Source organism: Sediminibacillus sp. JSM 1682029 (assembly GCF_041366435.1).
GTDB lineage: Bacteria > Bacillota > Bacilli > Bacillales > Amphibacillaceae > Sediminibacillus > Sediminibacillus terrae.
This window is the reverse complement of the sequence record NZ_JBEWYY010000015.1, coordinates 1-57,671: the sequence shown is the minus strand read 5'-3', so window position 1 is coordinate 57,671 and position 57,671 is coordinate 1. Positions and strand designations below refer to the sequence as shown.

General features: G+C 44.2%; 50 protein-coding genes and 1 rRNA gene. 32 read left to right on the top strand and 19 right to left on the bottom strand.

Features of this window, described 5'->3' with window-relative positions; translation table 11 throughout:
- Positions 1 to 186: 186 nt before the first annotated feature.
- Genes ABVF09_RS18395 through ABVF09_RS18385 form a run of 3 tightly spaced genes read right to left on the bottom strand, consistent with a single transcriptional unit; the run spans position 187 to position 3,952 of the window.
- A complete protein-coding gene (locus tag ABVF09_RS18395) occupies positions 187 to 1,347 on the bottom strand; it encodes a Ger(x)C family spore germination protein (RefSeq protein ID WP_371069815.1) in 1,161 nt (386 codons plus the stop codon).
- Positions 1,311 to 2,432 carry a GerAB/ArcD/ProY family transporter gene (locus ABVF09_RS18390; RefSeq protein WP_371069814.1) on the bottom strand — a complete coding sequence of 374 codons (1,122 nt, stop codon included), beginning with the start codon at positions 2,430 to 2,432 and terminating at the stop codon, positions 1,311 to 1,313. The genes ABVF09_RS18395 and ABVF09_RS18390 overlap by 37 nt, the downstream gene beginning before the upstream one ends.
- A gap of 11 nt (positions 2,433 to 2,443) precedes the next feature.
- Positions 2,444 to 3,952 carry a spore germination protein gene (locus ABVF09_RS18385; RefSeq protein WP_371069813.1) on the bottom strand — a complete coding sequence of 503 codons (1,509 nt, stop codon included), beginning with the start codon at positions 3,950 to 3,952 and terminating at the stop codon, positions 2,444 to 2,446.
- A gap of 54 nt (positions 3,953 to 4,006) precedes the next feature.
- On the opposite strand from ABVF09_RS18385, the gene ABVF09_RS18380 reads away from it, so the two are divergent.
- Positions 4,007 to 4,183 carry a hypothetical protein gene (locus ABVF09_RS18380; RefSeq protein WP_153461594.1) on the top strand — a complete coding sequence of 59 codons (177 nt, stop codon included), beginning with the start codon at positions 4,007 to 4,009 and terminating at the stop codon, positions 4,181 to 4,183.
- A 4-nt stretch (positions 4,184 to 4,187) separates the two neighbouring features.
- On the opposite strand, the gene ABVF09_RS18375 is transcribed toward ABVF09_RS18380, so the two are convergent.
- A complete protein-coding gene (locus ABVF09_RS18375; RefSeq protein WP_371069812.1) occupies positions 4,188 to 4,736 on the bottom strand; it encodes a beta-class carbonic anhydrase in 549 nt (182 codons plus the stop codon).
- Positions 4,737 to 5,028: 292 nt separating this feature from the next.
- Here ABVF09_RS18375 and ABVF09_RS18370 point away from each other — a divergent pair, with 292 nt between their 5' ends.
- The 10 genes from ABVF09_RS18370 (at position 5,029) to ABVF09_RS18325 (ending at position 17,558) form a co-directional block, all read left to right on the top strand.
- Positions 5,029 to 5,244, top strand: a complete 216-nt coding sequence (locus tag ABVF09_RS18370; protein ID WP_237648573.1) for a hypothetical protein — start codon at positions 5,029 to 5,031, stop codon at positions 5,242 to 5,244.
- 976 nt (positions 5,245 to 6,220) lie between these two features.
- Positions 6,221 to 7,969, top strand: coding sequence for an ABC transporter ATP-binding protein (locus ABVF09_RS18365; RefSeq protein ID WP_371069811.1), 1,749 nt, complete (start codon positions 6,221 to 6,223; stop codon positions 7,967 to 7,969).
- Positions 7,969 to 10,002, top strand: coding sequence for an ABC transporter ATP-binding protein (locus tag ABVF09_RS18360; protein WP_371069810.1), 2,034 nt, complete (start codon positions 7,969 to 7,971; stop codon positions 10,000 to 10,002). The genes ABVF09_RS18365 and ABVF09_RS18360 overlap by 1 nt, the downstream gene beginning before the upstream one ends.
- Positions 10,003 to 10,030: 28 nt before the next feature.
- On the top strand, positions 10,031 to 10,840 hold the full coding sequence (locus tag ABVF09_RS18355; protein WP_371069809.1) for a S1C family serine protease: 810 nt from the start codon (positions 10,031 to 10,033) through the stop codon (positions 10,838 to 10,840).
- Positions 10,841 to 11,029: 189 nt separating this feature from the next.
- On the top strand, positions 11,030 to 11,803 hold the full coding sequence (locus ABVF09_RS18350) for a PRC-barrel domain-containing protein (protein ID WP_026571867.1): 774 nt from the start codon (positions 11,030 to 11,032) through the stop codon (positions 11,801 to 11,803).
- 341 nt (positions 11,804 to 12,144) lie between these two features.
- Positions 12,145 to 12,879: an RNA polymerase sigma-I factor gene (gene sigI / locus ABVF09_RS18345; protein ID WP_026571868.1), complete on the top strand. Its 735-nt coding sequence runs from the start codon at positions 12,145 to 12,147 to the stop codon at positions 12,877 to 12,879.
- The gene (locus ABVF09_RS18340; RefSeq protein WP_371069808.1) at positions 12,879 to 14,114 is read left to right on the top strand and encodes an anti-sigma-I factor RsgI family protein; all 1,236 of its coding nucleotides are present in this window, start codon (positions 12,879 to 12,881) and stop codon (positions 14,112 to 14,114) included. The genes sigI and ABVF09_RS18340 overlap by 1 nt, the downstream gene beginning before the upstream one ends.
- 165 nt (positions 14,115 to 14,279) lie before the next feature.
- Positions 14,280 to 15,212: a Gfo/Idh/MocA family protein gene (locus ABVF09_RS18335; protein WP_371069807.1), complete on the top strand. Its 933-nt coding sequence runs from the start codon at positions 14,280 to 14,282 to the stop codon at positions 15,210 to 15,212.
- Between the two features lie 45 nt (positions 15,213 to 15,257).
- Positions 15,258 to 16,826 (top strand): bifunctional GNAT family N-acetyltransferase/carbon-nitrogen hydrolase family protein, encoded by a 1,569-nt coding sequence (locus ABVF09_RS18330; RefSeq protein WP_026571871.1) that lies wholly within the window; start codon positions 15,258 to 15,260, stop codon positions 16,824 to 16,826.
- Between the two features lie 6 nt (positions 16,827 to 16,832).
- A complete protein-coding gene (locus ABVF09_RS18325; RefSeq protein ID WP_026571872.1) occupies positions 16,833 to 17,558 on the top strand; it encodes an SDR family oxidoreductase in 726 nt (241 codons plus the stop codon).
- Between the two features lie 215 nt (positions 17,559 to 17,773).
- On the opposite strand, the gene ABVF09_RS18320 is transcribed toward ABVF09_RS18325, so the two are convergent.
- The gene (locus tag ABVF09_RS18320; RefSeq protein WP_026772424.1) at positions 17,774 to 18,010 is read right to left on the bottom strand and encodes a YhdB family protein; all 237 of its coding nucleotides are present in this window, start codon (positions 18,008 to 18,010) and stop codon (positions 17,774 to 17,776) included.
- Between the two features lie 217 nt (positions 18,011 to 18,227).
- Between ABVF09_RS18320 and ABVF09_RS18315 the strand changes: the two genes are divergently transcribed.
- The 7 genes from ABVF09_RS18315 (at position 18,228) to ABVF09_RS18285 (ending at position 25,080) form a co-directional block, all read left to right on the top strand.
- On the top strand, positions 18,228 to 18,938 hold the full coding sequence (locus ABVF09_RS18315) for a YhcN/YlaJ family sporulation lipoprotein (RefSeq protein WP_371069806.1): 711 nt from the start codon (positions 18,228 to 18,230) through the stop codon (positions 18,936 to 18,938).
- A gap of 295 nt (positions 18,939 to 19,233) precedes the next feature.
- Positions 19,234 to 19,872 carry a class I SAM-dependent DNA methyltransferase gene (locus ABVF09_RS18310; RefSeq protein WP_371069805.1) on the top strand — a complete coding sequence of 213 codons (639 nt, stop codon included), beginning with the start codon at positions 19,234 to 19,236 and terminating at the stop codon, positions 19,870 to 19,872.
- A gap of 24 nt (positions 19,873 to 19,896) precedes the next feature.
- Entirely contained in the window at positions 19,897 to 20,364 is a 468-nt protein-coding gene (locus ABVF09_RS18305) for an S-ribosylhomocysteine lyase (RefSeq protein WP_026571876.1), read from the top strand.
- A 12-nt stretch (positions 20,365 to 20,376) separates the two neighbouring features.
- Complete coding sequence (locus tag ABVF09_RS18300; protein WP_026772421.1) at positions 20,377 to 21,300, top strand: PLP-dependent cysteine synthase family protein; 924 nt, start codon at positions 20,377 to 20,379, stop codon at positions 21,298 to 21,300.
- Positions 21,300 to 22,433, top strand: a complete 1,134-nt coding sequence (locus ABVF09_RS18295) for a bifunctional cystathionine gamma-lyase/homocysteine desulfhydrase (RefSeq protein WP_371069804.1) — start codon at positions 21,300 to 21,302, stop codon at positions 22,431 to 22,433. The genes ABVF09_RS18300 and ABVF09_RS18295 overlap by 1 nt, the downstream gene beginning before the upstream one ends.
- 404 nt (positions 22,434 to 22,837) lie before the next feature.
- Positions 22,838 to 24,214, top strand: coding sequence for a dipeptidase (locus tag ABVF09_RS18290; protein ID WP_153461614.1), 1,377 nt, complete (start codon positions 22,838 to 22,840; stop codon positions 24,212 to 24,214).
- 398 nt (positions 24,215 to 24,612) lie between these two features.
- On the top strand, positions 24,613 to 25,080 hold the full coding sequence (locus ABVF09_RS18285; protein ID WP_026571880.1) for a PCYCGC motif-containing (lipo)protein: 468 nt from the start codon (positions 24,613 to 24,615) through the stop codon (positions 25,078 to 25,080).
- 341 nt (positions 25,081 to 25,421) lie between these two features.
- Here ABVF09_RS18285 and ABVF09_RS18280 read toward each other — a convergent pair whose 3' ends face one another.
- Positions 25,422 to 26,732 carry a WD40/YVTN/BNR-like repeat-containing protein gene (locus tag ABVF09_RS18280; RefSeq protein WP_371069803.1) on the bottom strand — a complete coding sequence of 437 codons (1,311 nt, stop codon included), beginning with the start codon at positions 26,730 to 26,732 and terminating at the stop codon, positions 25,422 to 25,424.
- A gap of 257 nt (positions 26,733 to 26,989) precedes the next feature.
- Between ABVF09_RS18280 and ABVF09_RS18275 the strand changes: the two genes are divergently transcribed.
- Positions 26,990 to 28,399 carry a SpoVR family protein gene (locus tag ABVF09_RS18275; protein ID WP_026571881.1) on the top strand — a complete coding sequence of 470 codons (1,410 nt, stop codon included), beginning with the start codon at positions 26,990 to 26,992 and terminating at the stop codon, positions 28,397 to 28,399.
- A gap of 585 nt (positions 28,400 to 28,984) precedes the next feature.
- On the opposite strand, the gene ABVF09_RS18270 is transcribed toward ABVF09_RS18275, so the two are convergent.
- Together ABVF09_RS18270 and ABVF09_RS18265 are read right to left on the bottom strand one after the other, a co-directional pair.
- On the bottom strand, positions 28,985 to 29,620 hold the full coding sequence (locus tag ABVF09_RS18270) for an FMN-dependent NADH-azoreductase (RefSeq protein WP_371069802.1): 636 nt from the start codon (positions 29,618 to 29,620) through the stop codon (positions 28,985 to 28,987).
- A gap of 173 nt (positions 29,621 to 29,793) precedes the next feature.
- On the bottom strand, positions 29,794 to 29,931 hold the full coding sequence (locus ABVF09_RS18265) for a hypothetical protein (RefSeq protein WP_162832898.1): 138 nt from the start codon (positions 29,929 to 29,931) through the stop codon (positions 29,794 to 29,796).
- A 382-nt stretch (positions 29,932 to 30,313) separates the two neighbouring features.
- Between ABVF09_RS18265 and ABVF09_RS18260 the strand changes: the two genes are divergently transcribed.
- From ABVF09_RS18260 to ABVF09_RS18245, 4 genes are all read left to right on the top strand, one after another.
- Positions 30,314 to 31,171 (top strand): STAS domain-containing protein, encoded by an 858-nt coding sequence (locus ABVF09_RS18260; protein WP_026571883.1) that lies wholly within the window; start codon positions 30,314 to 30,316, stop codon positions 31,169 to 31,171.
- Between the two features lie 586 nt (positions 31,172 to 31,757).
- Positions 31,758 to 32,126, top strand: a complete 369-nt coding sequence (locus ABVF09_RS18255) for an ArsR/SmtB family transcription factor (protein WP_371069801.1) — start codon at positions 31,758 to 31,760, stop codon at positions 32,124 to 32,126.
- The gene (locus ABVF09_RS18250) at positions 32,116 to 34,239 is read left to right on the top strand and encodes a heavy metal translocating P-type ATPase (protein ID WP_371069800.1); all 2,124 of its coding nucleotides are present in this window, start codon (positions 32,116 to 32,118) and stop codon (positions 34,237 to 34,239) included. Before ABVF09_RS18255 ends, ABVF09_RS18250 begins: the two co-directional genes overlap by 11 nt.
- A gap of 790 nt (positions 34,240 to 35,029) precedes the next feature.
- On the top strand, positions 35,030 to 35,590 hold the full coding sequence (locus tag ABVF09_RS18245) for a GNAT family N-acetyltransferase (protein ID WP_026772418.1): 561 nt from the start codon (positions 35,030 to 35,032) through the stop codon (positions 35,588 to 35,590).
- 146 nt (positions 35,591 to 35,736) lie between these two features.
- Here the strand turns inward: ABVF09_RS18245 and ABVF09_RS18240 are convergent, their stop codons facing one another.
- The 3 genes from ABVF09_RS18240 to ABVF09_RS18230 all read right to left on the bottom strand — a co-directional run bounded on the left by ABVF09_RS18240 (position 35,737) and on the right by ABVF09_RS18230 (position 39,356).
- The gene (locus tag ABVF09_RS18240; protein WP_153461624.1) at positions 35,737 to 36,675 is read right to left on the bottom strand and encodes an NAD-dependent epimerase/dehydratase family protein; all 939 of its coding nucleotides are present in this window, start codon (positions 36,673 to 36,675) and stop codon (positions 35,737 to 35,739) included.
- A 19-nt stretch (positions 36,676 to 36,694) separates the two neighbouring features.
- On the bottom strand, positions 36,695 to 37,798 hold the full coding sequence (locus tag ABVF09_RS18235; protein WP_153461626.1) for a glycosyltransferase: 1,104 nt from the start codon (positions 37,796 to 37,798) through the stop codon (positions 36,695 to 36,697).
- Between the two features lie 178 nt (positions 37,799 to 37,976).
- A complete protein-coding gene (locus ABVF09_RS18230) occupies positions 37,977 to 39,356 on the bottom strand; it encodes an NTTRR-F1 domain (RefSeq protein ID WP_483314320.1) in 1,380 nt (459 codons plus the stop codon).
- Between the two features lie 209 nt (positions 39,357 to 39,565).
- On the opposite strand from ABVF09_RS18230, the gene ABVF09_RS18225 reads away from it, so the two are divergent.
- A complete protein-coding gene (locus ABVF09_RS18225) occupies positions 39,566 to 40,939 on the top strand; it encodes a glycosyltransferase family protein (protein ID WP_237648574.1) in 1,374 nt (457 codons plus the stop codon).
- Positions 40,940 to 41,401: 462 nt separating this feature from the next.
- Here ABVF09_RS18225 and ABVF09_RS18220 read toward each other — a convergent pair whose 3' ends face one another.
- The 3 genes from ABVF09_RS18220 to ABVF09_RS18210 are packed head-to-tail and all read right to left on the bottom strand — an operon-like array spanning position 41,402 to position 44,285.
- Positions 41,402 to 42,094, bottom strand: a complete 693-nt coding sequence (locus tag ABVF09_RS18220) for an N-acetyltransferase (RefSeq protein WP_026571888.1) — start codon at positions 42,092 to 42,094, stop codon at positions 41,402 to 41,404.
- Positions 42,095 to 42,117: 23 nt separating this feature from the next.
- A complete protein-coding gene (locus tag ABVF09_RS18215) occupies positions 42,118 to 43,182 on the bottom strand; it encodes a Gfo/Idh/MocA family protein (protein ID WP_371069799.1) in 1,065 nt (354 codons plus the stop codon).
- Entirely contained in the window at positions 43,179 to 44,285 is a 1,107-nt protein-coding gene (locus ABVF09_RS18210) for a DegT/DnrJ/EryC1/StrS family aminotransferase (protein ID WP_026571890.1), read from the bottom strand. The genes ABVF09_RS18215 and ABVF09_RS18210 overlap by 4 nt, the downstream gene beginning before the upstream one ends.
- Positions 44,286 to 44,511: 226 nt before the next feature.
- Here ABVF09_RS18210 and ABVF09_RS18205 point away from each other — a divergent pair, with 226 nt between their 5' ends.
- Positions 44,512 to 45,840 (top strand): nucleotide sugar dehydrogenase, encoded by a 1,329-nt coding sequence (locus tag ABVF09_RS18205; RefSeq protein WP_371069798.1) that lies wholly within the window; start codon positions 44,512 to 44,514, stop codon positions 45,838 to 45,840.
- Between the two features lie 190 nt (positions 45,841 to 46,030).
- On the opposite strand, the gene ABVF09_RS18200 is transcribed toward ABVF09_RS18205, so the two are convergent.
- On the bottom strand, positions 46,031 to 47,530 hold the full coding sequence (locus ABVF09_RS18200; protein ID WP_371069797.1) for a hypothetical protein: 1,500 nt from the start codon (positions 47,528 to 47,530) through the stop codon (positions 46,031 to 46,033).
- 218 nt (positions 47,531 to 47,748) lie between these two features.
- On the opposite strand from ABVF09_RS18200, the gene ABVF09_RS18195 reads away from it, so the two are divergent.
- Complete coding sequence (locus ABVF09_RS18195) at positions 47,749 to 48,483, top strand: BMQ_0737 family morphogenetic spore coat protein (protein ID WP_051382237.1); 735 nt, start codon at positions 47,749 to 47,751, stop codon at positions 48,481 to 48,483.
- Between the two features lie 763 nt (positions 48,484 to 49,246).
- Here ABVF09_RS18195 and ABVF09_RS18190 read toward each other — a convergent pair.
- From ABVF09_RS18190 to ABVF09_RS18175, 4 genes are all read right to left on the bottom strand, one after another.
- Entirely contained in the window at positions 49,247 to 50,254 is a 1,008-nt protein-coding gene (locus ABVF09_RS18190) for a TIGR00341 family protein (protein WP_026571892.1), read from the bottom strand.
- A 575-nt stretch (positions 50,255 to 50,829) separates the two neighbouring features.
- On the bottom strand, positions 50,830 to 51,330 hold the full coding sequence (locus ABVF09_RS18185; protein WP_026571893.1) for a metallophosphoesterase family protein: 501 nt from the start codon (positions 51,328 to 51,330) through the stop codon (positions 50,830 to 50,832).
- A 305-nt stretch (positions 51,331 to 51,635) separates the two neighbouring features.
- Entirely contained in the window at positions 51,636 to 52,385 is a 750-nt protein-coding gene (locus tag ABVF09_RS18180; protein WP_026571894.1) for a glucose 1-dehydrogenase, read from the bottom strand.
- 87 nt (positions 52,386 to 52,472) lie between these two features.
- The gene (locus ABVF09_RS18175) at positions 52,473 to 53,864 is read right to left on the bottom strand and encodes an alanine/glycine:cation symporter family protein (protein WP_026571895.1); all 1,392 of its coding nucleotides are present in this window, start codon (positions 53,862 to 53,864) and stop codon (positions 52,473 to 52,475) included.
- 157 nt (positions 53,865 to 54,021) lie between these two features.
- On the opposite strand from ABVF09_RS18175, the gene ABVF09_RS18170 reads away from it, so the two are divergent.
- The 6 genes from ABVF09_RS18170 to ABVF09_RS18145 all read left to right on the top strand — a co-directional run.
- Entirely contained in the window at positions 54,022 to 54,348 is a 327-nt protein-coding gene (locus tag ABVF09_RS18170; protein ID WP_371069796.1) for a thioredoxin family protein, read from the top strand.
- A gap of 77 nt (positions 54,349 to 54,425) precedes the next feature.
- The gene (locus ABVF09_RS18165; protein WP_371069795.1) at positions 54,426 to 54,947 is read left to right on the top strand and encodes a DUF421 domain-containing protein; all 522 of its coding nucleotides are present in this window, start codon (positions 54,426 to 54,428) and stop codon (positions 54,945 to 54,947) included.
- A 59-nt stretch (positions 54,948 to 55,006) separates the two neighbouring features.
- On the top strand, positions 55,007 to 55,351 hold the full coding sequence (locus ABVF09_RS18160) for an MGMT family protein (protein WP_268744601.1): 345 nt from the start codon (positions 55,007 to 55,009) through the stop codon (positions 55,349 to 55,351).
- On the top strand, positions 55,323 to 56,318 hold the full coding sequence (locus ABVF09_RS18155; RefSeq protein ID WP_371069794.1) for a phosphotransferase enzyme family protein: 996 nt from the start codon (positions 55,323 to 55,325) through the stop codon (positions 56,316 to 56,318). Before ABVF09_RS18160 ends, ABVF09_RS18155 begins: the two co-directional genes overlap by 29 nt.
- A 205-nt stretch (positions 56,319 to 56,523) precedes the next feature.
- Positions 56,524 to 56,979, top strand: coding sequence for a CBO0543 family protein (locus ABVF09_RS18150; protein ID WP_026571899.1), 456 nt, complete (start codon positions 56,524 to 56,526; stop codon positions 56,977 to 56,979).
- Between the two features lie 352 nt (positions 56,980 to 57,331).
- Positions 57,332 to 57,671, top strand: a 16S ribosomal RNA gene (locus tag ABVF09_RS18145); the annotation flags it as partial.

The window sequence follows — 57,671 nt, the reverse complement described above, 5'->3', positions numbered from 1 at the left end:
GGCAAAGCGATATTCTTTGCCAATTTAGCTGAAGCCGTGTCCGCGGAAAGCGAAGTACCTCGCCGGAGTGGAAAGTTGCACTTTTATAGGGTAGAACGTTTAGCTTTTTGCTCATCAAAAAAACCGAACGAATGATGGATCGTTCGGTTTTCATTTTGGTCACGATGCTTTTGGCACAGACTCTTTTTAATCGATAATCCCTTGTCGGATAATGTTGACGTTGAGGTTCAAGTCCAATTTCATTTCCGGTAAAAGCTTGCGCCATTCCTCCTGGGTGACCGGATGCTTTGCGTTATAGATGCTGCCGAATCCAATAGGATCAACCTTCAGTTCCCGGAATTTATCGAGTAACTGGTTGATTTGCCGATTCATATCTTTTTCAATCGCTTTTTCCAGTTTTTTGACGACTTCTTCTTTATCCAACTCCAGCTGTTCGGAAATTTCGAGCAGTCGTGCTTGTACCTTAATATCGGATTGGAAGCGCAACTCTTCTTTTGAGACCAATTTGATGGAGTTATGGCTCCGCAGTTCACTTAGGGAAAGAAACAAGGACTCCTCTTCCCGTTGGTCGGTATCCTTTTGACGGATGTTTTCAAATTCTTCAATTGGCAACGAAAGCTCAATGCGGCCGGATTGGTACCGACCTGAAAGGAGCTTGATAAAAAAGCCTTCTTCGATGGAAATATCTCCGGCATAGGTTTCATCACGAAACAGCGCCATTCGTTCGATACTGGGCATATGCTCGACCACACTTATCAGCGGAAGAACCGGATCGCTTCCGATGTCGTAGTATTTATGCATGAAATCCCTTAACGTGGTCCGGATCAAAATTTCCTGATCGACATTTGTATCGATCAATTGGTATAAGTGGTTTCCGACGTTGGTCGTGCTCCGTTGGAACACTTCATGCAATACGTCTCCTGCTGCCTGGTCAGCAACGGCCAAAAACATCGTATCGGTAATTTTCGCATCACGTACGAGTGTATCGAGGATACTCGCCACTCCTTTTTCTGCCAGTGGTCTGCCCATCATCAGGACACGGAGTTTTCCTGGAACGAGCTGGAAGTTTGATTTGACGTTGGCTTTTTCATGTGCCCCTTTTAAGGTTTTCGCTTTGGAAGAGATAATTTCATTGATGTTTTTCGCATTGGGATCGAACTGAAAATACACGTACGTGGTGTTCAATGCCTGGCTGTCCTCATTGTCGGAGTCCACCCCGATGGTGTTGATGATGCCGAGACGTTCAATCGGGTAGGCGGGAGCACACCCGGCGGAAAGTAACAGGAAGATAGATACAAGAATAAGCCGCTTCACGTTTTTGCACCTGCCTTTTTGCTTTTCTTCCATTTCCCCTTTAGCCAGACCATTGGCAACAATATAATCGGATAGACAAAGGCTATCCAGAAACCGGAAGCAGCCACACCATTGATGAACTGAAGGATAAAATATTCATGCTTGGTAATGCCGGCGCCAATTAACAACAGAATAGCAACCACCATAAGAACTTTTCGCTGTTGAACATGATAAAGCCTCTTGGTGATATGGGAAATCATCCAGGCCAGCAAAATCATGTTCGGAAGGATGACCATCATCCATTCTGTGACGACTAATACATCGAAACGGCCCACGACGGAGTACTCCACAATTTTGAACAAGACGAGCACCGGCCATATCTGTTCCGGCAATTCCCCTGGACTGAAGTAACCGATGCTGATGACAGTCACTAGCAGAATTAAGAAGGTGGTCATTCCCAATCCTAAATGTGTTGCCAGTTTTGCTTTTTCTTTATTGGAAATGAACGGGTAAATGAAAAACAGGATTTCCATCCCAAGGTAGGAATAAGACGTATGCCGTGCACCTTGCAGCAATTCCAAGGGGGATGCCGAGAGGAACGGTTGAAAATGGGTTATTTCCATATAGGTGACCGATTTATACAAAAAAACGAGCAGCCATAAGGATAGAAAAAAGAAAATGAAGGTGATGCCAACCGCAACCCGCAAACCGCTCATGACTGCATAGACAATCAGCAATACCAAAACACTAGCTAACACCCAGGCGCTCAACCTTGAAAAAATAAAAGTTTGAACTACTTGAATATAATCCATTGTCACGCTCAGCAATACAAAAAAGAAGTAGATAATGTAAATGGTACCGAGCAGTTTGCCAATCCATTTGCCGAATAAATCGGTTTGCACTCCCAATATATCGGTGTTTTCGTAATGATTCAAAATGGCAAACATCGCAGCCAGTACAATGTGGACCAGGACTCCGGCAATGAGTACCGAAATCCAGGCATCTTGTTTGGATTGCATGTAAATATAACGGGGCACCCCCATGATTCCGGAACCAGTTTGAATACTGGTCATGATGAAGAAAAGGTAAAAGGCTTTGATTCGCATTGTCGGTTTGATCGTCAAATTTGTCGGATTCACCTTTCTCCCTCCTATTCATCAATGTCCTTCATTTTTCTCGATTTTTTCTTAGGAAAGCGAATCATGTCCTGGGGTTTGTAAGAGTAGCTGCGTTTAAAGTTAAAATAGTAAGGTAGCCGGTAAAATGTTTTACTAAAGTCTTTGCCGACAAACGGGTACATCGGCAGCAAATAGGGTCTGCCCAGGGAAGTGATTTTTAGCAGGTGGATAATTAAAAAACAAATACTTGCCATGATGCCGATCAATCCCAAAATACCGCTCATCAAAATCAAAGGAAAGCGAATCACTCTTATGGTGGAACCAATTAAGTAACTTGGCGCTGTAAAAGAAGCGAGTGCGCTTATGGCAACTACGATAATCAGTATGTTGCTGGTCAATCCAGCCGCAACAGCTGCCTGTCCGATAACAATACCGCCGACAATCCCGATGGTTTGCCCCACTTTTGTCGGAAGCCTTGCCCCCGCCTCGCGCAGCAGTTCAATCAACAGTTCCAACAATAATGCTTCAAATACGGGTGGAAAAGGGACAGCAGCCCTGGAAGATCCGAGTGTTGTCAATAGCGGAGTCGGAATCACTTCATAATGAAAAGTGATCGCCGCTACGTAAGCTGGCGTCAATAAGGCCGAGATAATCAAGGCGAAAAACCGAAGAATTCGGATAAAGGAACCGACATTCCAGCGCATATATACATCTTCCGTGGACTCAAAAAAGCTGAATAAAGAAGTCGGAGCCATGATCCCGGTCGGGCTTTTGTCGACTAACACACCGACTCTGCCTTTTGTCAGTGAATAGCTGAACCTGCTTGGCAATTCTGTTTGATAAATTTGCGGAAAAATCGAAGTGGATGAATCCTCGATATAATATGTAAGCGGAGTAGCGTCTTCAATTCTATCCACGACAAGATCCTGCAACCGCTGTCGCATTGTCTGCACATCTTCTTTATTGGCTAATGATTTTAAATACATTAGCCGTATTTCGGTAGGAACTCGTTCGCCGATGATCATTTTTTCGGTTACCAAATCCCCGGTGTTCACCCGCCAGCGAATCAGGTTGATGTTGGTGGTCAATGATTCTGTAAAGGAATCTTGCGGACCGAGAACGGTAGATTCTTTATCAGACTTGTCAACAGAGCGTTTTTGCTGGTCGGGGATAGGATAGGTAAGCAGTTCTGTTTCATTTTCGATGTAAATGCCGACAGATCCCATGATAAGAGCATCTACAATTTCCTCCATTTTTGTTTGTGCGACACTATTACCCAAAGGAAGCGCATTGCTCAGTTTTTCTGAAGTCCATTGCTTATCTCCTTCAAGCAAAGGCGTCAATATATGATTGTTTAATTGCTGTTTTTTGACGATGATGCTGATATAAAAAACGAGCATGCGTTGGCTTCCGGTTTCAAACTCTTGCATTTGAAAGTCCGGGTTGTTATGCATCGCTTCCTGCAAGTTTGTCTTTAAATTTTCAATAGAAGAAGGAAGCAGCTCCTTTGATTTGCCCCTCCGGGATCCACGCTTTTTCATCACGATTCCTCCACCAAAACAATTGCTTTTAGTATGCGGATAAACAACAAAATTATGAAGAAAAGCGAAAAACTTGCTGGAGCTCGTACAGAGACGGTGGAAGTCGAGCTAATCGGGCCGTTCGTAGCCAGGCAAGATAAGCAAAGGCGGAACAATGAAATGAAGGGCAGGGAGGATGTACGAAAAAGAAAAACTGCCGGGGTGGCCGGCAGTTTCGTTACGACGAGATAGAGTCTTAAAAACCATATACAATGACGTCAAGTTTTCCGGTGGAAGGATCGACTATTAAGCCATGTACCGGTGTATCTTCGGGTAAAAGCGGGTGATTTTCGATGGTGCTGACACTAGTTCTCACCATTTCCTCTACTTGTTGACTGCCATTGAGCCATTCAGCGAGGCCTTTGTTATTATTGAAACCCTCCATCGATTCCTCGCTCACTCCCTGCAGCTTCATCCTCTCTATCGCGGCTTCCGCGTCAAAATCCTTCATCCAGCAACCATAATGTCCGATGACAAATACTTCATCGGCCCTTCGCTCGTATACAGCTATAAGCAAGCTGCGCATCACACTGTCATAAGGGTCGGAAACAAAACCGCCAGCATTTTTGATCATTTCGACATCTCCGTCTTGCAGGTCGAGTGCATTCCTTAGAAGAGATTCGATCTGTGGTTCCATACAGGTCAAAACTACAGCATTCTTATTAGGATAAAGGGATGGTTCCCTTATTGGTTGGCCATCTTCTACAAATTTTCGATTATATTCCAGCATGTTTTCTAGCAGCATAAATGTCACCCTTTCTGACATTAAAATAACTGTAGATGGGTGGAATTTCAATAAAAACATCCTACAAAAGTATTGTTTTCAGAAAACTTGCCCGCATATCCTTTTATTGCGCCAGTGTGTATGTTACAGTGATTTAAATAGTAATTGTAATACCACCACGTCATTGCGAAAAAAGTTTTAAAACTTCGTTTTACCTCACATTATGCAAAATTTTGATTCAAGCACCCCCTGTTATTTCAAAAAGAATACGAATAAGAGTATAGTAAATAATGGGTCCTAAGGAAAGGGTGAGATGATGGAAGAGATGACAAGAAAGTGCCGGTTATGCCAAAAACCGATGCCACCATCACCGTTTATGACATGTCCTGCTTGTTTAGCGGATAGCGAGAAGGTGAAAACGTACATCCTGAAACATCCGCATGTGACCCCTGAGAAAATAGCAGAAGCAACCGAAGTCCCTTTGGACAAGGTGTCTCATATGGTTAAGTTAGGTGTCAATTCCAAATAGTAATTTAAAAGAGGCTGTGACAAAAGCATAGAAATCAATATAAAAACCGAACGATACCAAATCGTTCGGTTTTTGCTTTGGTCGCCGTGCTTCTGTCCCGGCCCTTTTTTGTTGATTAGAAAGGATAAAATAAAAAGAATGACCTTATCTTAAGCCAATCCATAAGATGACACAAAACCTTACGCAAAGACGTGTAGGAAGTCGACAACATGTGGCCTGCGCAGGTAGGTGTTGCCACAGGATGCATGGGAAATTTAGCTGTTCTCCTTTAAACCAGGGCTTGCTTATGTGTCGTTAAAAAAGGAGGCAAACTATCAGAAAAATAAAACAACAGGTTGACACACAATATTCACAATTATATAATAAGAAAGCATAAAACGAAGAAAGGAGGTCACAGACCATGAAAAAAGTAATGATTGTACGTCTCAAAAAACTTCATACGCCTGTGACCTTCTGGAAGCCTTATGTTTACTGATTAGTGAATTTTCTATACTACGGAAAGTACATAAGTATGTTTGAACGGTCACGAACAATCATTTCCGTGACTTTTTTTATTTATAGACACACGTCTGCGGATGTGTGTCTATTTTTTTACCGAATTTCAGATTTAAGCATGAGAAGAACTAAAAGCATTCGCCATAATCCGGCGATATGCTAAGTTTTTCTATCACTTGTAAAGGTCAAAAGGAAAAAAAAGGAAACAAGTATAAGAAAAACTAAAAGCATTCGCCATAATTTGGCGATATGCTAAGTTTTTCTATCACTTGTAAAGGTCAAAAGGAAAAAAAAGAAACAAGTATAAGAAAAACTAAAAGCATTCGCCATAATTTGGCGATATGCTAAGTTTTTCTAACATATACATGTCAATTTTAGGAGGGGTTGTTGATGGGTGTTATGCAGCGTAAACAAGAAGTAGTAGGGGATTGGAAAGAGAGCGGTTAGCAAATCTATCGAAGAAAAGAAGCAGGTGACAAGTATGTTTAGTGTATTTTGGAAATTGGATTGGTTTTTTAAAAAGTATTGGAAAAGGTACAGTTTTGCGATTGTTGCATTGATCGCTGCGAGTCTGATTGACTTGATTCCGCCAAAGCTTGTTGGAATGGCGATTGATGAAATGCAGTTTCAAACGTTTGATTGGGACCGTATGGTTGAATTGCTATTGTTATATGGTTTGATCATCATTTCAAGTTATACCATTTCTTTCTTGTGGGATTATAACTTATTCGGCGGTGCTGCCATTATGGAAAAACTGATGCGGACTCGTCTGATGAACCACTTTCTGCGAATGACCCCCACTTTTTTCGGAAAGTACAGGACGGGCGACTTAATGGCGAGGAGCACCAATGACTTAAAGGCGATATCAATGACAACGGGCTTTGGCATCCTGACGCTGGTCGATTCTAGTATATTCATGTTGATGATCATCGCGGTAATGGGGTTTACTATCAGCTGGAAGCTGACCTTGGCAGCGCTTTTGCCACTGCCGATCATGGCTGTCGTCATGCAAAAATATGGAAATGTCATTCACGATCGATTTACCAAAGCCCAGCATGCATTCGGCGAAATGAATAATGAAGTACTGGAATCAATCCGCGGAGTAAGGGTGATCCGTGCTTTTGTTCAAGAGCAACAAGACGAACGGCGTTTCCAGACAATGACGTCTGATGTATATCAAAAGAATTTGGAAGTTGCCAAGATAGACGCGCTTTTCGAACCAACCATGAAAATTCTCGTCGGCTTATCCTATACGATCGGCTTAGGGTATGGTGCCATGCTGGTATTCCAAAATAATCTGACCATCGGCGAGCTTGTATCGTTCAATGTCTATTTAGGAATGCTGATTTGGCCTATGTTTGCTGTCGGTGAATTAATCAATGTCATGCAACGGGGAAATGCCTCCCTGGACCGGGTTCATGAGACACTGGGCTATCAGGCGGATGTACGGAATCCTATTCAACCATCGGGCGCACGTTCTCCGGAGTCGATTGTCTTTGACAAGGTAAGTTTCGCTTATCCAGACAGTGTAAAAGACAGTCTGCAGGCAATTGATTTCGAGGTGGAAAAAGGACAGACAATCGGAGTTGTCGGAAAAACCGGGGCAGGCAAGTCGACCTTATTCAAACAATTGCTGCGCGAGTACCCGGGTCTGCGTGGGAATTTGCGGATTTCGGGAATTCCGATCGAGCAACTGAAGTTAGAGGATGTCCGCAGCTGGATTGGATACGTGCCTCAGGAGCAAATCCTGTTTTCCAAAACCATCCGGGAAAACATTCAATTCGGTAAACCGAATGCGACGGATGAGGAAATATTCCGTGTCATGGAAACAGCCCAGTTCTTGAAAGACATCGAAACACTTCCGAATGGTCTCGATACAATGGTAGGCGAGAGCGGCGTCACGTTATCAGGAGGGCAGAAACAGCGTGTGTCCTTAGCCCGGGCTTTCATCAAGGATCCACAAATCCTAATCCTGGATGACGCTTTGTCGGCGGTTGACGGCAAGACAGAGGCTAACATCATTGATCACTTAAAACAGGTACGTAAGCATAAAACGACCTTTATCGCTGCTCACCGGTTGTCGGCGGTTGAACATGCTGATTTGATCATTGTCCTTGATGAGGGGAAAGTAGTTGAGAAAGGGACACATCAACAATTAATGGAGATCAATGGCTGGTATGCAGCACAATTTCAACTGCAGCAGCTTGAAGAACAGGAGGTGATCTCCTAATGAAGAAATCAACGACAGAAAAAAAATTATTTCAATATGCGATGAAGTTCAAGAAAACCATCATACTAGGTCTTGTTTGTTTAGTTGTCGCTGTATCGCTTGAACTGGCCGGCCCGTTTATCGCCAAGCGCGTCATTGACGATCATATAACCGGCATTGAAACAACTTGGCATCAAGTAGAAAAACGGGATGATAAGTACACGGTTTCCTTCAATGGGGAGTATTACAAGCGTGAAGACCGCATCAAACAAGGGGAATCGTCTCTTGGTACAGTCAGTTTGATGCAGGTTGGCAGGTCCTACTATCTTACAGATAAAGAAGTCAGCCAAACCGGCACCCGCAGCATCGAGGACGGCTCCGTCATAGTAACAGGGCCGGAGGGAACCGAAGAAGCGGAAGTGCAAAAGTTGAGTGTTGCTGATTTGTATAACTTCTTCAAACCAGAGCAGTCACCGATTGTATGGCTTTTGAGTTTATACGTTTTGCTGCTGTTGATCGCGGCGATTTTTCAGTTTGGAAAGACCTACTTGCTGCAAAAAGCTTCAAACAGGGTAGTGGAAAAAATGCGCAACGATATCTTCAAGCATACACAAGAAGTGCCGATTCAGTATTACGTCAATCAGCCGGCCGGAAAAATCGTGGCCAGAGTGACCAATGATACGGAAGCAATCAGGGACTTATATGAACGTGTGCTGTCCGTATTTGTCACAAGTATCATTTACATGGCGGGAATATATATCGCGTTGTTCCTGTTGGACTTTCGTCTGGCAGCACTCTGTCTGATCTTGTTACCGGTCATTTATCTGTGGATGAAAGTGTATAAATATTTTGGAACGAAATATAACAGAGTGGTCCGGTCAACGGTTAGTGACATCAACGGCAACATCAATGAATCGATTCATGGCATGCCCATAATCCAAGCATTTCAAAAAGAAGAACAGGTGAAAAATGAATTTGAAGAGATGAATGAACGGCATTTTGTGTACCAGCGAAAGCTTGTGAAGCTGAGTGCATTAACGTCGCACAATCTTGTCAATGTGTTGCGCAATCTTGCCTTCGTGGCATTCATCTGGTATTTCGGCTCTTCCTCGATCGGTCCGGAAAGTATTATCACAGCGGGCGTTTTGTATGCATTTGTCGATTATTTAACAAGGCTTTTCAATCCAGTGAATGACATTGTCAATCAGCTGCCGTTATTGGAGCAGGCGAGGGTGGCAGCGTCCAGGGTTTTTGAGTTGATGGACCAGCAGGGAGAGGATGTCGAAACCGCACCAATCGAAAAATATAAAGGACATGTTCAGTTTCAGTCAGTCTGGTTTGCTTATGACGAAGAAGAATATGTTTTGAAGAATATCGATTTAGACATCCGACCGGGAGAAACGGCTGCCTTTGTCGGGCACACCGGGTCCGGGAAAAGCTCCATCATGAATTTGCTATTCAGGTTTTATGATCCACAGCAAGGAAACATTTTGATCGATGGCAAAAAGATTGCGAAGCTATCGAGACAGCAGGTAAGGAGCCATATGGGGATCGTATTGCAGGATCCGTTTCTTTTTACAGGTACCATTTTGTCGAATGTCACCATGAATGACCCGACTATTTCCCGGGAAATGGCGATAGATGCATTAAAGGCTGTCGGTGCTGATCGGTTCATCGAACGACTGCCAGGTCAATATGAGGAACCCGTCAAAGAGGACGGGAGCACATTCTCGATGGGAGAACGGCAGTTGATTTCCTTTGCCCGGGCCCTGGCATTCGATCCTTCCATCTTGATTCTTGATGAGGCTACAGCCAATATCGATACCGAAACGGAAAATGTTATCCAAAAGGCATTGAATGTACTGAAAGAGGGGCGAACGACCTTGATTATTGCCCATAGGCTTTCGACAATCCAGCAGGCAGATAACATCTTTGTCCTGGAGCATGGTACAATCAAAGAACAAGGCGACCATCAAAGTCTACTGGAACAGGCCGGTCTTTATTATCAAATGTATCAGATGCAGCAGGGCAGGCTGAAGGAAAAGGTCGTTTAAGCAAGACGCGGAAGCGTGGGGTGTGTAAATGGCGAATTCAGAGGACCGCAAACAGGATATCATCGATAAGGATTTGTATGAAGAAATCCCGGAGGAAGAGCTGTTGGAAATCCTCGAAGAAGAAAAACGGAAATCTCGCGAGAAAGAACAGGAGGAGCGTGATCGACCAAAACGCCCGTTTCCGAAATATGCGTTTTGGTTAATTGCAGCTGCCATGATGATAAATGTCATTGCTTTACTTCCGAATACTGTTTCGGTACCTGCTGTCAACTTTTTGATTACCTCATCCAAGCTGTCGGCAAACGATGAAATCAGCAGCTATAAACCAGCGGTCGTGGTCATCGAAGCCGGCGATAGCCGGGGAACGGGGTTTTCCATTACGGAAGATGGACGGATTTTGACCAACCATCATGTGATCGAAGGGGAGAAACGGATCGTGGTTGCTTATCCGGAGGAAGGGCTTTTTAAAGCGGAAGTGGTTGCCGATTACCCTGACGTCGATTTAGCCGTGCTTCAGGTCGAAGGGGAGGATTTGCCGCACTTGGAATTAGCTGAAAGCAGCCGTTTTACCGAAGAAGAACATTTTTATTTTATAGGGAACCCGTTGCGGTTTCAGGGGATTGCCAATGAAGGCGAAATAATTGGTTATACACAGCTGCCTGATTGGGAAGAACGGGTGATGATGTTGAAAGCGCCTGTTTATCGAGGCAATAGCGGCAGTCCGGTTATCAATGAAGCTGGAAAAGTAATCGGTGTGGTGTTTGCTACGCTTGATGAGGAAAAACACGGAAAAGTCGGTCTGGCGGTTCCGATTGAATATTACCATGAACAACAATAAAGTTGCGGTCGGGACCGAAGCAGCTTGACCAAAAAAACCGAACGATTTGTTCGGTTTTTTAAATGGTGTACTTTGGGAAATTAGAGAGTGCTCCTTCTATCAGGCCCGTCAGCTCTTTTCGTCTGCATGCCCGCTCCGTTTTACATGGGTAAGACAAGGGTATTTGTAAAGAAAAAAGGAGGAATGATGATGCTTTACTATGCATCCTCTTTGAATGACTATCAATTAAAGGCAAGCGACGGTGAATTGGGGAAAGTAAAAGAATTGTTTTTTGACGATAAACAATGGGTGCTACGTTACTTTGGAGTGGATACCAGGAAATGGCTGCCGGGCAAGAAAGTACTTTTATCCCCACGGTCTTTCCAGACAATCGATGACGAAAATCGGACAATCGAGCTGTCGAGCGATAAAGAAACAGTACGGAACAGCCCTTCGCTTGATGAGGGCTCTCCATTATCCAGAGAGTATGAAATGACCCTCACTCGATATTATGGGTGGGCACCATACTGGACAGGCGGACTGCTTTGGGGACGGCAGGATGTACCGTTAGTTGGAGCAATCACCAATTCAGATCAGGCAAGGGATTTACCAGAGAATCGAGAAGAAACTCTTGCAGAAGAACTGACGCATAACTTACGAGATCTGGACGACTTGACAGATAAATTCACCGTTCATGCTTCAGATGGGAAAATCGGAACCATCGACGATGTTTTATTGGACGGGGAAAACTGGAAACTGCGCTACCTTGTCGTGAAAAATGGACAAGGCTTTTCTTGGGAATATTCATTGCTCTCCCCTGATTGGACGCAGTCGGTTGACTGGGTTGATTACAATCTGTACCTCGATGTCACCCAGGAAGCAGTGAAAAACGGTCCCGGAATTTCAGAGAAAAAGGAAATAACCAGGGAAACCGAACAAGAGCTGCACACGTCCTATGGCAAAAAGACCTATTGGACTTACTAATCAATTGGAATAAGCAATGCACCACCATCATCACGATTGGTGGTGCATTTTTTTGTCTGAAGAATCTTGAACGGGAGATTGTAACAGTAATTCTTTTAACATCAGTATGTTCTTCACTCTTTCCACGGATTTTGTAACTTCATGACAACTATTTAAACAAAATGTAATCTTCTTGTGATAGCTTCCTGTTTTCTGATTCGGTATCATTAATCATATTAAAGAATAATGGAGATTATCATGCAGAATAAATATAAACGAACAATACAACATAGCAAATTAAACAAAACACCCAGAAAAATACTGCGATATTCGAAATTTTTAAAGGCTGGAGGTGATGAGGGTTGATCACTCATCGCTCTGCTTCTGATAATAAACAACGTTTAGAAGATTTGATTGAAATGGTGCAGGAAGGAAACGAGGAAGTACAAAATAGCTTGTTGAAAGCGTATCAACCTTTCATCGCCAAAAGCGTTTCGGATGTGTGTAAACGATATATAGATCCTCAAATAGATGACGAATTCAGTGTCGGTCTGCTGGCATTCAACGAAGCCATGCTTTCTTATTCAGCTGATAAAGGCAGTTCGTTTTTGTCGTTCGCCCGACTTGTCGTGAAGCGCCGTGTCATCGATTATATCAGGCAGGAACAGACCAAGACTGCCGCCGCATCCATCGATGAGCCGTTAGAAGATGCCCAACTGGAAAATCCGTCTGAAGTGAATGCTGCCAAAGCAATTTACCAGGACCAAGTCGACAGTTGGTATCGGAGGGAAGAAATCAAAGATTTGCAAGATAAGCTCAAAGAATATAAATTGTCCTTTGAGGAGCTTACAGTTATTTCCCCGAAGCACCGTGATGCACGAGAGTCAGCCATCCGTGTAGCCAGAGTGCTTCATGAAAATGAGTTTCTGAGAAGTTATGTCCTTAAGAAAAGAAAAATTCCGATTAAAAATCTGGTCAATTATGTGGATGTCAGTAAAAAAACATTAGAGAGAAACAGAAAATTCATCCTTGCCATTTTTATTATTCTCAGTGGGGACTATATTTATTTAAAAGATTACTTAAAGGGGTTGGGTTAGTGAAAAGAGGAATCATCATGGAGCGGCACCGCCATTACATGATTGTAATGGATAGATATGGTGTATTCCACAAAGCTGAACCTGTTGCTTCTGCAGAGGTCGGCGCAGAGGTGGAGTATAAACCGATACAGAACGGCCGCTTCCATCGCTTTTTGTTAACTGGGAAGACAGTGAACAGGCGCACAAAAGTCGCTGTCATGACGGTCCTGGTCATGCTGATCACCCTTCCGTTATACGCTTGGTACAACGGGGACAAAGTGTATGCTTATGTCAATGTCGATATCAATCCAAGCGTGGAAATGGAAGTGGACGAAGCCATGAAGGTGAAAAGCATCAGACCGTTGAATGAAGATGCAGAGCAGATTCTGATCGAGATAGGATCATCCTGGGAAAATAAAACGGTAGAAGAGGTGACCACCCTTCTGATTGAGCAGGGAAAGAAAGACCGGCTTATCGACGGGGAAAACGTGGTGCTGATCGGGGTCAGTTACTTAGATGGGCAAAAGAAAGAAAAACATATTACCGATACACTGGATCAATTTTTTAATCAGCATCCACAAGAGGAACTTAGTGTCGCAACGTTCGAGGTGCCTGAGAAAATCCGTGAAGCTGCAAGATCCGAGCGTAAATCGATGAATGAATTGTTCGCAGAACAGGTCGATAAACAGGTGGAGTCCGAGTCCGATACGGAGGCATTGCAAATCGATGATCAGGAAAAAGAACTTATACAATCTTATTATAATAAAGATGATCACGAGGAAAAAGCTGACGAGCGGGATTCGACCGATACTTCAACAAATCATAGTGATAACCCAGCTGAAGCATCTGACGGTTCGGATGATTTTCAAAGCGATACAGTCAAACAAACAGCTGTCAAACAAAATGAAAACAATGATTTAGCAGTGAAACCGGATAACGGAAAACATGTAGACTCCCAAGAACAGGCAGAATCTCATCAGTCCAATACTCCTGAGGCATTGAAGAAAAAAACAAACAAACAGGGAATGAAACGACAAAAAGAATCAAGTCAAAAACATCGGATGAACAACAAAAGTAAACCGGAGCATTCCATACAACACACCCCGGCCGGACATCCGAACAAGAAAAATAATAAACGACCAGACAGAAAAAAACAAAGTGATCACCAGCAAATGAAACACGATAAAAACAACCATTCACCGGGACACGGTAATGGAAATAAGAACCGAAACGGTCAACGTCATGGTCATCATTAGACAAAAGCCCTTTTCCTTTATTAGGAAAAGGGCTTTTTTGAAAGGAAAATCGAAGCTGAGCACTACATGACCGGTAACGTGTGATTTAATTGGTTTTTGGTTGGTGATCTTTTCTTAATCAAGTACAATTAAACTATACAAAATTGCGGAGAGGGAGCTGCACATATGGAGACAAGAAAACCGAGGATAGGGATTGTAGGGCTTGGGAATATCGCACAAAAAGCCTACCTGCCCATACTAATGAAGGAAACAGACTGGCAGATAGCGGGAGCCTACTCACCCGACAGGGCGAAACGGGAGAGATTGTGCCGTCATTTCCGGATCAACAGCTTCGATAGTTTGGCATCGCTGTCTTCCCAAAGTGACGCTGTATTTGTACATACATCCACAGATACGCATTTTGATATCGTTTCCTATTTACTTGGACAAGGTAAAGACGTATATGTCGATAAACCATTGGCCGCCAGCCTGGAGGAAGCAATCCGGCTAGCGGAATTAAGTGGAAAGACCGGCAGAAAACTGATGGTCGGTTTTAACCGAAGATTCGCCCCGCTGTACAGGAAAGCGAGACAATTGTCAGATGGATTGAATTGGGTGCAAATGGAAAAGCACCGTGCGGACAACGTTGGGCCGGATTCATTCGCATTCACGATGCTTGATGATTACTTGCATGCAATCGATACAATTCGCTGGTTGGCTGATAAAGCAGAAGTGAAAGTCACAGATTCTTTTACAAGGGAAAACGAATCCGGGCAGATGTTGTTTGCAAAACATTCATTCCAAACAGACGGACAGCATTTCACTGCGGCGATGCATCGCCGTGCCGGCACTAATTTGGAAAAACTGGAATTAGTGAATGAAAAATCGATAATCCGGGTAAATAATCTAAATACACTCCAGGTGGAAGCTGAAGGATGTCTATCGAAGAGTTATCCCCCCTCATGGGAAGAGCTGTTGACGACTAAAGGGTTTACGGGAGCCGTTTCCCATTTCATTTCGGCGGTCGTGAATGATGAAGCCCCTGAAGTCGATGGTTGGGAAGCTGTAGAATCTCAACGGCTGCTTGATAAATTGATCATTAGGCATCAAGAAAGGTAACCGATCGTAATCAACCGCATCAAAGATAGAAAGGGTTCGATCTATATGTCCAAACTGGACTTGAAGCAATTCGAGAAAAAACTAATCGTACGCAACATTGTGGAAGAAGATATTCCGCAAATAGTAAAGCTGCAGGAATCCTGTTTCCCGCAAATGGATCCTTGGAAACCGGAGCATCTACAAAGTCACTTGGAACATTTTCCGGAGGGCCAGTTTTGTGTGGAATTGGATGGGGACATCATCGGAAGCTGTTCCAGTTTAATCATCAACTTTGATGAGTATGATGACAAGCATACGTGGGATGACATTACCGATGAGGGTTATATTACCAATCATGATCCTGAAGGGTACAATTTATATGGTATCGAGGTAATGGTTGATCCCGAATATCAGGGAATGAAAATCGGCAAACGCTTATATGAAGCACGGAAGGAACTGGCGAGAGAGCTAAATTTAAAAAGTATTATTATCGGGGGCCGGATTCCGAATTACCATAAGTATCAGGATCAGCTGACACCAAGGCAGTATGTCGAGGAAGTGATTGAGAAAAAGATATATGATCCGGTTCTGACATTCCAAATCATGAACGGGTTTACCGTTATGCGCATCAATCCAGGCTATCTGCCCGACGACGTACAGTCAGCCAAATATGCCACATTGATGGAATGGAACAATATCGATTACCGCGCGAAATCGAAACGGCATTTTAAGACGGCATATCCGGTGCGGATCACCGTGATTCAGTACATGATGAAAAATATCGAGTCCTTTGAAGAATTTGCCCGGCAAGCAGAGTATTATGTGGACGTGGCTTACGACTTTGGCTCTGATTTTGCCGTTTTCCCTGAAATTTTCACGACCCAGTTGATGTCATTCCTGGAGGAAAAGGTGCCATCCAAGGCTGTACGACGCTTGACCGAATACACAGAAGACTACATCGAGTTATTTACTTACTTGGCGATGAAATACAATATCAATATAGTCGGCGGCTCTCATTTCGTGGAAGAGGATGGTCATATTTATAACATCGCCTACCTATTCCGCAGAGACGGTACGATTGAAAAACAATACAAAATCCATGTTACTCCGAACGAAAGGAAATGGTGGGGCATACAGCCTGGCGACGCAGTAAAAGTGTTCGACACGGACTGTGGCAAAATCGCCATCCAGGTTTGCTATGATATCCAATTCCCTGAACTGACAAGATATGCGGTCGATCAGGGGGCGAACATTATCTTCGTGCCGTTTTGTACCGATGACCGGCAAGGGTATCTGCGAGTCAGATATTGTGCGCAAGCCCGTGCTGTTGAAAATCAAGTATATACAGTGATTGCCGGGACAGTGGGAAATTTGACGCAAGTTGAAAACATGGACATTCAGTATGCGCAATCGGGCATTTTCACTCCATCGGACTTTGAATTTGCCCGTGATGGGATCATTGGTGAATGCCACCCTAATATCGAAACAGTCGTGGTAGGGGACGTGGACTTGGAAATCTTGCGCAGGCAGCGTAAATCGGGTACAGTCCGGCAGCTGCGTGATCGAAGACGGGACTTATTCGAAATCAATTATAAAAAATTGAATACCGGAGAAAACGATCAGAAGAAGGGATGATCATTCATGCTCAAGGGACAAGTGGCAATTGTAACGGGGGCATCCCGCGGCATTGGCAAAGCGATTGCCCGTGAGCTTGCCAAAAATGGAGTGAAGCTGACGATTACAGGAAGTTCAGATGAAATTCATCGCACCAAGCGAGAACTGGAGGAAGAAGGCTGTCAGGACATTTTTTCTTTTCGCGCCGATGTGACCAAAGAGATTGAGGTCGACCAGGTAGTCCAAGCCACCAGGACGTCGTTTGGCTCGGTTGATATCCTTGTGAACAATGCAGGAGTAGGCGTGTCGAAAAAAGTAGAGGATATAACGGTTGAAGAATGGAGAAAAACGTTCGAAGTCAATGTACAGGGTGTATTCCTGTTTACGAAAGCAGTAATCCCGATAATGAAGCGGCAGCAGTCCGGTACAATTATTACGGTTTCTTCGGATGTGGCCCGCTATTCACTTGCAGATAAAGGCTCTTTATATACAGCAACCAAGTATGCTGTCCAAGGATTTATTGGCTCAGTTGCTCAGGAGTTGCAACGGGATGGTGTACGGGTGAGTACGATAAACCCTGGACTTGTGGATACCAATTTTGGCGAAAACAATAAAAGTACTGCCGGTAAAGCCGATTGGCTGAAAGCGGAGGAAGTGGCTGAGGCTGTCCGGTACATGGCAGAAGCACCTAAACACATGGTAATTGACGAAATGTATGTCCATCCTCTTTGTCAAGAATATCCGCGCACGTAAGAACGGCATAAGTTCGAGCTCAAAAATCCTGCAAGAAAGCGTTTGGTGCTTTCTTGAGAAAGGGAAATCAGGGTGACGTATCGATAGGAAGAAGCACCCATCCAGCAACAGGATAAAAGGATTGAAGAACTTACAAGCCAAAAAAAACCGGGCGAATTCGTTTAGCACTTAGAATTCGTCCGGCTTTTGTTTTGGTCGATATACGGTCGCTTTTTTTATATTTCAACTTCAATTGCTGGTGTGTGGGCCATCGCGTGATCGATATAGTGGAGCAGACTTTCATGGGAATCGATGACGTTTTGTTCGCTTCGTGTATAGTGAAAGGCGTGTAAGAACGTTTCAATTTTTTTTGCTAAAAAATCGTCCTGGGTCCGCACCATCAATACAAGCAAGTCATCCCATTGTCCCCAAAGTGTATAATACAACGCTTTGTCATAGTCAGGTATAACCATTCTACATCCCTCTTTCTGAAGGGTTGCGATTAGTTTTTCCTCAGTCTTTCAAAACAATTTACGTGCGTTTATGGAGGGGATGGAAATGTTTTCGGTAAGAAAGGCAAGCAATGCCAAAGCTTGATTGTTTTTACCATCGATTGGTGATTGGTGAAGCGCATAAACCTCTATTCTTGAACCATACTAGCATTAAACCAGAAAGAAGGAGGACCACACCATGAAATGGAAAGCATTAGGTGTCACTTTATTAGGTACGGCAATGCTGATGGGCTGTCAAAACAATGATGACAACCAAACAGGACAAGGTACCGATGATAATGGAGTACAGCAGACTCGTTTTAACAACACGACAGATTATCCGAACCAGGGCAACACGCCTGGGGACGATGATTGGATGGATAACCGTAACATGGCAAACAACGGAGAAAATGCCGACAATCAAGGCAACCAAAACGGGAACAATGATCAGTATGAGGTCGATGAGCAGTTGGGAGACCGGATTGCCGAACAGGTCGACGACATCGACCGCGCTTATGTGTTGACTACAGGTAACAATGTATATGTAGCTGCCGAACTGAACAAAGGTACCAACGGAAACAATGGTAATGGCGGCAATAATAATGATACCGGCGGCAACAACAATGGGGACGATGGCAACAATGCCAATTTCGGTAACAATGACAAGAATGGCGAAAACGGAAACAATGGCAATGGCGATAATCAAGTGAGCGAGAGGATTAAAGAAGAGGTTTCTAAAGTGGTGAAGGAAGCAGATGACAATGTGGACAATGTATATGTCTCAACGAATCCGGATTTCGTCAATCTGACCAACAATTACGCGGAAGACGTGAGAAATGGCGAACCAATCGAAGGGTTTTTTGAACAGTTCGGGGAAATGACCCAGCGACTTTTCCCGCAAAACCGATAGAGCGTTTTTGCTATGTGAACAAAGCGGCTGACCATTTTCCAATGGCCGGCCGTTTTTTAATGTCTGTTTTGCTTTCCGTTTTCGGTCAAATTCTGGATTGTTTCTCCAAACTTCTGTCCTCTGATTAGAAAAAGGATAGGCAGATTCCTTTGATCCGTATAAAAAAGCAGCTGCACTGCATTATCAATAATTATTCTTAATTGATAAAGCCCATTTAATATGTTATATTATTACCGATAATCCCAATAAAACATAGTGTATTAGTATGAATTAAAAAATGGGAGTTGAAAAATGAATGGGCCGTGAATTTATCGATTTATTTAATGAGTGGGCTGGTTCGTATGATGAAACCGTAACAGGTCATGATCCGCAGTATCGTGCTGTATTTTATAAATATGATACAATACTTGAAGAAGTCACCAGGAATTCCCGGGGAAACGTTTTGGAATTTGGCGTAGGCACCGGAAACCTTTCCAAAAAGCTGATGGAAGCTGGTCATAAAGTGATCGGCGTTGAACCTTCCCAGGCTATGCGGGAAGCGACTGCTAAAAAATTTCCGGACTTTCAAGTAGAAGATGGAGACTTTCTCACTTATCCACAACCGGAAATCCCGATAACGACCATAGTGAGCACCTATGCTTTCCATCATTTGACTGATGAAGAAAAAGGTCATGCAATCAAAGGGTTCAGTGAATTGCTTCCTGCGGGAGGCAAAATTGTATTCGCCGACACTGCTTACCAAAACGAAGAAACAAAGCGACAGATTCACCAACAGGCGAAACTTAACGGGTATGACGACTTATTATATGATTTAACAACCGAATATTACCCGATGCTCGATTTGCTGCAAACATTGTTTGAAGAGAACGGCTTTTATGTTACGTTTAAACAAATGAATCAATTTGTTTGGCTCATGATTGCCGAAAAGCAGTAACATTAACAAAGGAGTGGAGAAATGATGCCAGAAAAAATGAATGTGGAAAGCTTCAACCTAGACCATACGAAAGTAAAAGCACCTTATGTCCGCCTGGTCGGAGTGACTACCGGTCAAAGCGGTGATAAAGTTTATAAATATGATATCCGGTTCTGCCAGCCGAACAAAGCTCACATGGAAATGCCGGGGCTGCATTCGATCGAGCATTTGATGGCTGAAAACATCCGCAACCATATCGATAATGTGCTTGACATCGGTCCAATGGGTTGTCAGACAGGCTTTTATCTAGCCATTCTCAATAATGACAGCTATGAAGACGTGTTGGATGCATTGGAAAAGACACTGCAGGATGTATTGGAGGCTACCGAAGTACCTGCCTGCAACGAGGTGCAATGTGGCTGGGCGGCCAATCACAGCTTAGAAGGAGCCAAAAAAATTGCTGCTGACATGCTGGAGAAGAAAGACGAATGGCAGCACGTTTTCGCAGAGTAGGGGGAGGCCGACATGACTCGCTATCGAAATACTCAGGAGCTGATCGGTAACACCCCGCTAGTTGAATTGACCAAGTTCCCCCTTCCCGAGGGGGTTCGTTTTTTTGCAAAATTGGAGTTCTACAATCCCGGAGGCAGTATCAAAGACCGATTAGGCCAAGAGTTGATTAATGATGCACTCCGAAGCGGAAAAATAACGAATGGCGGAACCATCATCGAGCCGACTGCAGGCAATACCGGAATCGGTCTGGCTTTAGCTGCCATTGATAAAGATGTTTCGGTTACTTTTTGCGTACCGGAGCAATTTAGTATGGAGAAGCAGGAACTGATGAAGGCACTAGGCGCCACGATAGTTCATACCCCTACAGAAAAAGGGATGCGGGGTGCAATAGCCAAAGCGGAACAACTTGTCAGGGAGACCCCGAATAGTTATTCTCCGCAGCAGTTTGCCAACGATGCAAATCCAGCTACTTATTATAAGACGCTTGGTCCGGAAATTTGGCGCGATTTAGAGGGCGAAGTCGATGTGTTTGTAGCTGGAGCCGGTACAGGTGGCACATTCATGGGTACTGCGCGTTATTTGAAGGAGCAAAATCAAGCCGTGAAAACCGCCATCGTCGAGCCGGAGGGGTCGGTGATTGCCGGTGGAAAATCCGGTCCGCATAAGACCGAAGGAATCGGCATGGAGTTTCTTCCGGATTATATGGATCGTTCCTATTTTGACGCCATTCATACTGTCCCTGATGAAATCGCCTTCGATTATGTCAAAAAGCTGGCTGCCATGGAAGGGTTGCTGGTAGGAAGTTCTTCCGGAGCAGCTTGTTACGCCGGCTTACAAGAGGCATTGCAAGCAAAGCCTGGTACGAACATTGTCACGGTTTTTCCGGACAGCAGTGAACGATATTTGAGTAAACGCATCTATCAAGGAGGAGTATAATGAAGTCCAAAACAAAAGTTATTCATGCAGGTATTACAGGAGATGAAAAAACCGGCGCTGTTTCCGTACCGATTTATCAGGTGAGCACGTATGCCCAAGAGGCAGCCGGAAAACACACTGGATATGAGTATTCCCGTACCGGTAATCCGACTAGGCATGCGTTGGAAACGACGATAGCCGAGTTGGAAAACGGGAAAGCCGGGTTCGCTTTCGGTTCGGGTATGGCTGCAATCACTTCTGTCATGATGCTATTGAACAGCGGAGACCACATTGTCATGACCGATGATGTATACGGTGGTACGTATCGTCTAATGACTGGTGTATTGAACCGGTTTGAGTTAGACCATTCTTTTGTCGATACCAGTGATGTGGAGAAAGTGAAAGCAGCAATCAAGCCGAATACAAAAGCCCTTTATATCGAGACACCGACCAATCCGTTGTTAAAAATCACGGATTTGAAAAAAATGGCGGAAATAGCCAAGGAAAACGACCTTTTATTGATAGTGGACAATACTTTTGCCACTTCTTATTGGCAGCAGCCGATTGATTTAGGGGCAGATATTGTGCTCCACAGCGCAACCAAGTATGTCGGCGGCCACAGCGATGTCGTCGCAGGTTTGGTTGTCGTCAATTCCGATAAGTTGGCTGAAGACCTCCATTACATCCAGAATTCTGTCGGCGGTGTACTTGGACCACAGGATTCCTGGTTGTTGATGCGTGGAATCAAGACACTAGGACTGCGTATGGAAGCAGCTGAAAAGAACTCCCAAAAGCTGGTGGAGTTTCTGCAAAACCATCCGCAAGTCAGCACGATTTATTATCCAGGTCTTCCTGATCATAAGGGCCATGACATTGCCGAACAACAGGCCGATGGTTTCGGTGCCATGATTTCTTTTGACGTGGGCAGCTCTGAACAAGCAGACCAGGTTTTGTCTAAAGTGAAATACTTTACGATTGCTGAAAGCCTTGGAGCCGTTGAAAGTTTGATTTCTGTACCGGCGAAAATGACGCATGCATCAATCCCGAGAGAACGGCGCCTTGAACTTGGCATCACCGATGGGTTGATCCGGGTTTCTGTCGGCATTGAAGACAGCGAAGACTTGATCGACGATCTGAAACAAGCAATGGATTAATCAAGATACCAGAATCCCAGTCACAGTGCCGTTTACTGTGGTTGGGAGGCATGATGAATAGTTAAGAAAGCTTGACCAAAAGCATAGCGACCAGCACAAAAACCGAACGATTCTTCGTTCGGTTTTTGTTAGAAATAAGCAAACCATTCTAATCCTTCTCTAATGAATCGCGCTCCACTCCGATTCGAACCCCGCATCAAACAACAGCAAAAAAGAAGTTTATTGAATTCACCGAACGACTATGATTGACATTTTGCAATTTGCTCGATTTTTGCTTTGTGGCCACGCTTTTTCCCCAGCCTCTGATGTATAGGTAATGCTTCATAACCGGGACGGACTTTTTCTTTTCTTTTGCAAATTGTGCTAAAATAAAATCAGTTATGAAGCAAAGGATGTGGACCAATATGTCAAATAAAGTGTTAGCTTATTTACAAGATAATCGGGAACGTTTGTTGGACAAGTTAAACGAGTTCCTCTCGATTCCAAGTATTAGCACGGACAGTGTACATAAACCGGATGTGGCAGCGGCAGCTGATTTTGTATCGAATTACTTGTCGGAAATCGGCTTTACGAATGTAGAGGTGCAAGAAACGAAAGGGCATCCGCTTGTTTACGGAGAATGGAGCGGGGCAGGAGACGATGCCCCGACAGCTTTGTTGTACGGCCATTATGATGTCCAGCCTGCAGACCCGTTGGAATTATGGGAAAGTGAACCATTCAAGCCGGAAGTTCGAGATGGCAGACTTTATGCACGCGGAGCAAGCGATGATAAAGGACAAGTTTTCATGCATCTTGCCGTGTTTGAAGCTTACATGAAAACGGAAGGCTCCATGCCGGTCAATATCAAGGTCTGTATTGAAGGGGAGGAAGAGATCGGCAGCGAAAACCTTTATCAAGTGTTGGAAGATAAAAAAGAACAGTTTTCTGCCGACTTTGCGATCATCTCAGATTCGGGAATGGTGGACACCGGTCAGCCTACCGTATTATATGGGTTGAAAGGCTTCACCGGTTTGGAATTCACCGTGCATGGCCCAGCCAGTGACCTGCATTCAGGTATATACGGAGGGGTGGTCCGTAACCCTGCAATGGCTTTGGCTCACATGCTGGCATCATTAAAGGATGAGCAGGAAGTCGTGCAAGTGGACGGATTCTACGATGGAGTGGAAGAGCTGACAGAGGAAGAACGTAAGCTGATTGCCGACGTACCGGGTGAAAACTACCAGCAGACGACTGGAGTGGAAAAAACGGTTTCGGAAAAAGGTTTTACCGCCAAAGAGCATATGATGGCAAGACCGACAATGGAAATCAACGGTATGTTCAGCGGTTATCAAGGCGAGGGGACAAAAACAATCATACCTTCTTCGGCTACCGCAAAACTGACCTGCCGACTGGTACCAGGAATGGATCCTGACCAGATCCAGCAGCTCGTCATCGATCATCTGCATAAAAATCTGCCGGAGGGTGTGACGATGGATGTGAAGCCAGAACCGTTGTCAGCCAAAGCATACAAAGTAAATCCAGACCATCCACTGATTAAAATTGCAGGTGAATCGTTGCAAAAGGCTTTCGGAAAAGAAGCTGTTTACGCACGTCTTGGCGGATCCATTCCAGTTGTAGAATCAATAGATTCGATTTTCCATATGCCGGTGGTCCTCCTTGGGTTCGGGACCCCGGAAGATCGGTTGCACTCCCCGAACGAAAGCTTCCCATTGGAAAGCTTCGACAAAGGAATGGAGACACTCGTTTACTACTGGAATGAAGTGAAAAACACATCACTGTAAACGAAACAGACAGTGACAAAAGCATTGTGACCAACGTAAAAGCCGGGCGATTTCGTTCGGCTTTTTGATTTTAAAAAAAGTAAACGGTTCTATCCTTCACTTTTAAATAAAGCTACGTTCCACTCCGACAAAGTACTTCGCTTTCCGCGGGCACGGCTTCAGCTAAATAGGCAAAGAGAAGAGCCTAGCCAAATGGATTTTCAACTCACGCTCCTCCCGCTGGAGTCGGTGCACCTTGCCGGTTTGGATGCAGATTGTTTCCTTCTGACGTGATTTCCGTTCTGCCTACTGCCGTTACGAAAAGCCTGTATAGTTGTGAAGGTTTATTGAAACTCTTCGTAAAATTAATGCGGGAAGAGAGACAACGGTTATAATGAAGGGAAGGAGGAGGAGAAGGATTGAAGAAACTATCCATATATGTTTTCACAATGCTGATAGCCATGCTTGCATTAGTTGCATGCAGCAGTCAGAAAGCAGAAGAAGAGCTAGCTCCTAACCAGGAACTGACGGCAGGTATCACCCACCTTCCACAGTTTTTAGAAAATGCGTCGGAAGACTTACAGAAGGTATATCAATCAGCGGCAGAGCACCAAGAGCTCCTTGAACAAATCCCTTGTTATTGCGGATGCGGCGATGCTTCTGTCGGTCATCAAGACAACTATGATTGCTTTGTTCATGAGGTGAAAGATGACGGAAGGGTTGTCTGGGATACGCATGGAATCGGCTGTCAGGTATGCATCGATACAGCAGTATATTCAATCAGTGAATACAGGAAAGGAACCGATATCTCAGCCATCCGTAAAGCGATTGACAACACCTATCAAGACTTGGATTACCCAGAACCGACCCCGACTCCGGATGTTTGAAATATTTATAAAAAAGGTAATCAAAAACAGACTGGGACATAAGGATCATGACTAAAATAAAAGCCGAACGTTTCTGCATCTCGTTCGGCTTTTATCGGTTTTCTCATAACTCATTTTAGCAAATAGCCAACCGCTTTTGCTTTCTGAGGAAGTGGAAGCCGTAACCGTGGAATGGATAGTATCTTGCCGTAGCGATGCGAAGCACGCATCAAACAACAGGATAAAAGACAACATACAAATAAAACCGAGCGAATTTAATTAGCTTTAGAATTCGTTCGGTTTTGCTTTGGCGGTCATGCTTTTGCTCGGCCGCTTTTTCTGATGCTGATTTCAAAAGCATTTCAATCGGGGATAAGCACGCCGTCAGGATCGACCAAACCTGCAAAAGACCACGTCTTGCCGTTATCATCAGAAGAAAACTTCGCCAGTACGTTGCCGCCGAGGAAGTCGCCTTGCGGACCTTGATTGACTAACAATGTACCTTTCTCACCTTCGAATACAGGAATCTCCGCTTGTGTGAAATAGCCTTGATATTCTTCTGGTATCGGAATTTCCACCCGTTCCCAATTTTCCCCGCCATCACTCGTCCTGTATAAATTCGGTTCAGGTGGATTGGCTTCTGTCCGATATTCACCGAACGAGATAAATCCCAGCTTGTTATCAACAAATCCGCCGTCCGTCACCAAAGCATGGGTGTATTCTACGGAACCTGTCTGATACCATGACTGACCACCATCATATGTTTTCCATATAAAATGCGCTTCGCTGCTCATCGTCTTATCTCCAGTTACGATGAGGTAGCCATCCTGCCCGGAGGTAAAGCCGAGAAGGGTGAGACGTAAAACGGGCAGCTTGTCGGATACCAGCACTTCTTCCCAAGTCTTTCCTTTATCATTGCTTATAAGTAAGCTCAAATCTCTTTGTCCTCCAAGTACAAATGCTGTTACCTCGGGTGTGATGACATAACTCCCTTCCCTCAAAGACGAGTCTGCGGCACGGTCACTGCTAAATAGTTCTTCCGACGCAACAGGTACTGTCTGCCAGTCTTCTCCATTATTATACGTGATTTCCAAAGAGCTGCCGCTCACTCGGTAAGCGGTTTTATCAGTGGAGTCTTCTATTCCCAGATTTTTTTGATAGTCTTCCAGCGTTTCAACGGGCGGGAGACCGATCTGGGTATCATCTGATTTCTCGATGGACGTTATGCTGTATTTTAAACCGTCCTTTTTCTCAATTCCGAGCTTCCAAACTAGATTGGAAACCACTCCATTTTCATTCGGATCGCCCCAGCTGTTAGCTGTTTTTTTCGCACCTTCAGGTAACTGGACCTGGAATATTACCGCTACAACGAAAGAATTTTCGTCACCTGATATTTTGGTGAATCTAGTGAAGCTGGCATTAGCGACTGTGCCATCACTTTTCAATTGCTGCATGAAATCGAACCAAAGCCGGTAGGCAATGGTTTCTGCTTTGTTATCGCGCTCCTCTACTTGTACCGTGTAAGGAAGTTCGCCGTTTATGTCTGTTTTTGTTTCTTGTTTTTCTGGTACTTGCTCATCCTGTTCTTCATCTTGGTTTCGTATTTGGACCACAACCGCAATAACAAGTAACACGAATATAAAAAGTATGAGCATCCATTTTGCATTTTTCATCCTGGTCATCCTTCATTCTTTGTATTGAAAATCTTTCATTACCCCCTCCTAGGGGATAGGGAAACAGTAAAGTTTGATAAGCAAAGACATATAGAGTTTAACATAAATATCCAATCATCAAGTGATATTTTTCGAAATGAAAAGAGGCAGGAAGAAAAATTGCACAATAGCTCAATCCAGTGTTCTTCTTTTCCCTTCATCATTGATTATCGTCGTACATATATTGAGATAACATCACCATAAAGGGGAGATCATTGTTGAAACAAGCGGACCAAAACTCGCTGGAAAGAGCAATTGATGAGATAACGGAAATTGCCGAAGGATTTGGCCTCGATTTTTATCCAATGCGTTATGAAATTTGTCCGGCGGAAGTGATCTATACATTTGGCGCCTACGGAATGCCGACGAGATTTTCCCATTGGAGCTTTGGCAAGCAGTTTCACAAAATGAAGCTTCAATATGATTTAGGCTTGAGTAAAATCTATGAGCTTGTCATCAACTCGAATCCCTGTTATGCTTTTCTGCTCAATTCCAATAGTCTGATTCAAAATAAATTGATTGTCGCACACGTTCTCGCTCATTGCGACTTCTTTAAAAACAATGTACGTTTCCAAAATACCAACAGAGATATGGTCGAAAGCATGTCAGCTACAGCCGAGCGGATTGCAGCTTATGAAAAAGAACATGGACAGGAGGAAGTGGAGGCGTTCCTCGATGCGGTACTTGCCATTCAAGAACACATTGATCCCAGGCTGATCAAACCAAAACTCGATTGGGATAAGGATGAACCGGAGGAAGAGTTGCCGGATAAAACAACTCCATACGATGACTTGTGGAGCTTGGATGATAAATCGCAGAAGAATGATCGACCGAAGAAAAAAAAGGCATTCCCTCCGAAACCGGAAAAGGACTTGCTTTTGTTCATAGAAGAATACAGCCGTACACTGGAAGACTGGCAACGAGATATCCTGACGATGATGCGGGAAGAAATGCTTTATTTTTGGCCACAACTGGAAACGAAAATCATGAACGAAGGTTGGGCATCCTACTGGCATCAGCGTATTTTGAGGGAAATGGACCTGACCAGCGATGAATCGCTCGAATTTGCAAAATTGAATGCCGGAGTTGTCCAGCCGTCAAAAACACAAATAAATCCATATTATTTAGGGGTGAAAATGTTTGAGGATATTGAGGAGCGCTTTAATCATCCAAGTGAGGAAATGACCAGGTGGGGAGCAGAACCGGGGAAAGGTCGGGAAAAAATATTTGAAGTCAGGGAAATCGAATCGGATATATCATTCCTCCGCAACTATATGACTAAGGAGTTCGTTCATCGGGAAGATATGTATTTGTTTCAAAAACAAGGCCACGAATACAAGATTACCGATAAAGACTGGGAAGCAGTCAGAGATCAGTTGATCACCATGCGGGTGAATGGCGGATTTCCTTACATTACCGTACAGAATGGCGACTACTTGCGAAACGGTGAGCTCTATTTAAAGCATCATTATGAGGGAGTGGAACTCGATCTGACTTATTTAGAGCGGACGCTGCCATACATCTATAAGCTTTGGGGAAGGAACGTACACATGGAAACAGTAGTTGAAGACAAAGCGGCCTTGTTCAGCTACGAAGGCAACAAAGTATATAAAAAGTATCTGACATGAAAAGGGGCAAGGACAAAATCGCGACCAAAATAGAAACCGAACGATCCCACGATTCGTTTGGTTTCTTGTTAGAAAAAAGCAAACCACTTCTATCCTTCTCTTATGTCGAGCTCCACTCCGGCAAGGAACTTCGCTTTCCGCGGGCACGGCTTCAGCTAACTTGGCAAAGCGCTTTGCCAAGTGGATCTTCAGCTCGCGCTCATCCCGCAGGAGTCTGCGCACCTTGACTCCGTTGCATGAAGAGGATTTCTCCTCTAGGGTATTTGTGTCTTGCTTAGTTAGTTGCCATAACGGGTGAAAAGCTAAGTCGCATGGAAACTAGGGGCACCTTTCTTTTTATGCTATTGGTTCGCGCCCTTCAATTTCTGAAGCATTAAGGACCCTTCTCATGCTGGTTTTTCTTGGTCACTGTTTAGGGATTGCACAGTATCTTGCCGTAGCGATATGAATCATGCATCAAATAACGGGATAAAAGGGAGTTTATTGAAGGCACAAGTAAAAACCGAACGAATATGATTGACATTCGAATCCGCTCGGTTTTGGAATTGGTGCTATGCTTTTGTCTCGGCCGCTTTCTATACAGGTTTAAAAAGTACGGGCCAGTTCTTTTGCACGGGCAATACCATCAGCTTTGATTCCGTCTGCTTTCTCTGGCATTGCTGCATGCCCTTCGATAAACAATCCTTCAAAGGAAGGGACACCGAAGAAATCCATGATAATGCTCAAATAACGGTGGCCCATTTCCAACTCGGCCGCCGGTCCTTCAGAATAGATGCCGCCGCGGGCCTGGATATGCAATGCTTTTTTGTCCGTCAAAAGACCGATTGGCCCTTCTTCTGTATATTTGAACGCTTTTCCTGCAACCGCCACGGAATCAATGTAGGCCTTCATCAAAGGCGGGAAAGAGAAATTCCAGAACGGTGTCACGAAAATGTACTTATCAGCTTGGATGAATTGTTCGCTCAATTCCGAAAGACGTCCGACTTTGGCTTGCTCCTCCTTCGAAAGCTCCTCAAATCCTTTCCCTGAACGGAGTTTCCCCCAGCCTTGAAAAACATCGGCATCAATATAAGGGATATGTTCTTTATATAAATCAATAGTGACAATTTCGTCCTCCGGATTTTCCTGCTGATATGTTTCGATGAATGCCCTGGCAGCAGCCATACTGAACGATTGTGTTTCATCGTGGGGATGGGCTGTGATGTATAAAACCTGTGTCATTGAACTCACCTTTCTGTTTTGAATAGGATTAGTGTGATATTTAGCAAGTAAAAACATACATGGTTATTACCTTGAATTAAAGATAAACAATCCAAGGTAACATGGTAATGCATTGTCGTTTTGTCTGTCAATTGAAAAGGACCAGCCGATTCAACGGCTGGTCCTTGGCATTATTATTTCCCTACATACGGATTCCCGCTTATGTTTTTTCTTGCTTCATCCGATATTTTGAAAGGTTCCGGTTTCGTCGCTTTATCCAGCGTGACTGGTGGAGTTCCGCTGCCGTCGTAATGCAAAGGCTTTTGTTCCATGTAAAAACCTCCTTTTAGTAGTTCTATTATATCAGAAAACGGTTACAAGATGGTCCTTTTTATTTTACCCTAAGTCCCTTTTTCCATACTTTGTTGCTTTTTGGATCAAAATGCTTTGTGATAAGCTGGCTTGTTATGGGAGTTGGTGCAGGGCTGCAGAACATTGTACGAACTAAGTAATATTGCTTCGGAAACCTCGTTCATGACTTTTAGGAGAAAAGACCCCTTCTATTGGAGACCAGCCTTCATCAGAAGGTAAGCTGGAAACAAGGCGCATCCTTATAAATATTGCCAATAGTTATGATAAACTTGGAAACAAGTGAATGTGTCGGAAGATGGAAGGAAAAAAATTATCAATGTTTTTTAAAAGGGGTAGAGAAATATGTCTAAACAGGACGAATGGCTTTATCAATATCTAGTCGATAATGCTGCTTCGATTACGGAGAAGTGGCTTCAAACACGAAAAAACAAAAATGGTTCCATATATTCGGTTAATTCGGAGGATAGTGTGGAAAATATGCTGCGGGAACAGAACAGAATGACAATAGAAGCAGTCAGCAGTTCATTGCTTGCAGATGAAGGGACGGTTAATAAGCAAGTCGACGAATGGGCAAAAACAGTCGGAGAAAGCAGGGTCGATTCCGACACGCCTATTTATGAAGTAATAGAAGCAGTGAATAAGGCTGAAAGCGTATTTATGGAATTTGTCCTGCACTTTATTGAAGAAAATGAAGACGTTGTTCGTAAGGAAGATATCCTAAGGTGGAATCGCCAGGTGAATTCAGCTTTCAATCAAATGGTCACAAAGTTCTCCGAAGTGTATTATCAGCTTACCAGACAGCGGCTTTTCTCTCAACAGGAATTGATTCATCAGTTAAGCACTCCAATCATTCCGGTTTTCGAAAACATGGCTATTGTTCCATTGATTGGTGAAATGGATTCCTATAGAGCCAAGTTTGTCATGGAGACTATTCCAGGTAAGTGTGTGGAAAATCAGGTAGAGCACTTGTTTATCGACCTGTCCGGTATGCCGGCGATTGATACGATGATCGCTCAGCAAATTTATCAGCTGACAAGTATGTTGAAGTTGTTGGGTATTTCATCCACCATTTCGGGAATCAGGCCGGAAGTGGCACAAACCGCAATCCAATTGGGAATCGATTTTGAAAGTACAGGTACATACAGTTCATTGAAACAGGCACTGCTGACTGCAGGATTAAATATAACAGCAGAGCAGTGATGAAGACAAAGGACCGACAAAAGCGTTGTGACCAAAATAGAAGCCGGACGATTCCACATAATCGTCCGGCTTCCTTGGTTAGAAAAGAGCCACCGTTTTGCCCTTCTTTTATTTATGACTCCCGCAAGGAACTTCGCTTTACTCAGGCATGACTTCAGCTAACTTGGAAAGGAATACGGTTCTGCCTATTGCTGTTACGGGGTAGAAAGCTATTCCTGTAACAAGGTGTACTTATTTTTATATGCTGTTGGTTCGCATCCTTCAATTCCCGAAGAATAATGCGCCCATATGTTGATTTTTCGTCTTCTTCACTGTTTAGATATCTATTAGCCGATAGAAAAATACGTCTAAACATCCTGCTCTTATCACCTGGAAATCAGACCGCTAAAATGGAGCGGAGGCAAGATACGGAAACTCCTACGGGAACAGTACGAGCTGTCTTTTTGCTCTGGTGGCCGTGCTTTTGTCCTGGTCACTTTTCAGTAGGAATGCCGTTTCTAAAACATTATAATGAACGTTTGAATGTAGAGTGGATATCATATAAAATAAAGATATTCAAATATCAGTTTGAATAAGGAGGGTGGCAATGGCGAACGATCGCTGTGATATATATTGCTATAACGAAGAAACGGTCAATCGAGTGAAAAATAAAATGGACAGTGAAGACATTACCGGGATAGTAAAAGTGTTCAAAGCAATGGCGGATGAAAAACGGGCTAAAATTGTTTTTGCTTTATCCCAAGAGCAAGAGCTTTGTGTTTGCGATGTGGCTAATATCATTGGGACTTCCGTCGCAACCGCTTCCCATCATCTCAGGAACTTGCGGAAAATGGGGCTGGCCAACTACCGTAAGCAGGGAAAGCTTGTGTTTTATTCGTTAGAAAGTGAATCAATGGTTCAATTACTAGTGCAATCATTTACCTCTAATGAAGGGGTGGTGGCAAATGGAAGATAAGCGGATGAATGAAGATGAAAAAAAGGTTTACCGTGTACAGGGTTTTACCTGAGCTGGCTGTGCCGGAAAGTTCGAAACGAACGTTAAACACCTGGATGGTGTTTCAGATGCAACTGTTAATTTTGGCGCTGCAAAACTTACAGTATATGGAGATGCTTCCATTGAACAATTAGAAAAGGCGGGAGCATTTGAAAATTTAAAAGTGATGGAAGAACATGAACAATTTACAAAGGACCGGCGCCCATTCTGGAAACAAGAAGCGAACCTGCCCGTTCTGTTGGCATTGCTGTTTCTTATAGCGGCTTGGATTTCTGGAAAAGTGCAAATGGGCCAAGGCTTCATTCCGGTTTTATTATATGGTATATCAATCTTGACAGGTGGGTATAAGCTGTTAATCCAAGGGTTGAAGAATCTGGCTGCATTTCAATTTGACATGAGGACGTTAATGACTGTAGCGGTAATTGGAGCAGCTGCAATCGGTGAATGGGGAGAGGCGGCGGTTGTCGTCATCCTATTTGCGGTTAGTGAAGCTTTGGAATCCTACTCGATGGATAAAGCGAGAGAATCTATCCGGTCATTGCTGGACATAGCACCGAAGCAGGCGCTGATCCGAAGGAACGGAAAGGAAATTTCTGTTTCCGTTGATGACATTCAAGTGAGCGATCTAATGCTGGTGAAGCCTGGCCAGAAGCTCGCGATGGATGGGGTAGTCGTAAAAGGGACCTCCGCCGTCAATCAGGCGGCAATCACCGGGGAGTCCGTTCCTGCTTTCAAAGAAACAGGCAGTACTGTTTATGCGGGAACCTTGAATGAAGATGGATATTTGGAGGTCGAAGTCACTAAACTGGCGAAAGACACGACGCTGGCCAAGATCATTCATTTAGTGGAAGAAGCTCAAGCGGAACGGGCTCCGTCCCAGGCATTTATTGATAAATTTGCTGCCTGGTACACTCCGGCTATCATTTTGTTTGCCTTGATACTTGCGGTTGTTCCGCCTCTTTTTTTCGGAAGTTGGCACGATTGGCTGTACAGAGGTCTTGCAGTTCTCGTAGTCGGTTGTCCTTGCGCATTGATTGTATCCACTCCTGTTTCCATTGTCACGGCAATCGGACACGCTGCAAAGCATGGGGTGCTTATCAAGGGCGGCGTTTATTTAGAGAAGGCCGGTGCCTTGTCGGCAATTGCTTTTGATAAAACGGGTACGTTGACAAAAGGGGTGCCGGAAGTGACCGATACTTTCCCTTTTTCAGATCAGACGGACAAAGAATTACTCCTTATTGCAGCTGCATTGGAGAAAAAATCTGGACATCCGCTGGCAGCGGCTGTCACTCGTCATGCAGACAAAGAGTTATTAGAATATCGACACTTGCCAGTAGAGGATTTTTCTTCGATGACAGGGCAAGGGGTAAAAGGCCGCATAAAAGGGATAGAATACTATTTAGGAAGTCCGAATCTATTGGCGGGGATGGTGGATATATCCCGGAAGCTTTCCAATCAAATCCTGGCCTTGCAACAGAAAGGGAAAACAGTACTTGTGCTGGGTACCGACAAGGAGCTGCTTGGATTGATCGCTGTTGCCGATAGTATCAGGGAATCAAGCAAGGCGTCTATTGAAAAACTACACACTTCTCAGATTAAAACCGTCATGCTGACAGGGGATAATTCAGAAACGGCACGATCGATTGCCGAGCAGCTTGGAATCGACGAAGTGCAGGCAGAACGGATGCCGGAGGAAAAACTGGAATATATTAAGCAAATGCAGAAGGAACAGGATGTTGCCATGGTCGGGGATGGCATCAATGATGCACCGGCGCTGGCCGCGTCATCGGTAGGAATTGCCATGGGAGGCGCGGGTACAGACACAGCGCTTGAGACAGCTGATATTGCTTTGATGGCTGATGATTTGGAAAAACTCCCGTTCACCATGGAATTAAGCAGGAGAACGTTGCAAATCATTAAACAGAATGTCTCTTTTGCTTTATTGATCAAGCTTGTCGCCCTGCTATTGGTTATACCGGGGTGGCTTACACTCTGGATGGCGATTTTCGCAGACATGGGCGCAACCTTGATTGTGACCTTGAACGGCCTTCGTCTGCTCAAGGTGAAAGAATAGTACTTCTAAGGACCTCCTAGATCGTCAGGGAGGTCTTTTGCTTCTTTACAGGGTCTTCGGACGCGTGCTGTCCCCATAGATATTTCTCGTTGTACCAGGCGAATCAAGAAACAATGTCTCGTACACTGTTTATAAACAGGAAGCTGTTCTTAGTGAAGGAAATACCCGGAGACTCCTGCGGGAGGAAAGGCCTCGGTGAGATTCCGCAGAGCGTCAGCTCGAGGAAGCTCACCAGCCGCCCGCGGAAAGCGCAGGGTATTTTCGGAGCGGTGAACTCCCACTCAATAAAAGGCAGCATACGGAGACTCCTTATCAAAAGACATAGCTAGGTAAACAAAGAAAAACTCCAAAAGAAGGAGAAAGACGGAACCCAAATTGTTTTTTATAAAGAGAATTAAACATTTTATTACAAGCGTTTTGAAGATGTCTTGTTGGGTCTCAAGGAGTTTCTATCCTTGCGATAATCAGCATACTTCTTAGCGCAGGTAGCATACGTAACTCCAGCGGGAACAGCGCGAGCTGAAGATCCACTTGGTAAAGCGGTTTTCTTGACCAAGTTAGCTGAAGCCGTGCCCGCGGAAAGCGAAGTATGCTACCGAAGCGTTGGTTAACACGCTTCTTTTAATAGGCAATGGCACTTCACATAACAGTTTCTGCGTAAGTTATGTTAAATGCGCTGGTAAACAAGCAGCAAAGCATGCGGAATGCGGATGGATCAGGTTAGAAGAGATTGAAGCCGTGGGGAAGTATGGTAAACTGATAGAAATACAAAAAGATAGAGGGGATTTTTGTGTTTACCTATCAAGTAGACGACGAGATACAATTAAAATTGATGGAGTTAAGCGATGCCGAAGAGCTTTTTGCGCTGACAGACAGTTCCCGTGATTACTTGCGCGAGTTTTTGCGGTGGGTCGACGGGACGACCACGGAAGAGGATACACAAGCATTCATTCAGTCTGGCTTGCAGCATTTTGCAGATAACAAGAGCCTCACCACCGCGATACTATACCAGGGGAAAATCGCAGGAGTGATTGGATTCCATGAAATCAGTTGGAACAATAAAAGTGCTTCAATCGGTTATTGGCTGGGAGAAAACCATCAAGGAAAAGGAATAATGAGCAGGTCCGTGAAAGCATTGACCAGTTATGGATTTGACAGGCTTGATTTGAACCGGATTGAAATCCGGGCTGCAGCCGAGAATGTGAAGAGCAGGGCGATACCGGAGAAATTGGGATTTACCAAGGAAGGGTGTATCAGACAGGCTGAGTGGCTTTATGATCACTTTGTTGATCACGTTGTGTATGGCATGCTCGCAACAGAATGGCCGTATGAATACAAAAAAAATTCGTAACGGTAAAGCCTGTAGCGTAGATTGTCGATTCTTCGTTACAGGCTTTTTAATCTTGTTGTTTCTACCAGACAGGTAATAAAATGGAGAAGAGTACGTCAGAGCTTTTCCGGATTTTTCGCACAAGGTATTGCTTTTTCAATCGGTTGTCACTGATTTTTCAACCATTCGTAGGTATTTTTCAATCCCTTTTCCAAGGAGTGCTCAGGATTCCATCCTAATTCTGTTTTGATTTTTTTGGTATCAAGACAACGATTTGTAACGGTGTCGATTGTCCGTTCAGGCTGATACTCAAACGGGCTGTCACTTCCGGTGATGTCTTTTATGGATACTGCTAACCGATGGATAGTAGTTTCTCTGCCAGTCCCAACATTAAATACGTTTCCTGCTGCTTCCGGATGAGAAGCAGCTTTGCGAATAGCATCGATGCCATCTGAAATATAGGTGAAGTCACGGGTCTGTTCACCACTCCCATATATGATCAGCGGTTCTCCTGCAGCTGCTGCTTCAAAAAACTTGGCCACCACTCCGCAATAGGGATTGACTGCAAGTTGGCCAGGTCCATATAGATTGGATAATCTTAAAATAGTAAACGGAAGCCTGGATAAGTGGTGAAAAACATGACAATAATGCTCCATGGAAAATTTGCTTGCTGCATACGGCATGGAAATATCATAATAGCTTTCCGGGGTAGGAAGAATATCGGCATTGTTGTAAACCGAGGCGGTCGAAGTATACACAAACCGTTTGATTTTTGGATTTAATTCCATCGTTTTTTTCAATAAACAATATCCCCCGAATAGATTTGTCTGAAAGTCGGCTTCGATATCATCGACAGAAAGCAGTAAGTTGCGGCAGGCTAAATGAAATATATAATCGACTTGCGGAAGAACTTCTTCCAGAACTTCCTGGTCGGTAATGGAAGCTTTATAAAAAGAAACCTTGTTTGACTGTGGAAGAGATTCCTTGCGGCCGGTTGAAAGGTCATCAATTATATAGAGATGATCCGTTTCGGGAAGAAGGTCAGCAGCTAGCTGTGAGCCCACAAAACCGGCGCCTCCGGTAATCAATACGTTACCCAAAGACATTTTCAACATTACCTCCCCTTTAGTTCAATTCAGCAGTTTCATGCTGATTGATACCTAGCTTCTTTTCTAATAACTCTTTGTTAAATATAATTTTCTTATCATTCGGACGGTACTCTCTTGCTTTTTCGTTATGCTCATAAGACTTTTCAAAATCCTGCAGATTGTAATAGCAGACACACATTTGCAAATGTGGATACCAAGTAGCGTATGCGGGGTAGGTAAAACTCCACTTATTGGGATCGGTTTCCAATTTTGTCGCTAAGTCATACCAGTAGACTGCTGTTTTGTAATCTTGTTGGCGTTGAAAGTTAAAGCCTATGCGACTGCATGTTTCGGGACGGGGGAGTTTAGAAAACTGGAAAGAGCGGAATAAAGATTCCAATTCTTTAACGGTATCTCCCAAATGACGGTGGCAATCCGCCTTGTTTATACAGGCGTACACTTTGTCCTCTATCCAGCCATCTTCCATGGCTATATTTTTTTCGTAACTTTCAATCGCTTTTTCATAGTGACCATTTTCTCTTAACTCATTTCCATAATAAAAATAGTCGCGGGGAGAAAAGGTATCTCCTCTATCCAACTTTTTCTGATAGATCGACAGATTACGACCTACTGAATGTCGGATTTTCTTGTGTGTGACCGCTACATCAGAATTGATGATATTACCATAAACCTCCAGATATTGATGGCAGTCGCCTTTCCACTTAAAGTTCCGACTCCTTTTTACGAGACGGTTTCTTCTGTATTGAAGGGTTACATTTCCGTATTCATCCATGCCGGCATTGTAATACATCGATACCGAATCAACTTCAGGGTTCAACGTTTCCTTCAGTTTTTTTAATTTTTTCCGGTCTTCTTCCAAAATGACATCATCCGCGTCTAAATATAAAATATAATCTTTGGTAGCATGCTTGAATGATTCATTTCGGGCTGCTGCAAAATCCCCGATCCACTCAAAGTAAAAAACTCGATCTGTATATTGCCGGGCTATATTTACCGTGTTGTCGTTGGAACCAGTATCTACTATATTGATTTCATCTACGATATCCTTGATGGAATCCAGACATCTGGCGAGCACCGCTTCTTCATTCTTCACTATCATACATAAACTAATAGAAATCATACTTATTCCCCTTTCGGATTATGATGCTGCACATATTCCTCCTGTTGTTAACTTATTTGAAAAGGCAGGAAGTGGTTTGTATAAAAACCTAACTTGAACAAAAAGGCAAATAACTAATGGAACTTCAGAAAAAGAAAAAGGTGTTGAATGATCAACACCTTTTTCAAATTTTTATTGCTTAAGGCCCCGTAGGTCCAGTAGGCCCCGTAGGTCCAGTAGGCCCCGTAGGTCCAGTGGCGCCCGTAGGCCCGGTAGCACCCGTCGGTCCGGTGGCACCCGTCGGTCCAGTAGCGCCCGTAGGCCCGGTAGCACCCGTCGGTCCGGTGGCACCCGTAGGTCCAGTGGCGCCCGTAGGCCCGGTAGCACCCGTCGGTCCGGTGGCACCAGTAGGTCCGGTAGCGCCCGTAGGTCCGGTGGCACCCGTAGGCCCGGTAGCGCCCGTCGGTCCGGTGGCACCCGTCGGTCCAGTAGCGCCCGTAGGCCCGGTAGCACCCGTCGGTCCAGTAGCGCCCGTAGGCCCGGTAGCACCCGTCGGTCCGGTGGCGCCCGTAGGTCCGGTAGCGCCCGTCGGTCCAGTGGCACCCGTAGGCCCGGTAGCACCCGTCGGTCCGGTGGCACCCGTAGGCCCGGTAGCGCCCGTAGGTCCGGTGGCACCCGTAGGCCCGGTAGCACCCGTAGGTCCGGTAGCACCCGTCGGTCCAGTGGCACCCGTCGGTCCGGTAGCACCGGTAGGTCCGGTAGCACCCGTCGGTCCAGTAGCGCCCGTAGGTCCGGTGGCACCCGTAGGTCCGGTAGCACCCGTCGGTCCAGTAGCACCCGTAGGCCCGGTAGCACCCGTAGGTCCGGTGGCACCCGTAGGCCCGGTAGCGCCCGTAGGTCCGGTGGCACCGGTAGGTCCGGTAGCGCCCGTAGGCCCGGTAGCACCGGTAGGTCCGGTAGCGCCCGTCGGTCCAGTGGCACCGGTAGGTCCGGTGGCACCCGTAGGTCCGGTGGCACCGGTAGGTCCGGTAGCACCCGTCGGTCCAGTAGGCCCCGTCGGTCCGGTAGGCCCTATTGGTCCAGTCGGTCCAACTCCGTCACCGCCTTCGGCAGAGAGTAGCTCTACGTCATCTACTAATACAGCGGGAGCAGTAAGAGCGCTGACAGGCTTGCTGATAATCACTTGTGCTTGAGTAGTGCCTGCAGGGGCTGGTTCGGTATTTTGATAGAAATTATGCCAAGTACCATTGTTGACAAATGGGATATTGCCAAAGAAAATTTCTGTTTCCAATCCCGTTCCAACTACTGTATTTGCTGCATTTAAGAACAATACTTGAATGTTGATAACAGGGCTTGGATTGGTTGTTGTTTTGGCAAGAGAGACAAGCAATTCATATCTTTCCCCGGCGGTGGCAGCAACTGTTTGGGAAAGAGATGCTTCAGCAGCTCCGCTAGCAAGCCGGGCTGAGTGAAATCCCGAATGGGCCTGGCCGTATACCACGGTGGTGTTTACAGCGTTCCATCCGGTAAGGTCACCTGTCTCAAAACTGCTATTTACAATAAGGTCATTTAGTGACAAGTGTCTTTTTCCTCCTTATCCTTCAGATTTGAGAAACTAGTAATACTAGCAAACTCACCATATACTATGTCGCTTCCGTTAGCTTGTTCAGGCTAATGTTGCTGATATATCGCACATTTTCATTTCTATGCTCCTGTGCTTGCTTAGTAACTTTGGAATCAACCGTTCATACACTATTACAAAACGGAATAAAAAGGGAGTAATAGATGATGGTTCCTTTCGTTGAGAAAATTAAAAGATTGTTAGGGGTCCATAATGAAGTAGAGGCCAAAGCAAAAATTAAAAGGTTTGAGGATGACCGTCAGTTCGCTGCGGAATATTATGCTTTACATGCATTTCTGGCAATCAAGGATTGTCTCCTTCCACAAGGTTGGTTGTGGTGTTGGCGGGGATTGGATAAATTCTCCGGGGATAAACAACTTCTGCAACTAATGGATTTAATCAATAATGAATTGGGAAGGGGTGGAATACCTACAAGATTTTCCGCCAATAGTAAAAACACAATAGACCAGGAAACTACCTGGACGAAAATTGAGAACGGGAATAAATTGAAAATATTGCAAGGATCAATGGAAATAGCGAATCAAATGCATACAATTTCAAAGGGCACCTCCCGAATGGATCTCATCAATCATACTTTGAACTATTATCCCGCTTATTTGGGTTATGTCTCTGATTATACCTGGCCGATTGCAGGGAAATTGCGCAATCCAGGTTTTAATAACACCTTGAAGCGGTTGACGGCCGATATTGTGCCCTTTTATGATTTTTTTCACTTTCATTTCGGTAAAACACTTACACTTGATCATTCCGACTTGGATGTGATAAAACATCAAAATAAAGGCGTCATCATGCATCACTGGGGCAGTGAAGTCCGTTTGTTGTCCACAGCGAAAAAAAGCAACCCTTATGCAAAAGTGAAAATCGCGGATGAAAGCATGCTCAAGCGGAATCTGGCATTTTTTTCAGGAAAAATACCACACTGCATCGTTGCTGATGAAGAGATGTATCAGTACGTAAAAGATTATTATCCAAAGGTATCCGTTGTGCCGTTGATGATTGACTTGGAAAAATACAAACCGCTTGAAGTTGCACCGCCGCTTCCTGACAGACCGTTGAAAATTGTCCACGCTCCTACTTCTCCGGAAATCAAAGGTACTCCTTATGTTGTAAGTGCCATCGAGAAGTTGAAAACCGAATATTCTTTTGAATTTACGTTGGTGCAAAAAATGTCGCATGAACAGGCAAGGATGGAATATCAGAAAGCGGATTTGGTGATTGACCAACTGCACATCGGCAGTTATGGTTTGCTGGCTGTCGAATCAATGGCGATGGGTAAGCCGGTTATCTGCTGGATCAGCGATTTTATGAAAGAAAAATATCCAGCCGATTTACCAATTATTCCGGCTAACCCGGATTCGATAGAGACCATCTTACGCAGTCTATTGCAACACCCTGAACAATTGGACGAAATCGGTCGGAAGAGCCGTATTTACACGGAAAGACACCATGATATGATGAAAAACAGTCAGTTGATTTTTGATATTTATCAGGAAGAATCATCTGCCAATGGAAATTCCTGAACTCCCGAATCGCTCTTCGATGGATGCTTGCCGCGGGCACGGCCTCAGCTAACTTGGTCAAGAAAATCACTTGACCAAGTGGATCTTCGGCTCGCGCTGTTCCCGCAGGCGTCACCATCGAACGCTCAACGTGGAATCAACAGAGGTAAAACGAAAAAGCGTGATTTTCTTTGTTTTACCGCTTTTTTAAAATTCTACTTTTTCAAAGACCTTCCGTTTTTCAGTGGACTCAGAAAGCGGTTGGTGCTTTCTGAGGAAGTTTGAAGCCGTGCTCTTGGAACGTGCAGTATCTTGCCGTAGCGATTCGAAGCAAGAATTAAACGGCAGGATAAAAAGAAGTCTATCAAAGGAATATACAAATAAAAACCGAACGATCCGATTAGTGTTTAGGATTCGTTCGGTTTCTTGCTTCGATGGGCCAGCTTTTATCCTGGCCTCATTGTTTGCAGTTGTCCCCCTCGATCAATCTAACTGTTTTGCTGGATTTCCAACTACTGTTTTCCCTTGTTTTACATTTTTGGTAACCACTGCTCCAGCTCCGACAATGGCATTTTCTTCGATTGTGATTCCCGGGAGGAGAGTTGCGTTATTGCCAATTTTTGCTCCTTTTTTCAATACAGGCCCTCGATGCCGATAATTTCCCTCGCCCATATATTTATCATTTGAGGAAGAGCAGCAGGGACCGATAAATACATCGTCTTCAATTACCATATCTGCCGTTATATAGGCGTTTGTTTGAACTGTCACCCGCTTGCCGATGCATGTATTGTTTTCCACCGTCGCATTTCTTCCAATAATGCTGTCTTTTGCTACTTCGGTATTTTCCCTGATGCTGGCCAGGTCTCCAACCAGAACCCCCTGGTGGAGGACGGCGCCTTGGTAGATGACGCAATTTCCACCGATGGACACATCATCGCTGATTACTAATGGATTTAATTCTTCTGAGGGTTTTCTGGCCATCTTATTGTTGGCCATCGGCTGTTTACCCAAGCAGGTCAAATCGCCTATATAGACATTGCTGCCGATAATCGTTCCTTTATGAATAACGACATTGCTGCCAACAGTTGTATTGTCTCCGATGATGACTTCGGGGCCGATGACAGCATTTTCACCAAACGAAACGTTTTTTCCGATCCATGCACTTTGATGAATCATTCACTCACTTCCCATTTTTAAAATTAATCAAGCATTGTTTTAGTTGAAAAGGAGGAAAGGGGCAAAGGGATGACTTTTCCTTGCTGATGGGAACGGTAAAGGCCGAAAATCAACTCCAGTGCCTTTTTCCCTTCTTCTCCAGTTACCAGCAAACAGGCATTTTCCTCCAATGATTCGATGAAATTCTCGTACATCCGGCAGTGTTCCTCTTTTCTTTCTGCCAGCTCTTTCAGTTCTTCTGATAATCGCTCATGGCCTTGTATATAACACCTATCGATTTTATCCAATCCAGGACCGCCGATGCTGACGGTCCCTTTCTCGGCGAAGATCGACAATTGGTACCCGATATTCACTGGTTTGGTGACGGTATTTGCATCTATTACTCCTTTTACATTATTGGAAAAGCTGATGATCCCGGTTGCAACATCTTCTATATCTTTTACGTCATGTGAATGGTTGGCAATTTCTCCATAAATAGTTATAGGTTCACCGAGCAGCCATACCAGTAAATCAACAAGGTGGATACCTTGATTGACAAGCATTCCGCCGTCCATAGACCAGCTGCCGCGCCAGTCGGCAGCTTGAAAGTAATCCTTGCTGCGGTTGATGCGAATCGATGCTACTCCCATATAGAGTTTTCCGAAGTACCCTTCTTGGATCAGTTCCTTTAAGCGGGACATGAACGGTCGATAACGCATCTGATGACAGACAAGTACTTTTCGATTGTTGACTTGTGCCAGCTTGTTGATTTCATCTGCATCTTGTAAGGACAGGGAGATTGGTTTTTCGAGAATAATATGTTTTTGAAGCTGTAGAGCTTGTTTTGCTATTTCCGCGTGCAATCCGCTGACCACTGCAATCACGACAATGTCTACTGTAGGGTCGCTCAGGAGATCGTGATAATCCGTATATTGCTTAATCGCTTGGGTTGTTTTCTTTTTGTCCCGGTATTCAGAAACAACAGCATCCATCCGCTCTTTTTGAAGATCACTGACTGCCGCTAATTTTGCATTGCTCAAGTTACTGATCGTTTCAATGTGTTTCTGGGCAATATATCCGCAGCCGATCAATCCAATGGAATAGTTCATTGCCTCTCATCCATTTCTCTTATAGCGGCGATTATTGACTGTTGTTCTTCGTCCTCAAGAAACGGGTGGATTGGAATTGCCAATAATCGGTTTGATAACTGCTCGGCCTCTGGAAAATCTCCTTGATTGTATCCTAACTTCTGATAAGCCACTTGAAGATGCAAGCAGCAGGGATAATAAATCCCTGTACTGATTTTTCGCTCTTGCAGGAAGACGGATGCTTCATCTCGATGATCTGCTTCCAGACAATATAAGTGATAGATATGTGTCCGGTCTGATTTTGGTCGAGGGGGTTTTATCGTATGCAGAGTCGAGAACGCCTCCGTATAGTTGTTTGCCAGTTTTGCCCGTCTGTTGTTCCAATCTTCAATATGCTGTAAACAAATGAGCAAGATAGCGGCATGCATTTCATCGAGCCTGCTGTTATAGCCTATCGTGTCATGATAATATTTCCGGTTACTTCCGTGGGCGCGCAGTTTCCTTATCTTTGCTGCAATGCGTTCGTCAGAAGTAGTGACCATTCCACCATCCCCCAGTGTGCCGAGATTTTTGGTGGGGAAGAAAGAGAAACAACCAGCGTCGGCCAGGCTGCCGACAGGCATTCCTTTATATAACGCGCCGAAGGCTTGACATGCATCCTCGATTACTGTCAGGTCGTGTTGTTTTGCAATGGCATTGATTTCATCCATATCGGCCGCCTGCCCGAACAAGTGAACAGGGATGATCGCTTTCGTACTCGGAGTGATTTTATCAGGTATCTTCTTCGGATCGATTGTAAAAGAATCAGAGGTGATATCAACAAAAACCGGGGTTGCGCCGACTCGTGTTATTGCTTCAGCTGTCGCAAAGAAAGTGAACGGACTGGTGATCACTTCGTCTCCTTCACCGATTCCCAACGCCTCAAGTGTCAGCAACAGCGCATCCGTTCCATTGCCAACCGCCACTGCTTCGTCAGTACCAATTCGACTGGCCACCTGCCTTTCCAATTCCGAAACTTTTGGACCGAGAATATAATTACCACTTCGTAACACATCGCTCACGGCTGCGAGTATGTCTTTTTCAATCGTGGTGAATTGTCTTTTCAGATTGATTAATGGAATCATCGTTTGTCTCCTTTGCTTTCAAATTTAAAATAATATCCGTTATACATTAACGTATTTACAGGTTGTTCCACCGGTAACGGCATTCATCTTATATCAGTGCTCAATCTATTATCTACTTGGCCGTAAACACTAGTAATAGTGCCTTTTTTGCGGATAGATTTGCACAGTACCCCTTTTGTTCTCATATAAGGTAATAGATTGACTGACAAACGAAAGGAACATTCAAATGAAAGCTGAACGGATAGGAAACAACCGAATAGAGAAAGGTGAGGGGAAGGCGCAGACAATTGGGGTTGTCGGACTTGGTTATGTAGGCCTTCCGGTTGCAATTGGTTTTTCGAAGCAATACAAGGTGATCGGCTTTGATGTGGATAAGCAAAAAATAGATTTACTCAAAAAGCACAACGATATAACAAGAGAAATAAGTAAGGAGGAATTGGCAGCTTCTGACATATATTTTACAAGTGATCAAACAGACTTATCATTGTGCGACTATATAATCGTTGCAGTACCTACACCGATAAATGAGCATAACGAACCGGATTTGCGTTATTTAATAGCAGCATCTGAAACAGTGGGAAGGAATTTGGCCGGTGGGGCAACAATCGTCTATGAATCAACAGTCTATCCTGGAGCCACAGAAGAAATATGCATTCCGGTTTTAGAGAAAACATCGGGATTGAAATCTGGTAAGGACTTCTTTGTAGCTTATTCGCCGGAAAGGATCAACCCAGGAGATAGACAGCATACGTTTCAACAAATTGAGAAAATTGTAGCGGCTCAAAATGAAGCAGTGTTGGAAAAAGTGGCGGCTTTGTATCAGAGTGTCATCGAAGCCCCCATTTACAAGGCGGAATCAATCAAAGTTGGAGAAACTGCGAAAGTGTTAGAAAACACACAGAGGGATATCAACATTGCCTTGATGAACGAGTTGGCAATGATTTGTGAAAGAGTCGGCATCGACACTTTCGATGTCCTTGAGGCTGCTGGAACAAAGTGGAATTTCCTTCCCTTTACACCGGGACTTGTCGGCGGACACTGTATTGGCGTAGATCCTTATTATTTGATTCATAAAGCAAAAGTAGTGGGTTACACTCCAGTATTTTTAGAAGCAGCTCGAAAAATCAACGATTCAATGGCAGGTTTTGTCCATCGTACGGTTCTTGATGATATTATCCGTTTCAAGTATGATTTGGAAAAACTTACAATCACGGTGATGGGCATAACTTTTAAAGAAAATGTCCCGGATACCAGAAACTCAAAAGCTTTGGAAATCGTCCAAATGCTGCTGGATGATGGTTTGTCGGTAAATATTTATGATCCAGTTGCAAATCCTGAGGAAGTTGAGAACGAATTAGGGATTTCGTTGACTGAAAGAAAAAACCTGCAGCCAGCCGACATTCTTCTCGTTCTGGTGCCACATCAGGAATTTTTAACCATGACTGCTAAGGAGATTTCCGGATTTGTGAAAAAGGATCGAGCGCTGGTATTTGATTTGAAAAACATTTGGAGAAATCATCAGTTGCCTTCATTCATTAATCGTAAAACTCTTTAAAAGAAGAGACTGGGACAAAAGCTGAAGCCGTACCCGTGGGAATGAGTAGTATCTACAAAGCAAGCACCAAACAACAGGGAAAAAGAAAACAGAAATATAAAAAATGAACGAATTCGATTGATATAGAATTCGTTCATTTTTTGTTTTTGGTGGCCATGCTTTTGTCCCGGACCATAGAATAACCGGTTTGTCAGAAATTCACTTTATCCCAAAATTTCTTGAAGAACGACTTTTTCTCTTCTGTAGATTGTGAGTGATCTTTCTTGGCTGCTTCTGTTTGAACAGATGGTTTTATTTCTGCCGACTTTTGATTTTTGACTTTCCCCTGATTTATTGATTGGGGCGTGGGTGAGGTTGTTTTTACCGTGTGCGATTCTGGTTTTTCCGATTTATGTGACTCTGCTTTTGGTAGTTGCGATCGCTTCCTTTCCGCGCCCATAGATTCAGGGTTAACAACCGACTCAGCTGTAATATTTGCTGCTTTGTGAATGCCTCTTTGTTGGTCTGATTTTTCAGGGGCGCTCTGCTCTTTTTGATGTTGGGCTTCTGGTGGTTTGGTTGATGCCTCTTTTTGTGCTGTTTCCTCTCTGGATTTCTCTGCAGCTTTTGCTGCTTCTTGTTCCTTTATTTTCTGCAAAAACGCGCGCTTATCTGCTTCGCTTTTTAAAGAGATTGGTTGTTCTGATTTTGCTGCCGTTGGTATTGCTTGTGTGCTCGGTTTCGTCGGCCGGATTTGCGGGCTCATGTTATTTGCTGTTGTGTCAGTGCCTAAACTAGAACGTTTTTTGCTTTGAACAGGTGGGGCATGATTTTTCTTTCCCTTCCTATCTATAACGGGGACGACAGAAGCGCCTTGTAAGTCCCGATAATTGAACTGTGGCTGCTTTGTTGAAGGATTATACGGGTTTGCGACAGGATTTTGCGGTAATACCGGCTCCTTTCGTCTTGGCTTAGGGGATGGGGAGGGGGACTCCGATTCCGTCGTCGATTGTTTTTGCTCCTTCATCAATTTCTTCATTTCGGCAATTTCTGCCTGAAGTTTTTCCAACAAATCCGTCTGAAAAGGATTTTGTTGATTGGGAGAGGTCGATGCTGGCGGTATCGGCTTACCATGTTCTTGTGGCTGTGTCTGTGCAGGGGTTGAATCCTTCTGGACCGGCTCCTTCAGATGGTTGAGAAATGTGGAAGAAGCTGCGGGTTCGTGTTTTGGGTTTTGGTCATCCATCGCCTGATCGTACTCCTTTCTTTTCTTATTCAGCGGCCTGCCGCTGGCTTCAGATATTTTTTGATCCAAGTAATATAGCAGTTGAAAGAGAATGGCTACACTGTCATGCATCGTTTCTGCCTGGGAACGTTTATGACCGTCTGACAGGACAAAGTGCAGGCTTTCATTTTCGTCGGCTGGAGCGTCTTCCGTTTGATTTGATTTCTGTCTCCACTCCGCAAGTTCTCTCTCTTTTTGCTCCAGGGCTTTGCTTAATAGTCGATTCTTTTTTTCATATTGTTTGATGGTTTCTGAATGAGTATGATTTTGCCACTCAGATTTCTCAAGAAGTTCCCGGTATTTTTCCTGTAATTGCTGATAATCCTGACTACAATCATTTTCCTGATAACTCCTGATCATTTTTTTATATTTACGTTGTTGGATTAGTAGGTGATTGATCTCCTCCTTGCTATAACTTTTCACCAATTAGTCACCTCTTCACCCATAATATATAGAATATAGTATGAGGCTGTTTTCTGGGTTGTGACAGTTATCCTTATCAGCCTTCCAAGCTTTCATAACAAATTAGATAGACGCCCTTTTTTAAACAAATTAACTAGAAATAGACTATTGGCATGTAGCAAGGCAGGGTTTATAACATAATTTGTTACTGAATAAAAATTATTATAAAGGAGTCGATAAACTTGGAGAGCCAATCTTTGCAGGGAGCACAAGAGCTTCTATGTATAAACACTGAAAAAGTTTACGATTGGGTAATCTTACAAGCGAATGTCAGCCAAAACGTACTTGCTGCAGCTCTTGGTACGCTGCCTATCGATCCGTGCGGACCTACTGTCAGCAATTTGACAACAACTTGTTATTTAGTGGATCCAGTGACCGGAGAGGAATTGGATTTAAATGCAGAAATCCCTGTCGATGAGCTTGGAGAAAGAGAGGATCGGACTTTTGTTATCGATGGAGCGCTAGTGACTTTGCAACGGGTCACTTTCACAAAACCGCTTTCCGTGATTATAGAATTCAGCGGTTTGACCGGTACAACGCCATTCGTCGAAATCAGTGATCCGATTTCCATTGATATCCCGGAATCTCTTTACCTATGCGCACCGGAAGGTACCCGAATCGCTGTAAGACTATCTGATCTGGATTGCAGTGTCAATGTCAATTGTACAGCAGGAGCATTAACAAGCGTTGACATCGTACTTGGAATTTGTCAAAGTGTACAGTCATTGGCCGATGTCACTATCGAATTAGTAGCAGATTTCTGCCAGCCTCGGGATGTCTTGGTGGAGCAATGCCCTACTCCGGCTATTCCGCCGCAGTGCCCTGTATTGTTCCCTGGCAATGGCGACAATGGCAATGGACCTACAGGACCAGCATCTTCCCCGACAACACTTACCAGGCCAAATACCAACAGTTAACCGAGATGAAAAAACAGCTGTTTCCTTCGGAGGAACAGCTGTTTTTGTATGTTATCAGGGAATTTGTTTTGGCATAAAAAATAGGAAATACGCCGAAATGGGAAGAGCCATTGCCTATTTAAAAAGTGTGTTACCCAACGCTTCGACAGCATACTTCGCCGTTTTCCGCGGACACGGCTTCAGCTAACTTGGCAAAGAAAATCTTCAGCTCGCACTGTTCCCACTGGGGTCTGCTTATGCTCCCTGCGCTAAGGAGCAGGCTATAACAGAAGCGTAGACTTTTTCCTTGAGACTCAACAAGCCATCTTAAAAACGTTTGTCAGGAAATAGGTATTTCTTTTCATAAAAGACAGTTGGAGTTCCGTCTTTTCACCTGTTCTTGGACTTTCTGCTTGTTTTCCTAGCTGTGTCTTTTGATAAAACAGGTATGTAGGTACCATGAATAAAATAGTCTTGTACACGGTTTTAAACAGAAAGCTGTTCCTGGCGAAGAAAGTACCCGGAGACTCCTCGAAAATACAAAACAATTTTCTTCGTGCGATGCATCGCTGCCGCAGCCTTCCTTGTCCCGCGGGAGGAAAGGCCTCGGTGAGATCCCGCAGAGCGTCAGCTCGAGGAAGCTCACCAGCCGCCCGCGGAAAGCGCAAGGTATTTTCGCAGCGTCGAACTCCAACTCAACAAAAGTGGAAGTAAGGAAGACGCATTCAAACTATGTATCAGTTTTTTCGCTACTACTGCGATTAGCAAGGGGACGAAGCGTCTGTTAAAACTGAATGAAGAAGATGGCGGTGGCAAGAATAAGAATAATCGCGGAAACGAAATAAAGCGAATATTTTCTCGATGTTGAGGCCGTCTTGATCTCCTGCCAATTGACGGGTTTTATCCCACTGAACCAAAACACGAGAATAGCGGAAAGCGTAATGGAATTAACGTTGACAAGTAATAACAGGAGAGGCGTAAGGGCATTGTTCCAGGCGGCTGCACCAATCATCATTCCTAATACAATTGCCGGGGGAAGCAACGCAACGGAAACCATGACACCGACCAATGCTTCGGAAGCCCGTTTGATAAAAGATAATGCGCCAGCTGCACCAGCAGCCAAGGCAACCGCAATATCGATTATTTGAATGTCAGTACGGGATAAAAACTCCTGACTGTTTGCCGGCAATGGGAAGAAGAATCCAAAGCTTGCCGCAATCAGCAAAGGAATCATCAGCCCGTATAGTGAAGTGATCACCGACTGGCGCATGAGCTGATAGTCGCCCAGGACAGAGGCAAAAGCGGAGGAGGTAAATGGCCCGATCAATGGAGCGATCACCATGGCACCAATCACGATTGCCGGGCTGTCTTTAATGATCCCCACTGTCGCGACGACAGAAGACAGCAATAGAAACCAGGTGAAACTCTTGGTTATCTCGCTTGATGAGTGAACAACGTTATATAATTCCTGTCTGCTGGCCCGGATCAATTCAGCATGACTGGAAGCTTCTTCCTCTTTCTCTTCTGCTGTGTCGTCCTCTTCAGCAATCCTGGGGATATAGGCTGGAAGATTGAACAATAAAGCTTTGATTTCATCATTATGTTCGGCATTGAGTTCTAAAAAATTCAATATTTCCTCCGAGTCACTCGCCTTTACTAGAACACGGACAAGAGAGTATTTTTCGGATTCGTTGGAATGCCAATGGGTTACGATTGGAAGCTCTTGTAACTGCCGATGGAAATTTTCCATACTCTTTTTTGGTAAGTAGACTTCGATTAATTGCAGTTTCATGTTCCCACCCCTGACCAAATGAATCGATGCTAGAATATTGTTTGCATTTTATGCTGCAGGTATTATGTCAGTGATTGATAGGTGATAAAGGAGATGAGTGTCAGTCATTCGTTATGATTTCATCTGTACTTAATCCCACGCTTACCGTAAAAGAACGAAGAAATCTTTTAGGATAGTAAGGATATCAAGAATGCATACCTGCGATATGAGTCGATTATTAGGAGAGTGACCGTCTAATTGTAGGGTCTAATTTGTTGCGCGTCTACTTTATACAATCTGCTAATTTCTTGCATTTATACATAAGAAGAGACTGGAATAAAATCATCGTGACAAAATAAAAACCGAACGATGTTTTTCGGTATTCAATCGCGGAAACGTACCGGAGATAAGATAGGGAACATGCTCCTATGGGGAAAAAGCCTTTTGCTTTCTAAAGAAATGCGGTGCCGTTGGACGCGTAGTATCTTACCGTAGCGATTCGAAAAAGAGAACAGAAAAATAAAACGAACGGATTTAGAATCCGTTCGCTTTTTGCTTTGGTGGTCATATTTTTTCCTGACTTCTTCAGGGGAAAATTAACTTTTATCCTCATAAAAAATATGCTTGAGATCGAAACCATTATCAGCGAGTTGCAACACACCGTAGGAAAACTGAGGCTGCCTCCGTTTATCGGTCGGCGAACCAGGATTGAATAACGTCGTTCCATTCACGTCTTTCAAGACAGGAATATGGGAATGGCCAAAAATGATGATATCGACAGGTTTTGTTTGAAAAGCGGTCAACGCTCGCTTTTCCGTGGTTCCTCCTTTACCGTCCCCATGCGTGATGCCGATTGTAACTCCATTTCGTTCGATTACTTCCTTACGATTAAGTCTTTCTTGCAGTTCGGCTCCGTCGGCATTTCCCGTCACTCCTACCACTGGAGCATGTTGTTGCAATTCTTCGAGCAATTCTACACTTTGCCAGTCTCCGGCATGAATAATCAAATCTGCCTTTTCCAAACCCAGCTTCACTTGCCGTGGCAGCTTTTTGGCCATCCGGGGCATGTGGGTATCAGAAAGAATGACAATCTCCATCGTCTTGTCTCCTATCTATTTGAGTGTTTCCAGACGGAGACACTACTCCGTCCTCGGTCCGAGTGAAATTCAATCTGTTAGCTGTTATGTATTCTTTTCAAGCGGTCTATACTGAAGATATCAACAGAACAGGAGGGATTTCTTATGATGAATGAATACGAACTTCAGCAAATCATCGATGCCCGGCGTCCTCGATAAACCCACAAATATTATGATAAAGGAGTTTGGCCAATGGGCATCGTATTGACGATTTAAACCTCTTCCTTACGCAACTGGTAAAGGGAGGGGTTTTTCATTGCAGTGTTTCAATGTTCATAGAGCATCTTTCTAGTCATGCCACCATCAAGGATAAAATTTTCCCCGGTCACAAAATCGTTTTTTGGGTCAGTCAAAAAAAGGCAGGCACGAGCGACATCTTCCGGTTTTCCCACTCGTTTCGCAGGGTGCTGTTCATGGTCGATGGGGCGTAAATCCTCGTAACTTCCTGTTTCTATCCATCCGGGACTGATTGCGTTCACTCTTATGCGAGCTTCGCTTAGCGAGATGGACAAAGCATGGGTCAATGCAGATATGCCGCCTTTAGATGCAGCATAAGCTTCCGAGTCAGCTTCTGACATAAAGGCCCTGGTCGAAGCGATATTGACAATCGATCCTCCCTCAGGGTTGCGCCGCATTTGTTTGGCAGCTTGTCGGGCGCAGAGGAAACTCCCTCTCAAATTGGTGTTGATCACATCATCCCATTCTTCCACAGTTACATCATATACGTTTGTAAATCGGGAAACCCCTGCATTGTTGATTAAAATATCAATATTCCCAAAAGTATCGACAGTTTGCTTTACAAGACGCTCAATATCTTCCGGTTGGCGGACATCTGTTTCAACAAACATGCTGATGCCGCCTTTCTTTTCGATTTGCGTGACGGCAGCTTTTCCAGCTTCCACATCTTTTTCAGCTACTACTATTCTGGCTCCGTTTTCACCGTAAGCTGCCGCAACGGCAGCACCGATTCCGTTTCCGGCTCCGGTGACAATGACGGTTTTATCTGTAAAGGACATTCCCGTTCCTTCCTTTCAATCGAGGGTTTTCCGATATAATACCACGGATGACGTTGGCGGCTGAATAAAATGCATTTCCTGGCCGGGTTATTTATCCGAAAACAACCGGACGGTCGGTTCTCCGTGCTTTTCTTTGTATATTCTTTCAATATAATCTTCTGTAATCGCTTTTACCTCCTTATTCAAGAATAGCAGTGGGAAGATATTGGCCAAAACAACGAAGGCGAGTACTAAGTCAAGAAATTGCCAGACAAACTGCAGACCACCGATTGCGCCTACAAATACAGAAACGATATAGACAATCCGCATAACCTTGGCTACTTTTAATCCAAATAGGTACTCCACCTGTTTTTCTCCGTAGAAAAGCAGGACGCCCAACGTAGTGAGGACAAAGAACAAAAGAAATATCGCGATAAAGGATCCGGCAAAGCTATTGCCGAATAAGTCGGCGAAGGCAATAGTGATCATGTTTGATGCATCATCGGCTCCGACATCCTGCCAGGCTCCAGTCACTAACACCGCAATCCCGGAAACAGAACAAATGACAATCGTATCGACGAATACACTGACTATTCCCCATATTGCTTGTTTGGAAGGATGGTCTGTTTGTGCTGCCGCATGGGCGATCGGTGCTGTCCCGACTCCGGCTTCATTGGAATATAATCCCCGGGCAATTCCCCAGCGCAGAGCCTGAGCAATCCCGGCACCTGCAAACCCTCCGGCTGCTGATACGGGGGTGAATGCGTGGGTGAAAATCAACCCGAAAACATGGGGAAGCTGATCCGCGTGAGCCAAAATAACGGAAAGAGCTGCCAGTAAGTAAGAAATGACCATGAAGGGGACGAGCTTGTCTGTTACATTGCCAATCCGCTTGATACCCCCAAATACAATCAGGGCTATAAAAATAGTTATAATGATGCCGGAAAGCCACGTCGGCCAGCCGAATGCTCCTTCAACTTGTGTGGCGATAGAATTGGATTGGACCATGGAGCTTGGTATGACTTCCAGCATGAGGAATAATGCAAATAAGAAGGCGACTTTATCCCAGCCGAGGGCTTTTTTTATGTAGTATTGCGGTCCGCCTACCCATTCTCCTTCTTTGTTTTTCTCGCGGTATTTTAAACCTAAAGCAATTTCGGCATATTTTGTGGCCATGCCAATCAATGCAACGATCCACATCCAAAAGAGTGCGCCCGGTCCACCGAGAGCGATCGCGACAGGTACTCCCACTATGTTGGTGGCTCCTGCGGTTGAGGCTAAGGCAGAGGTGAAAGCCTGGAAGGGGGTGATCGATCCTTTGTGCTTGTTCTTTTTAAATATCTGACCAATCGTTTGGTTTAAAATATGCCCGAAAAAACGAAACTGGAAAAATTTGAGACGGATAGTCAAAAATAAACCGGTGAAAATTAATAAGATAGAAAGTAAATACGTCCATAAAAAATCAGAAACAACGGCAACGAGGTTCTCTAAAACTTCCATTTTTCTTTATCATTCCAATCTTCAGATTTATGAAACTGCTTAATGATGATTAATACCCTGTCTCCCGCGTTTTTAATCCCCCATTTTTGCCTCAATATGCATTCATGTTCCTATAACGTTCTTATAGGGTATCATTTTGTTGAAAGGAGAATGTTCGATGCAGAAAGCAGATACTTTGGAAGAAATAGAAAGTCAAATATGTAAACACCGCTTCGTTCTGTTACTGATATCCAGACCAGATTGCTCCGTCTGTCAGGCTGTAAGGCCGCAAATAGAACAACTGTTGGCAAAGAAAAGTAAAATCTATGGAATATATATCAATGCTGATGAGGTAACAGAAGTCGCCGGTGCTTACTCTGTATTCACTGTTCCAGTCGTAATTGTACTTGCCGAGGGGAAGGAGATGCTGCGTAAAGCACGTTTCATTCCTATGGGAGAAATGGAAATACAATTGACGCGGCTTATCTCTACCTATATAGAATGATGTGCAGCATGATTGTTTGAGGTGGAGACTAAACAGGAAAATACACCAAAAAACAATGGAGAAGGAGAGAAGCAATCATGTTTTCGTTTACCTGGCCATCTATCGGCAGAGTTGTTTTAATCGGAATACTGGCCTATGTCGCTCTGATTGTACTGTTGCGAATAACCGGCAAACGCACGCTGACGAAATTGAATGCGTTCGATTTGGTGGTAACGGTGGCGATTGGTTCTACGCTTGCTACCATTCTATTAAATCAGAAGGTTTCTATTTTTCAGGGCGTAACGGCGCTTGCCACTCTTGTGTTTTTGCAATTCACTTTTGCCTGGTCTTCCATAAGAAGTTCCTTTATCAATCGCTTAATCAAAGCAGAGCCTAAATTGTTGTTTTACCAAGGATCCTTTTTCGAGCGTGAAATGACGAAAGAGAGGATCCAACGTATTGAAGTTTTGCAGGCGGTCCGTAACCAGGGGATGGCTTCTATGAATATGGTGGAAGCAGTCATACTGGAAACCGACGGAAGTATGTCCATCTTAAAGAAAAGTCCAAATCAATCTCAAGACGCGCTGAAAAATGTAAAAGGTTTTGATTCTTCATCGTGATAGTAGAGAAGAAAGACTGTATAATGTAACCAAAGGTTTTAGTGATGGAGGAAGTAACGGTGCACCAATTCACAGAAAAAACAATCAAGCTGATCCAGGGGATACCGGAAGGCAAAGTGATGAGCTATGGTCAAATTGCCAGATATGCCGGGAATGTCCGCGGTGCCAGGCAGGTGGCGCGGGTTTTGCATTCGATGAGCAGGAAACATCGTTTGCCTTGGCATCGGGTCGTCAATGCCAGAGGGGAAATAAGTGTGAAGGGAGAGGAACTATTTCAAACACAGAAACTTTCTTTGGAGTTAGAAGGGGTGGAAGTGGATAGCGGGGGAACTGTCAACTTGGATAAATTTCTTTACGAACCTGAGGTGGATGGGGATGGAAGCGCTGGTCAGTCGTCAGTTTAACAGTCAAGTAATGGAGTATTTCTTGAAAGTTTTTGGTTTGGAGAAGAAAACAAGAAAACTTGGTGATTTTGAAAACTATGTATATGAAGTAATTCGTGGAAGCGAACCGTTTATTTTACGAATCACTCATTGTTCCCATCGAGCCATTTCGGAAGTTGAAGCAGAGTTGGACTGGATTGAATATCTTGCAGAGCATGGTATCCATGTGTGCCGGCCATATTCATCTTTGAATGGACGGCTGATGGAAGTAAAGACAGCTGCAAATGGCACTGAATTTTATGGCTGCCTGTTCAGAAAGGCGCCGGGCCGTCGTATTGAATCCCCCGACTTGCCACTGAATGAAAAAATGATACATTCCTGGGGAAAGACCATCGGTGCGATGCACAAGTTAAGTAAATCCTATCACCTAAAGGAACAAGAAGGATACCGGAAGCAATGGCATCAAGACGATTTACTAGAAGTGGAAGCGCACATCCCGGCTTCTGAGTCAATTACTATAAGCCATGCTCGACAATTGGTCGAAATGTTATACAGGTTTCCGAAAACGAAAGACAATTATGGGTTGATTCATAATGATATTCATTCGGGAAACTTCCATTATGACGGGGAAAAAATCCATATATTCGATTTCGATGACAGCTGTTATCTTTGGTATGTATCAGACATCGCCATACCTGTTTATTACTCGCTTCAATTTAGCCCTTTGGAAAAGACCAGTCGGAAAAGGAATACGTTTGCTAAAGCTTTCCTCGCTATTTTTATAGAAGGATATCAGAAGGAGAACGAACTACCGGATCAATGGCGAGAACAGTTGAAGTGGATGCTCATGCTTCGTGATGTTACTTTGTATTCGGTATTGCATAAAAAAATCGCCCCGCAAGAACGTAATCAAAAGATCGGCCAGATCATGTCAGAGGTGAAAAACAGGATAGAACAGAAACAGCCTATAATAGATTGTTTTACATAAAGAGACGAAAGAGGGTAGGACCAAAGTCGGCGGTTTAAACCTGAATGATAATTCGAAAAGCAGCTAGGAATATACTCGTTCGTTTTTTAAATTTAGACATGGTACTTCACTATACTGAAGGAAGTAGATTTCGGATTAGGAAGCCTCCTTGTATAATAAAGTAGAAAATTGTCGAAAATAAAGAGGAGAAAGGAAGTGGTGGCAGTTGAGCTTCCATGTAATGTATGGTTTCCTTCTTCCTTGGATTATCGCGATCGTTCATTTATTTCGACATAACAAAACGATTCTTTTTTTGATTGCGCCTTTTTCCAGCATGCTTGCATTTACCGTGAATGAAATCGGAGTTTCACTTGGGTTTTGGAGTTTGGTATCTAAGCCGCCTTTCGATGGGACGTTGGCAATGCTGCCATACAATTTAGGGATATATCCTGTTTTGGCAAGCTATATGACTTTCTTTGCAAGCAATATAAGTAGATACTCCTTGTGGCTTGTATTTGGAATAGCATTGTTGACTACTTTCCTTGAATTATTAATGGTCGTAATGGACAGAGTGGAGTACGGGAATGGCTGGACGATTGGTTGGACATTTGTATCCTATGTCATTCCTTATTATTTAGTTTATCTATATTATCGGTGCTTAAAAATGTTGAGAGTGATTTGAGGTAGTCATACTGAAATGAATCTATTCAGGAATTTAATGCCATCAAAAAGAGTGTTGCATTTGAGGGGACTATCATGATATATTATGAAAGTTGCATCAGACAACAAGCAACTAACGAAAAACGTATTGACTTTTTGTGAATCAATATGGTATATTAATTAAGTTGCTGTTTTGAAGAAAACGTAAGTTATTTTGAAAAAGTTGTTGACTTCATTCTAGTAAACTGATATAATATTTAAGCTGTCGTTGAGGCGGCAAGCGACAATTTGATCTTTGAAAACTGAACAAAACAACCAGTATGTCAAGCAAGATATACAAGCTAGTTTTTTGAACGAGCAAGCAAGCTCATCTTTTTATGGAGAGTTTGATCTTGGCTCAGGACGAACGCTGGCGGCGTGCCTAATACATGCAAGTCGAGCGCGGGAAGCAGGCGGATCCCTTCGGGGTGAAACCTGTGGAACGAGCGGCGGACGGGTGAGTAACACGTGGGCAACCTGCCTGTAAGATCGGGATAACTCCGGGAAACCGGGGCTAATACCGGGTAATACCTTTCTCCGCATGGAGAAAGGTTGAAAGGCGGCCTTTTGGTTGTCACTTACAGATGGGCCCGCGGCGCATTAGCTAGTTGGTGGGGTAACGGCCTACCAAGGCAACGATGCGTAGCCGACCTGAGAGGGTGATCGGCCACACTG

Excerpts from the sequence above, each read along its gene's own strand:
- ABVF09_RS18395 (WP_371069815.1), bottom strand. The coding sequence starts at position 1,347 with ATGGAAGAAAAGCAAAAAGGCAGGTGCAAAAACGTGAAGCGGCTTATT.
- ABVF09_RS18385 (WP_371069813.1), bottom strand. The coding sequence starts at position 3,952 with ATGAAAAAGCGTGGATCCCGGAGGGGCAAATCAAAGGAGCTGCTTCCT.
- ABVF09_RS18380 (WP_153461594.1), top strand. The coding sequence starts at position 4,007 with ATGAAGAAAAGCGAAAAACTTGCTGGAGCTCGTACAGAGACGGTGGAA.
- ABVF09_RS18375 (WP_371069812.1), bottom strand. The coding sequence starts at position 4,736 with ATGCTGCTAGAAAACATGCTGGAATATAATCGAAAATTTGTAGAAGAT.
- ABVF09_RS18370 (WP_237648573.1), top strand. The coding sequence starts at position 5,029 with ATGATGGAAGAGATGACAAGAAAGTGCCGGTTATGCCAAAAACCGATG.
- ABVF09_RS18365 (WP_371069811.1), top strand. The coding sequence starts at position 6,221 with ATGTTTAGTGTATTTTGGAAATTGGATTGGTTTTTTAAAAAGTATTGG.
- ABVF09_RS18360 (WP_371069810.1), top strand. The coding sequence starts at position 7,969 with ATGAAGAAATCAACGACAGAAAAAAAATTATTTCAATATGCGATGAAG.
- ABVF09_RS18355 (WP_371069809.1), top strand. The coding sequence starts at position 10,031 with ATGGCGAATTCAGAGGACCGCAAACAGGATATCATCGATAAGGATTTG.
- ABVF09_RS18350 (WP_026571867.1), top strand. The coding sequence starts at position 11,030 with ATGCTTTACTATGCATCCTCTTTGAATGACTATCAATTAAAGGCAAGC.
- ABVF09_RS18335 (WP_371069807.1), top strand. The coding sequence starts at position 14,280 with ATGGAGACAAGAAAACCGAGGATAGGGATTGTAGGGCTTGGGAATATC.
- ABVF09_RS18330 (WP_026571871.1), top strand. The coding sequence starts at position 15,258 with ATGTCCAAACTGGACTTGAAGCAATTCGAGAAAAAACTAATCGTACGC.
- ABVF09_RS18325 (WP_026571872.1), top strand. The coding sequence starts at position 16,833 with ATGCTCAAGGGACAAGTGGCAATTGTAACGGGGGCATCCCGCGGCATT.
- ABVF09_RS18320 (WP_026772424.1), bottom strand. The coding sequence starts at position 18,010 with ATGGTTATACCTGACTATGACAAAGCGTTGTATTATACACTTTGGGGA.
- ABVF09_RS18315 (WP_371069806.1), top strand. The coding sequence starts at position 18,228 with ATGAAATGGAAAGCATTAGGTGTCACTTTATTAGGTACGGCAATGCTG.
- ABVF09_RS18310 (WP_371069805.1), top strand. The coding sequence starts at position 19,234 with ATGGGCCGTGAATTTATCGATTTATTTAATGAGTGGGCTGGTTCGTAT.
- ABVF09_RS18305 (WP_026571876.1), top strand. The coding sequence starts at position 19,897 with ATGCCAGAAAAAATGAATGTGGAAAGCTTCAACCTAGACCATACGAAA.
- ABVF09_RS18300 (WP_026772421.1), top strand. The coding sequence starts at position 20,377 with ATGACTCGCTATCGAAATACTCAGGAGCTGATCGGTAACACCCCGCTA.
- ABVF09_RS18295 (WP_371069804.1), top strand. The coding sequence starts at position 21,300 with ATGAAGTCCAAAACAAAAGTTATTCATGCAGGTATTACAGGAGATGAA.
- ABVF09_RS18290 (WP_153461614.1), top strand. The coding sequence starts at position 22,838 with ATGTCAAATAAAGTGTTAGCTTATTTACAAGATAATCGGGAACGTTTG.
- ABVF09_RS18280 (WP_371069803.1), bottom strand. The coding sequence starts at position 26,732 with ATGAAAAATGCAAAATGGATGCTCATACTTTTTATATTCGTGTTACTT.
- ABVF09_RS18270 (WP_371069802.1), bottom strand. The coding sequence starts at position 29,620 with ATGACACAGGTTTTATACATCACAGCCCATCCCCACGATGAAACACAA.
- ABVF09_RS18265 (WP_162832898.1), bottom strand. The coding sequence starts at position 29,931 with ATGGAACAAAAGCCTTTGCATTACGACGGCAGCGGAACTCCACCAGTC.
- ABVF09_RS18260 (WP_026571883.1), top strand. The coding sequence starts at position 30,314 with ATGTCTAAACAGGACGAATGGCTTTATCAATATCTAGTCGATAATGCT.
- ABVF09_RS18255 (WP_371069801.1), top strand. The coding sequence starts at position 31,758 with ATGGCGAACGATCGCTGTGATATATATTGCTATAACGAAGAAACGGTC.
- ABVF09_RS18240 (WP_153461624.1), bottom strand. The coding sequence starts at position 36,675 with ATGTCTTTGGGTAACGTATTGATTACCGGAGGCGCCGGTTTTGTGGGC.
- ABVF09_RS18235 (WP_153461626.1), bottom strand. The coding sequence starts at position 37,798 with ATGATTTCTATTAGTTTATGTATGATAGTGAAGAATGAAGAAGCGGTG.
- ABVF09_RS18225 (WP_237648574.1), top strand. The coding sequence starts at position 39,566 with ATGGTTCCTTTCGTTGAGAAAATTAAAAGATTGTTAGGGGTCCATAAT.
- ABVF09_RS18220 (WP_026571888.1), bottom strand. The coding sequence starts at position 42,094 with ATGATTCATCAAAGTGCATGGATCGGAAAAAACGTTTCGTTTGGTGAA.
- ABVF09_RS18215 (WP_371069799.1), bottom strand. The coding sequence starts at position 43,182 with ATGAACTATTCCATTGGATTGATCGGCTGCGGATATATTGCCCAGAAA.
- ABVF09_RS18210 (WP_026571890.1), bottom strand. The coding sequence starts at position 44,285 with ATGATTCCATTAATCAATCTGAAAAGACAATTCACCACGATTGAAAAA.
- ABVF09_RS18205 (WP_371069798.1), top strand. The coding sequence starts at position 44,512 with ATGAAAGCTGAACGGATAGGAAACAACCGAATAGAGAAAGGTGAGGGG.
- ABVF09_RS18190 (WP_026571892.1), bottom strand. The coding sequence starts at position 50,254 with ATGAAACTGCAATTAATCGAAGTCTACTTACCAAAAAAGAGTATGGAA.
- ABVF09_RS18185 (WP_026571893.1), bottom strand. The coding sequence starts at position 51,330 with ATGGAGATTGTCATTCTTTCTGATACCCACATGCCCCGGATGGCCAAA.
- ABVF09_RS18180 (WP_026571894.1), bottom strand. The coding sequence starts at position 52,385 with ATGTCCTTTACAGATAAAACCGTCATTGTCACCGGAGCCGGAAACGGA.
- ABVF09_RS18175 (WP_026571895.1), bottom strand. The coding sequence starts at position 53,864 with ATGGAAGTTTTAGAGAACCTCGTTGCCGTTGTTTCTGATTTTTTATGG.
- ABVF09_RS18170 (WP_371069796.1), top strand. The coding sequence starts at position 54,022 with ATGCAGAAAGCAGATACTTTGGAAGAAATAGAAAGTCAAATATGTAAA.
- ABVF09_RS18165 (WP_371069795.1), top strand. The coding sequence starts at position 54,426 with ATGTTTTCGTTTACCTGGCCATCTATCGGCAGAGTTGTTTTAATCGGA.
- ABVF09_RS18155 (WP_371069794.1), top strand. The coding sequence starts at position 55,323 with ATGGAAGCGCTGGTCAGTCGTCAGTTTAACAGTCAAGTAATGGAGTAT.